General features: G+C 71.3%; 54 protein-coding genes and 1 pseudogene (2 of these 55 running past the window's edge). 30 read left to right on the top strand and 25 right to left on the bottom strand.

The window, feature by feature from the left end; all coding sequences use genetic code 11:
* From ACFVTC_RS35445 to ACFVTC_RS35435, 3 genes are all read left to right on the top strand, one after another.
* Positions 1-311, top strand: the final stretch of a protein-coding gene (locus ACFVTC_RS35445) for a carbohydrate ABC transporter permease (protein ID WP_390132715.1). The gene continues 556 nt to the left of window position 1, outside the view; 311 of the gene's 867 nt are visible here — the last part of the coding sequence; its start codon lies beyond the left edge, outside the window; it ends in the stop codon at positions 309-311.
* Positions 312-315: 4 nt separating this feature from the next.
* Complete coding sequence (locus ACFVTC_RS35440; RefSeq protein ID WP_390132713.1) at positions 316-1,530, top strand: ROK family protein; 1,215 nt, start codon at positions 316-318, stop codon at positions 1,528-1,530.
* A gap of 89 nt (positions 1,531-1,619) precedes the next feature.
* Positions 1,620-2,513 (top strand): Gfo/Idh/MocA family protein, encoded by an 894-nt coding sequence (locus ACFVTC_RS35435; RefSeq protein WP_390132777.1) that lies wholly within the window; start codon positions 1,620-1,622, stop codon positions 2,511-2,513.
* A gap of 169 nt (positions 2,514-2,682) precedes the next feature.
* Here the strand turns inward: ACFVTC_RS35435 and ACFVTC_RS35430 are convergent, their stop codons facing one another.
* Positions 2,683-3,534, bottom strand: a complete 852-nt coding sequence (locus ACFVTC_RS35430; RefSeq protein ID WP_390132710.1) for an alpha/beta fold hydrolase — start codon at positions 3,532-3,534, stop codon at positions 2,683-2,685.
* Positions 3,535-4,029: 495 nt separating this feature from the next.
* On the opposite strand from ACFVTC_RS35430, the gene ACFVTC_RS35425 reads away from it, so the two are divergent.
* The 3 genes from ACFVTC_RS35425 to ACFVTC_RS35415 all read left to right on the top strand — a co-directional run bounded on the left by ACFVTC_RS35425 (position 4,030) and on the right by ACFVTC_RS35415 (position 6,771).
* Positions 4,030-4,878 (top strand): polysaccharide deacetylase family protein, encoded by an 849-nt coding sequence (locus ACFVTC_RS35425; protein ID WP_390132708.1) that lies wholly within the window; start codon positions 4,030-4,032, stop codon positions 4,876-4,878.
* A 114-nt stretch (positions 4,879-4,992) separates the two neighbouring features.
* The gene (locus ACFVTC_RS35420) at positions 4,993-5,415 is read left to right on the top strand and encodes a hypothetical protein (RefSeq protein ID WP_390132706.1); all 423 of its coding nucleotides are present in this window, start codon (positions 4,993-4,995) and stop codon (positions 5,413-5,415) included.
* A gap of 1,032 nt (positions 5,416-6,447) precedes the next feature.
* On the top strand, positions 6,448-6,771 hold the full coding sequence (locus ACFVTC_RS35415; protein WP_390132704.1) for a hypothetical protein: 324 nt from the start codon (positions 6,448-6,450) through the stop codon (positions 6,769-6,771).
* Between the two features lie 243 nt (positions 6,772-7,014).
* On the opposite strand, the gene ACFVTC_RS35410 is transcribed toward ACFVTC_RS35415, so the two are convergent.
* Positions 7,015-7,560 carry an SMI1/KNR4 family protein gene (locus ACFVTC_RS35410; protein ID WP_390132702.1) on the bottom strand — a complete coding sequence of 182 codons (546 nt, stop codon included), beginning with the start codon at positions 7,558-7,560 and terminating at the stop codon, positions 7,015-7,017.
* A gap of 383 nt (positions 7,561-7,943) precedes the next feature.
* Between ACFVTC_RS35410 and ACFVTC_RS35405 the strand changes: the two genes are divergently transcribed.
* The gene (locus ACFVTC_RS35405) at positions 7,944-8,699 is read left to right on the top strand and encodes a DUF4142 domain-containing protein (RefSeq protein WP_390132700.1); all 756 of its coding nucleotides are present in this window, start codon (positions 7,944-7,946) and stop codon (positions 8,697-8,699) included.
* 300 nt (positions 8,700-8,999) lie between these two features.
* Complete coding sequence (locus ACFVTC_RS35400; protein WP_390132697.1) at positions 9,000-9,698, top strand: class I SAM-dependent methyltransferase; 699 nt, start codon at positions 9,000-9,002, stop codon at positions 9,696-9,698.
* Between the two features lie 45 nt (positions 9,699-9,743).
* On the opposite strand, the gene ACFVTC_RS35395 is transcribed toward ACFVTC_RS35400, so the two are convergent.
* Positions 9,744-11,648, bottom strand: a complete 1,905-nt coding sequence (locus tag ACFVTC_RS35395) for an AMP-dependent synthetase/ligase (protein ID WP_390132695.1) — start codon at positions 11,646-11,648, stop codon at positions 9,744-9,746.
* 505 nt (positions 11,649-12,153) lie between these two features.
* On the opposite strand from ACFVTC_RS35395, the gene ACFVTC_RS35390 reads away from it, so the two are divergent.
* Entirely contained in the window at positions 12,154-13,689 is a 1,536-nt protein-coding gene (locus tag ACFVTC_RS35390) for an AMP-binding protein (RefSeq protein WP_390132775.1), read from the top strand.
* 78 nt (positions 13,690-13,767) lie between these two features.
* Here the strand turns inward: ACFVTC_RS35390 and ACFVTC_RS35385 are convergent, their stop codons facing one another.
* Positions 13,768-14,772, bottom strand: a complete 1,005-nt coding sequence (locus tag ACFVTC_RS35385; RefSeq protein WP_390132693.1) for a helix-turn-helix domain-containing protein — start codon at positions 14,770-14,772, stop codon at positions 13,768-13,770.
* Between the two features lie 142 nt (positions 14,773-14,914).
* Positions 14,915-16,069 carry a S1 family peptidase gene (locus ACFVTC_RS35380; RefSeq protein ID WP_390132691.1) on the bottom strand — a complete coding sequence of 385 codons (1,155 nt, stop codon included), beginning with the start codon at positions 16,067-16,069 and terminating at the stop codon, positions 14,915-14,917.
* 499 nt (positions 16,070-16,568) lie between these two features.
* On the opposite strand from ACFVTC_RS35380, the gene ACFVTC_RS35375 reads away from it, so the two are divergent.
* Positions 16,569-17,237 (top strand): lamin tail domain-containing protein, encoded by a 669-nt coding sequence (locus ACFVTC_RS35375; protein WP_390132689.1) that lies wholly within the window; start codon positions 16,569-16,571, stop codon positions 17,235-17,237.
* Between the two features lie 358 nt (positions 17,238-17,595).
* Here the strand turns inward: ACFVTC_RS35375 and ACFVTC_RS35370 are convergent, their stop codons facing one another.
* Positions 17,596-17,889, bottom strand: coding sequence for a hypothetical protein (locus tag ACFVTC_RS35370; protein ID WP_390132687.1), 294 nt, complete (start codon positions 17,887-17,889; stop codon positions 17,596-17,598).
* A gap of 364 nt (positions 17,890-18,253) precedes the next feature.
* On the opposite strand from ACFVTC_RS35370, the gene ACFVTC_RS35365 reads away from it, so the two are divergent.
* The 11 genes and pseudogenes from ACFVTC_RS35365 to ACFVTC_RS35315 all read left to right on the top strand — a co-directional run bounded on the left by ACFVTC_RS35365 (position 18,254) and on the right by ACFVTC_RS35315 (position 28,456).
* A complete protein-coding gene (locus ACFVTC_RS35365; protein WP_390132685.1) occupies positions 18,254-19,297 on the top strand; it encodes a hypothetical protein in 1,044 nt (347 codons plus the stop codon).
* 272 nt (positions 19,298-19,569) lie between these two features.
* On the top strand, positions 19,570-20,475 hold the full coding sequence (locus ACFVTC_RS35360; protein ID WP_390132683.1) for an NAD(P)H-binding protein: 906 nt from the start codon (positions 19,570-19,572) through the stop codon (positions 20,473-20,475).
* A 185-nt stretch (positions 20,476-20,660) separates the two neighbouring features.
* Positions 20,661-21,563, top strand: coding sequence for a type 1 glutamine amidotransferase (locus tag ACFVTC_RS35355; RefSeq protein ID WP_390132681.1), 903 nt, complete (start codon positions 20,661-20,663; stop codon positions 21,561-21,563).
* Positions 21,532-21,936, top strand: a complete 405-nt coding sequence (locus ACFVTC_RS35350; RefSeq protein ID WP_390132679.1) for a class I SAM-dependent methyltransferase — start codon at positions 21,532-21,534, stop codon at positions 21,934-21,936. The genes ACFVTC_RS35355 and ACFVTC_RS35350 overlap by 32 nt, the downstream gene beginning before the upstream one ends.
* A gap of 102 nt (positions 21,937-22,038) precedes the next feature.
* Positions 22,039-22,602 (top strand): annotated as a pseudogene (locus tag ACFVTC_RS35345) (M24 family metallopeptidase).
* A gap of 148 nt (positions 22,603-22,750) precedes the next feature.
* Positions 22,751-23,491, top strand: a complete 741-nt coding sequence (locus ACFVTC_RS35340) for a DUF1684 domain-containing protein (protein ID WP_390132676.1) — start codon at positions 22,751-22,753, stop codon at positions 23,489-23,491.
* A gap of 46 nt (positions 23,492-23,537) precedes the next feature.
* Positions 23,538-25,058, top strand: coding sequence for an ABC transporter substrate-binding protein (locus tag ACFVTC_RS35335; RefSeq protein ID WP_390132674.1), 1,521 nt, complete (start codon positions 23,538-23,540; stop codon positions 25,056-25,058).
* A complete protein-coding gene (locus ACFVTC_RS35330) occupies positions 25,058-26,023 on the top strand; it encodes an ABC transporter permease (RefSeq protein ID WP_390132671.1) in 966 nt (321 codons plus the stop codon). The genes ACFVTC_RS35335 and ACFVTC_RS35330 overlap by 1 nt, the downstream gene beginning before the upstream one ends.
* Positions 26,020-26,898 carry an ABC transporter permease gene (locus ACFVTC_RS35325; protein WP_390132669.1) on the top strand — a complete coding sequence of 293 codons (879 nt, stop codon included), beginning with the start codon at positions 26,020-26,022 and terminating at the stop codon, positions 26,896-26,898. Before ACFVTC_RS35330 ends, ACFVTC_RS35325 begins: the two co-directional genes overlap by 4 nt.
* Positions 26,895-27,695, top strand: a complete 801-nt coding sequence (locus tag ACFVTC_RS35320) for an ATP-binding cassette domain-containing protein (RefSeq protein ID WP_390132667.1) — start codon at positions 26,895-26,897, stop codon at positions 27,693-27,695. The genes ACFVTC_RS35325 and ACFVTC_RS35320 overlap by 4 nt, the downstream gene beginning before the upstream one ends.
* Positions 27,692-28,456: an ABC transporter ATP-binding protein gene (locus ACFVTC_RS35315; protein WP_390132665.1), complete on the top strand. Its 765-nt coding sequence runs from the start codon at positions 27,692-27,694 to the stop codon at positions 28,454-28,456. The genes ACFVTC_RS35320 and ACFVTC_RS35315 overlap by 4 nt, the downstream gene beginning before the upstream one ends.
* A 183-nt stretch (positions 28,457-28,639) precedes the next feature.
* Here ACFVTC_RS35315 and ACFVTC_RS35310 read toward each other — a convergent pair whose 3' ends face one another.
* Positions 28,640-29,581, bottom strand: a complete 942-nt coding sequence (locus ACFVTC_RS35310) for a helix-turn-helix domain-containing protein (protein WP_390132663.1) — start codon at positions 29,579-29,581, stop codon at positions 28,640-28,642.
* A 143-nt stretch (positions 29,582-29,724) separates the two neighbouring features.
* On the opposite strand from ACFVTC_RS35310, the gene ACFVTC_RS35305 reads away from it, so the two are divergent.
* On the top strand, positions 29,725-30,450 hold the full coding sequence (locus ACFVTC_RS35305) for an alpha/beta fold hydrolase (protein WP_390132661.1): 726 nt from the start codon (positions 29,725-29,727) through the stop codon (positions 30,448-30,450).
* Between the two features lie 58 nt (positions 30,451-30,508).
* Here ACFVTC_RS35305 and ACFVTC_RS35300 read toward each other — a convergent pair whose 3' ends face one another.
* Positions 30,509-31,048, bottom strand: a complete 540-nt coding sequence (locus tag ACFVTC_RS35300; protein ID WP_390132659.1) for an AAA family ATPase — start codon at positions 31,046-31,048, stop codon at positions 30,509-30,511.
* 163 nt (positions 31,049-31,211) lie between these two features.
* On the opposite strand from ACFVTC_RS35300, the gene ACFVTC_RS35295 reads away from it, so the two are divergent.
* Together ACFVTC_RS35295 and ACFVTC_RS35290 are read left to right on the top strand one after the other, a co-directional pair.
* A complete protein-coding gene (locus ACFVTC_RS35295; protein ID WP_168532495.1) occupies positions 31,212-31,397 on the top strand; it encodes a CsbD family protein in 186 nt (61 codons plus the stop codon).
* A 412-nt stretch (positions 31,398-31,809) separates the two neighbouring features.
* A complete protein-coding gene (locus tag ACFVTC_RS35290) occupies positions 31,810-33,363 on the top strand; it encodes a carboxylesterase/lipase family protein (protein ID WP_390132657.1) in 1,554 nt (517 codons plus the stop codon).
* Positions 33,364-33,611: 248 nt separating this feature from the next.
* Here ACFVTC_RS35290 and ACFVTC_RS35285 read toward each other — a convergent pair whose 3' ends face one another.
* Together ACFVTC_RS35285 and ACFVTC_RS35280 are read right to left on the bottom strand one after the other, a co-directional pair.
* Positions 33,612-34,382: an SDR family NAD(P)-dependent oxidoreductase gene (locus ACFVTC_RS35285; RefSeq protein ID WP_390132655.1), complete on the bottom strand. Its 771-nt coding sequence runs from the start codon at positions 34,380-34,382 to the stop codon at positions 33,612-33,614.
* 217 nt (positions 34,383-34,599) lie between these two features.
* Complete coding sequence (locus tag ACFVTC_RS35280; protein ID WP_390132653.1) at positions 34,600-35,148, bottom strand: hypothetical protein; 549 nt, start codon at positions 35,146-35,148, stop codon at positions 34,600-34,602.
* A gap of 448 nt (positions 35,149-35,596) precedes the next feature.
* Here ACFVTC_RS35280 and ACFVTC_RS35275 point away from each other — a divergent pair, with 448 nt between their 5' ends.
* Complete coding sequence (locus tag ACFVTC_RS35275; RefSeq protein WP_390132651.1) at positions 35,597-36,247, top strand: DUF4360 domain-containing protein; 651 nt, start codon at positions 35,597-35,599, stop codon at positions 36,245-36,247.
* A 75-nt stretch (positions 36,248-36,322) separates the two neighbouring features.
* On the opposite strand, the gene ACFVTC_RS35270 is transcribed toward ACFVTC_RS35275, so the two are convergent.
* A complete protein-coding gene (locus tag ACFVTC_RS35270) occupies positions 36,323-36,529 on the bottom strand; it encodes a hypothetical protein (RefSeq protein WP_390132649.1) in 207 nt (68 codons plus the stop codon).
* A 224-nt stretch (positions 36,530-36,753) separates the two neighbouring features.
* On the opposite strand from ACFVTC_RS35270, the gene ACFVTC_RS35265 reads away from it, so the two are divergent.
* A complete protein-coding gene (locus ACFVTC_RS35265) occupies positions 36,754-36,990 on the top strand; it encodes a chaplin (protein WP_390132647.1) in 237 nt (78 codons plus the stop codon).
* Positions 36,991-37,441: 451 nt separating this feature from the next.
* On the opposite strand, the gene ACFVTC_RS35260 is transcribed toward ACFVTC_RS35265, so the two are convergent.
* On the bottom strand, positions 37,442-37,855 hold the full coding sequence (locus ACFVTC_RS35260; protein WP_390132645.1) for a hypothetical protein: 414 nt from the start codon (positions 37,853-37,855) through the stop codon (positions 37,442-37,444).
* A 152-nt stretch (positions 37,856-38,007) separates the two neighbouring features.
* On the opposite strand from ACFVTC_RS35260, the gene ACFVTC_RS35255 reads away from it, so the two are divergent.
* The 3 genes from ACFVTC_RS35255 to ACFVTC_RS35245 all read left to right on the top strand — a co-directional run bounded on the left by ACFVTC_RS35255 (position 38,008) and on the right by ACFVTC_RS35245 (position 40,452).
* The gene (locus ACFVTC_RS35255; RefSeq protein WP_390132643.1) at positions 38,008-38,886 is read left to right on the top strand and encodes a hypothetical protein; all 879 of its coding nucleotides are present in this window, start codon (positions 38,008-38,010) and stop codon (positions 38,884-38,886) included.
* A 103-nt stretch (positions 38,887-38,989) separates the two neighbouring features.
* The gene (locus ACFVTC_RS35250) at positions 38,990-39,241 is read left to right on the top strand and encodes a hypothetical protein (protein ID WP_390132641.1); all 252 of its coding nucleotides are present in this window, start codon (positions 38,990-38,992) and stop codon (positions 39,239-39,241) included.
* Between the two features lie 11 nt (positions 39,242-39,252).
* Complete coding sequence (locus tag ACFVTC_RS35245; protein ID WP_390132639.1) at positions 39,253-40,452, top strand: SPFH domain-containing protein; 1,200 nt, start codon at positions 39,253-39,255, stop codon at positions 40,450-40,452.
* Positions 40,453-40,679: 227 nt separating this feature from the next.
* On the opposite strand, the gene ACFVTC_RS35240 is transcribed toward ACFVTC_RS35245, so the two are convergent.
* The 13 genes from ACFVTC_RS35240 to ACFVTC_RS35180 form a co-directional block, all read right to left on the bottom strand.
* Positions 40,680-40,919, bottom strand: coding sequence for a hypothetical protein (locus ACFVTC_RS35240; protein ID WP_390132637.1), 240 nt, complete (start codon positions 40,917-40,919; stop codon positions 40,680-40,682).
* A gap of 194 nt (positions 40,920-41,113) precedes the next feature.
* Positions 41,114-42,667 (bottom strand): NADase-type glycan-binding domain-containing protein, encoded by a 1,554-nt coding sequence (locus ACFVTC_RS35235; protein WP_390132635.1) that lies wholly within the window; start codon positions 42,665-42,667, stop codon positions 41,114-41,116.
* Positions 42,664-43,221 (bottom strand): phage tail protein, encoded by a 558-nt coding sequence (locus ACFVTC_RS35230; RefSeq protein WP_390132633.1) that lies wholly within the window; start codon positions 43,219-43,221, stop codon positions 42,664-42,666. The genes ACFVTC_RS35235 and ACFVTC_RS35230 overlap by 4 nt, the downstream gene beginning before the upstream one ends.
* Positions 43,218-45,176 (bottom strand): putative baseplate assembly protein, encoded by a 1,959-nt coding sequence (locus ACFVTC_RS35225; RefSeq protein ID WP_390132631.1) that lies wholly within the window; start codon positions 45,174-45,176, stop codon positions 43,218-43,220. Before ACFVTC_RS35225 ends, ACFVTC_RS35230 begins: the two co-directional genes overlap by 4 nt.
* Positions 45,176-45,616, bottom strand: a complete 441-nt coding sequence (locus ACFVTC_RS35220) for a GPW/gp25 family protein (RefSeq protein ID WP_168532519.1) — start codon at positions 45,614-45,616, stop codon at positions 45,176-45,178. Before ACFVTC_RS35220 ends, ACFVTC_RS35225 begins: the two co-directional genes overlap by 1 nt.
* A gap of 40 nt (positions 45,617-45,656) precedes the next feature.
* On the bottom strand, positions 45,657-47,564 hold the full coding sequence (locus tag ACFVTC_RS35215) for a VgrG-related protein (RefSeq protein ID WP_390132628.1): 1,908 nt from the start codon (positions 47,562-47,564) through the stop codon (positions 45,657-45,659).
* Positions 47,564-48,301 carry a LysM peptidoglycan-binding domain-containing protein gene (locus tag ACFVTC_RS35210; protein ID WP_390132626.1) on the bottom strand — a complete coding sequence of 246 codons (738 nt, stop codon included), beginning with the start codon at positions 48,299-48,301 and terminating at the stop codon, positions 47,564-47,566. Before ACFVTC_RS35210 ends, ACFVTC_RS35215 begins: the two co-directional genes overlap by 1 nt.
* Before the next feature lie 60 nt (positions 48,302-48,361).
* Positions 48,362-48,787, bottom strand: a complete 426-nt coding sequence (locus ACFVTC_RS35205; RefSeq protein ID WP_390132624.1) for a phage tail protein — start codon at positions 48,785-48,787, stop codon at positions 48,362-48,364.
* A 44-nt stretch (positions 48,788-48,831) separates the two neighbouring features.
* Complete coding sequence (locus ACFVTC_RS35200) at positions 48,832-49,011, bottom strand: hypothetical protein (protein WP_351724310.1); 180 nt, start codon at positions 49,009-49,011, stop codon at positions 48,832-48,834.
* Positions 49,012-52,569: 3,558 nt separating this feature from the next.
* A complete protein-coding gene (locus ACFVTC_RS35195) occupies positions 52,570-52,728 on the bottom strand; it encodes a DUF6760 family protein (RefSeq protein WP_390132622.1) in 159 nt (52 codons plus the stop codon).
* Positions 52,725-53,222, bottom strand: a complete 498-nt coding sequence (locus tag ACFVTC_RS35190; RefSeq protein WP_390132620.1) for a hypothetical protein — start codon at positions 53,220-53,222, stop codon at positions 52,725-52,727. Before ACFVTC_RS35190 ends, ACFVTC_RS35195 begins: the two co-directional genes overlap by 4 nt.
* Positions 53,222-53,665 carry a phage tail protein gene (locus tag ACFVTC_RS35185; protein ID WP_390132618.1) on the bottom strand — a complete coding sequence of 148 codons (444 nt, stop codon included), beginning with the start codon at positions 53,663-53,665 and terminating at the stop codon, positions 53,222-53,224. The genes ACFVTC_RS35190 and ACFVTC_RS35185 overlap by 1 nt, the downstream gene beginning before the upstream one ends.
* 93 nt (positions 53,666-53,758) lie before the next feature.
* Complete coding sequence (locus ACFVTC_RS35180; protein WP_390132616.1) at positions 53,759-55,339, bottom strand: phage tail sheath family protein; 1,581 nt, start codon at positions 55,337-55,339, stop codon at positions 53,759-53,761.
* A gap of 467 nt (positions 55,340-55,806) precedes the next feature.
* Here ACFVTC_RS35180 and ACFVTC_RS35175 point away from each other — a divergent pair, with 467 nt between their 5' ends.
* Positions 55,807-55,851, top strand: partial view of a hydrolase gene (locus ACFVTC_RS35175; protein WP_390132614.1) — the 5' portion only. 1,356 nt of this gene lie beyond the right edge of the window; 45 of the gene's 1,401 nt are visible here — the first part of the coding sequence; its start codon is at positions 55,807-55,809; its stop codon lies beyond the right edge, outside the window.

Genomic DNA, 55,851 nt, shown 5'->3' with positions numbered 1-55,851 from the left:
ACGGCCTCAGCAGGCTGCAGACCCTTCGCAAGGTGATCCTGCCCCTGGCCCTGCCCTCCCTGATGGCGACCGGGCTGTACGTCTTCATGATCGCCTGGAACGAGTTCCTGTTCGCCCTGCTCTTCCTGGCCGCGGACCCCGGCAAGTGGACGGTGCCGCTGGGTCTGGCGCAACTGTCCAACGGCGTCGAAGTGCCCAAGACCGTACTGATGGCAGGGTCGGTGGTGCTGACGATTCCCGTGATACTCCTGTTCTTCGCCGCCGAGCGAATGCTGACCGAGGGCCTGACCAGCGGTGCCGACAAGAGCTGAGACCATGGGGGAACCGATGCTGACATCGACTCAGATCAGTGCGGGCGAGCTGCTGCAGCTCATCCGCGGCGGTCGCGCGAACACGCGCGCCGACCTGCAGCGGATCACCGGACTGTCGCGCTCGACCGTCGGCCAGCGACTGGACCTGCTCAACCGGGCGGGGTGGCTCAAGCACGTGGCCGGCGAATCGACAGGCGGCCGTCCCTCCCAGCAGATCGTCTTCGACCCGCGGCACGCCTCGGTCATCGCCGTCGACCTCGAGATCAAGCACGCACGGGCCGCGGTCCTGGATCTCGGGGGCGCCATCCTCGCCGAGAACACCGGGCCGCTGGACATCGGGGAGGGCCCGGAGGCGGTACTGGACCAACTGGCCCGATGGTTCCCTGATCTGATCGCCGCCGCCGGGGTCGACGTCGCCCACATCTGCGGAATCGGGCTGTCCGTTCCCGGCCCCGTGGAGTGGGAGACGGGCCTTGTCATCGAACCACCGGTCATGCCGGGCTGGGACCGGTATCCCATCCGGGAACGCCTGCAGAAGGCATACGCCGAGCACGTGGGCCGGAGCATGGGGGACGGACCGGTTCCCGTGTTCGTGGACAACGACGCCAACCTCATGGCGCTGGCAGAACACCAGGCCGGTCACCGGGACTGCACGGCCTTCGTCCTCGTGAAGGTCTCCACCGGCATCGGCGCCGGCGTCGTGGTGGACGGCAAGGTGTACCGCGGCATCGACGGCGGTGCCGGCGACATCGGCCACATCCGACTGCACGACCGGCCCGACGTCCTGTGCATGTGCGGCTCCCACGGCTGCCTCGGCGCCGTGGCCAGCGGCCGGGCACTGGCCCGGGACCTGAGCGCCCTCGGTACGGACGCCAACTCGGCCGCCGACGTCAAGCGCCTGCTCGCCGACGGCCACCCGGACGCCCTCCGGCTGGCCCGCGAGGCCGGACGGAGGGCGGGCGAGGTCCTGGTCACCGTGGTCAGCCTGCTCAACCCCGGCGTCCTCATGATCGCCGGTGAACTCTCCGGTGCGCCCTTCATGACCGGCGTCCGTGAGCTGCTCTACCAGCGGGCCTTCCCCCGTGCCACCGCCAACCTCCAGGTCGTCACCTCACGCCTCGGCGAACATGCGGGCGTCATAGGGGCGGCCGCCATGGTCGTCGAGATCCTCTACGCCCCCGACCGCGCCGAGGCCCGCCTCGGCCACCTCGTGGCCTGAACCGGCCGCGGGCGCCCACCCGCCGCAGCAGATGGGGCTGCCGAACAGCCACTCGCGCGGCCCCTCGTACAGACAGGAACACCGTGATCATCACCTCTTCCCCCTGGGCGGACCGGCCCGTGGAGGTCGGCCTCGTGGGCGCCGGCCCCTGGGCCCGCGCCATGCACGCGCGGATGCTCGCCGCGGGACCCGAGACCCGTCTCGCCGCGGTGTGGGCCCGGCGTTCCGAAGCCGCGCGAGAGACCGCCGCACCGCACGGAGCGCACGTCGCCGCCTCCTTCGGTGAACTCCTCGACCGGTGCGAGGCCGTGGCGTTCGCCGTACCCCCGGCCGTGCAGGCCGAGCTGGCACCCCTGGCCGCACGACAGGGGAAGGCACTGCTGCTGGAGAAGCCGCTGGGACCCGACCTGGCGGCCGCACAGCGTGTCGCCGACGCCGTCCTCTGCGCCGGCGTGGTCTCCCAACTCGTTCTGACCAAGCGCTACCACCCGGTCACCGAGGCATTCCTCGACGCCGCACGCACCCGCGAGGTCTCCGGTGCGCGCTCCTGCTACCTCCACGGCGCTTTCCTCGGCGGCGACTTCGCCACCGGCTGGCGTCTCGAACACGGCGCGCTGCTCGACCTCGGCCCGCATCTGCTCGACCTGCTGGACCTCGCCGTCTCGCCCATCACCGGCATACGGAGCACCGGCGACTCCCGCCGCTGGATCGAACTCACCCTGGAACACGAGAACGGAGCCGTCAGCCAGGCGTCCTTGTCGGGCTCCGTCAGCGTGGCCCGTGCTCTGACCCGTGTCGAACTCTTCGGCGCCGAAGCGCCGTTGACCTACGATACGGCCGAGATCGACCACGAGGAGTGCTGGCCGATCCTGCGCCGCACCTTCGCCACCGCCGTGCGAGCGAACAAGGCGACGGACCTCGACGCAGCACGCGGGCTGTACCTGCAGCGCCTCATCGATCAGGCGGCCCGTGCGGCACGGTGAAGAGGACTACGTCTCCCGCTGCCTCCTCCTGAATCGCCGGATCGGTGGGCAGGTGCCCGCGACGGCTCGGGTTTGATCCCGCGGCCGTCCGGCGCGTCATGAGGCTGATCCCCGCGAGGTGGATCACGGGACCGCGGTGGCCTCGACGGAGGCGGGTACGGGACAGCCCTCAGGCCCCTGTCCGTCCGGCGCCGTCGGCGAGGAATTCGGTCACGGTGCGCACGAACGCCTCCGGTTCTTCGAGGTGCACGAAGTGACCGCTGCTCTCGAAGACGGTGAGCCGGGAACCCGATATCTTCTCGTGCATCTCCTCGGCCCATCGGACGGGACATATCCAGTCGTACCGGCCGACGAGGATTTGTGTGGGGATGCTGACCATGCCCAGAGCGTCCCGCACATCCCAGTTCCCTGCGGACGGAATGTACTCGACCTCCACGCTTCCGACCGCTTCCCGCAGCTCGTTCGGCATCCCCCAGTAGTCGGCGAAGTACGCGGGAAGCAGGCGCCGTACGTGCTCCGTGACCTCGGACCTGGTGGTGCGGGGTGTCTCCGGCCGCCGGTGGGCGGCGACGACGTCCGCGACCTCTGGACGCCCGGCGTGCCGTTGCTCGAACGCACTCATCTGGCCCTCCGCCTCCGCGTGCAGGTCCGGGCCGAAGAGGGGTGCGCTGTCGTACAGGATCAGTCCCGCCAGTTTGCCGGGGTGGTCCAGCTCGTACTGCAGGGCGACGAAACCTCCCGCGGAGTGTCCCAACAGATGGACCTCCGGCACTCCCAGGTGGTCCACCAGTCCGTCGACGAAGCGCGCGTATCGCTCCACGCTGTAGTGGCCGTCGGAGAGCTCTCCGGACTCCCCGGCTCCCACCGGAGCCACATAGACGGCCGTCATGTGCTTCTCAAGGAGTGGCATCCGCAGGTATTCCCAGTGGACACCCGGACCGCCGGAGTGCACCAGGCACACCGGGCCGTCCCCCGCCACGTGATAGCGCTGGATGACGCCGTCGATCACGGTCTCGTGCACGCCAGGCGCGAGGCTCTCATTACGTTCTGGGTTGTCTGCGAACACTTTTCCGTCCTTCTGATGCCGTCGGGTTGTTTATCGCCGGTGCGGCCGACGTCTGTATGACCCGCTGTCAGGGCCGGTTGTGACATCGGCGCCGACGCGCACGCGGGCTCGGGACGAACGGTGAGGCGTCCGCCCCCTCGCCCACCGGTTGTGGCTCAGGCCGCAGGGGTGCGGCGTCAGGTGACGCCGAAGACGGGTAACAGGGCATCGCCGTCGACCTGTCACGCCTCAACTGCACGCCCCACGAAGTGAGTTGACGTCAGCCGTGTGATTCGACCCCGTCGGCTCCGTTCCCTGAGGGATCCGCTGCCCGGCGCGGCTCGACGCCCCCGGTGCGCCCCCGGTTCCTGATCCATGAGAAACCTGATCAAGGATGGAACCTCGTACTTTTGTTCGCCATCAAGCAAGGCGAACGGACTGAGGTCCACGAATGACAAGAGGTGGCACGCGGTGAACAGGCGGATCACGGGGGCGGCTCTGGCCGGCCTACTTCTGGTGACGGGATGGGGAACGGGCTGCTCGCCCGAAGCCCCCCGTCCGCACTCTGCTTCCGCCACCCCACGGACACCCGCAGCGAAGCCCGCCGGCACCCATGCCGACGCGCAGGCGGCCACCGCGGCGGCCTACCGCAAGTGGGGCCTGAAGCCGCTGGCGCCACCGCCTGCCCCGCCGTCGACCAAGCCGGCAAGCGGGAAGACCGCCGACGGCGAGGTGCCGGTGATCAGTGAGATACCCACCGACCAGAAGATCGTTTTCCTCACGTTCGACGACGGCGCCGAAAAGGATCCGGAGTTCGTGAAGATGATGCGGGAGCTGAAGATCCCCTTCGCGATGTTCCTCACGGACTCCGCCATCCGCACCGACTACGGCTACTTCAAGAAGTTGCAGGAACTCGGCGACAGCGTCCAGAACCACACGTTGACGCATCCGAACCTCCGCACCCTGAGCGCGGCCGCCCAGCGGCAGGAGATCTGCGGCCAGCAGGAGAAGCTCAAGAAGGAGTACGGCTCCGCACCGCGGCTGCTGCGTCCGCCCTACGGCAACTGGAACAAAGACACCCGGGCCGCCGCCGCGTCCTGCGGCATCGAGGCGATCGTCCTGTGGCGGGAGTCCATGCAGATCAAGAACATGCAGTTCCAGGACCCCCACAAGAAGCTCCACCCAGGTGACATCATCCTGGCCCACTTCCGCGGACCGTCCGAGCTCAAGGGCAGGACGATGACCCAGATGACGGCGAACCTGCTGCGTCACGTCCGGGAACAGGGCTTCACGATCGCCCGCTTGGAGGACTACCTATAGCCGGACCGCCGGGCCGGCAGATCAGATTGCCCTGGTAGCGTCGATGAAACCGGTGCTGAGCTGCTCGACCACTCGTTCGAGCTCGGAGGTTGAAGGTCAAGTTAGGATCCGGCCATGACTGATGAGTGGTATGTCCTCATTGAAGAGGACACCCGAGAGACCGAACGCGCCGACGGCACGGAACTGCTGCTGCACCGGTGGATGCTCGTGGGCACTCACTATGTCGACGGCGGCGAAGAGCAAGCCGCCGCGGCAGCCGAGGACGCGGCCCTGCGCTTCATACCGAGAGCTCTCGCGCTGCACACCCGGCCCGGAGACGAGCCGTCGCGGCATGCGTTCCTCACGCAGGACGGGGCCTGGGTGGTCCTCATCAGGCTACGGACCCGCGAGTGCCACATACGGGTGACCACAGCCCGGCTCATGCATTTCCAGGAGGAGAAGGAAGCCCCGCCGAAAACCCTCAAGGAAAAGCTCCGCGGCGCCGTGCAGAGCCCCCCGCCCTCCCCGAAGCCGTGGACGCCGGCCGGGAGAACTTGAGAGCGAGGGGTGTTGCCTGTGAACTGCCGTTCGGCGCCATCCCCTCATCCGATCCGTGGACGGGCGTCGGGATGTGCATGCACGGTCAGGCCGGTCTTCTCTCGCGACTCCCGTTCACGGCCGTTGTTCGTGAACGGACCGACCAGTTCCTTCGTCCTTCTTCGTGTCCACACTGATCACCGAACCTCGCCGTACTGGTGGTTGAGGTCGCCCTCCGTATCCGCGCAGACCGGTGGCCAACTGCCTTCAAGGCACTAAATCTGTACGCCCGCGCAGGACATGGAGGACTTCAGGAACGGGCAGCCGCTACAGGTTGTGGGGTCCGCGAAGAGTATCGGTGGGGCGGCCATGGTCTCGGTCGGCCGCGGCAAGCAGCTCGCGCCCCTGAGGTCGGGGTGCGGACCTCGTGCGGGCCTTGGACGCGGCCAGTCGCTCCCGGGAGCCTTGTCCGCCGCTGGCCTTCGGCGACCAGCTCTTGCTCGTCACGGTCAGCTGTACCCGAGCGGGTCCCATACAGCGGGACCCCCTCGCGAGACCCTGCCGCCCGGACAGAACGTGAGATCACCCAGCGGTGGCGGCCGCGGGATCGGGCCCGTGCCAGGAAGCAGGCCGCCACGACGGGATGTCATGATGCCGGCGGGCGCCCTGCCACGCACAGCACCGGGCCTCCGCCGGCGCGGCCGCCTCTCGCTCTGTGACGGCCGCGCAGGGCGTCCCGCTCACCGAGGTCCGCTGGAACCGAGGTCCGCTGGAACCGGGGAACGCTGGAACCGGGGAACGCTGGAACCGAGGTCCGCGTCGGGCTGAGTAGCGGCTACTCATGCCATGACACGCCGTCACGGGCACTCTCTGAGGCAGCGCGATCCACATCCCACCGGCCCAGAGAGGGAGGGGGAACTGTGGGAAGCCGGGCGCGGCGGGTCGCCGGTCCGGTCCGCGGAGCGGAGACACGAATGAGCCCCCGAACGGGGCTCACTCACCTGGCTGCCGGACCTCTGAGAGTCGGCGCCACGCAGGGAACGGGGACCTCACATGTTCACACTCGCCCGCATGGGCAACCTGGGGCTGGCGGTTGGCTCGGCAGGCGTTCTGGCCGCCGGCCTGTCCACCAGCGCTCAGGTCGCCACGGGAGCGCTTCGGTACTTCTCGATCAGCGGTCAGGAGTTCCGTATCACCAACCCGCCGGACAACGTCCGCATCAACCTCCAGGTCCGGCCGGATCTGATCGCCAATCAGACGGACAAGACGATGACCGTCCACCCTGGCGCCGACTGCGCCCTCTTCGTCCTGAACCTGGACCCCGGCCGCTCGGTGGCCCACATCGGTGGCCCCCGTTCGGTGCGATTCATCGGTTGAGCAGGCGACATGAACCGGCTTACAGGCGCATCACCCAGCGGGGGCCGTCTGAGGACGCCGCACACGAAGCGTCCGGTCCGGGGGAACGCGGACCGGCCGGTCCGTGGTGTCAGTGTCTCGGCGGGCCCGGAGGGACTGCCACGGAGCCGGTGGGCAATCCCCGGCGGCAGCGTCCGTCTCTCCACGCAGAGGTTCGAGTCCGATGCCGTCACAGGTGCAGCGGGGGTCTCGTGCCGGTGACGGTCAGTCCCACCAGCCGTCGCCGGCGTGCCAGCGTCGCACCCACCGCATGAAGTCGGCCGCTTCCGGCATGGGATACGGGTAGGCGCCGACGTCGGTGACGAGCCAGACCCCGCCGCGTTGCGGACCGGTCACCACGAGGACCCAGTAGGAGGTTCCGTCTTCGGCGCCCAGCACGATGGAGCCGTGGTCGTGAACGGCGGCAACGCGTTCGTCGTGGTCGTCGGCGAGGGGCTCGCCCTCCCACGCCCAGGTCTCCTGGAGAGGAAACACAGCGGCAGGATCCCGGTCCCCTCGACCGTGCCAGTCCGGCGGGAGCTGGCCCAGGGGCAGGAGGCCGCCGTCTTCCGGTGGTCCGAGGGACGACCCGTTGGAGATCTCGGCGATCAGGGTCCGGTACGGCTCCGGAAGCACGACCCCGTGCTCGGATTCCCACGCCGAGACGCCATCGCGCCCCAGCGCCGGTTCACGCCACTCCGGCGGGAACACGGAACGCAGGAACGCCAAGGTGGCCTCGTCAGGGCGGTCATCGGCTGATGTGTCTGTCACGGCAGCATGCTGGCATGCAGCACCGACAGAGCGCCTGCGAGGGCATCGTGCTCGAACGTCTGAGTGGGGAACGACCCTGGCGATCGGAATTACGTGAAGTCCCGCACGGTGTCCTTGTCGCGGTACAAGGCCCGCGCGGGCGTCGCTGCCGAGCGGCATCGGGGCTACCGAGCGGCATCGGGGCCGGCGTCGGCACGGGGGCCAGAGTCGTGGTCGAGGCCCGGGTCACACCGGCGACCCTTGGTCATCGAGGCTGCGCTGCCCGCGCCGATGATTCTTTCGCCGGTTTCGCTGAGTCCGAGCGGCTCTCCTTGCGTACTCATCTTCGTTCGCCCCATCAGGCGACAGAAGACCGGCGGACAAGCGCACTGGCAGGAGAAACGATGCAGCGTTCGGGCAATGTGATCGGGACCCTTTTTGTGGGCGGCGCTCTCGCCCTGACACTCGGCGCGCTCGCGTACCCGGCGATGCTCGGTCTGGACACCGTGTCGACCACGCCCGACCGGGTCATCGCGAACACGCAGTGGGGACCGTTGACGGAAGGCGAACGGGACTTCGTGGTCAAGGTGCGCGCGGCCGGCCTGTGGGAGCACCCGCTCGGCCAGATCGGCCTGCAGAAGGGACAGAGCAAGGCGGTCAAGATCGCGAGCCAGCATCTCGTCGACGGACACGCCGCCCTGGACACCAGTTGTCGCAAGATCGCGCCGATGCTGAACATCACGCTGCCCAACGTGGCGAGCCCCCAGCAGGAGGGCTTCGTCACCCAGTTGAAGGGGGAGTCGGGGCAGCAGTTCGACGTCGACTTCGCCAACATCCTGCGAATGACCCACGGTTCGATCTTCAACACGATCGCCAAGGTCCGTTCGACCACCAAGAACACGCTGATCCGCGCCCTGGCCAACCAGGCGAACGACACAGTGCTCGACCACATCACCGTGATGGAGAAGACCGGCCTCGTCGACTTCGACACCACGGTCTTCAACCAGACCACCCCGCCCAAGCTGCCCAAGTCCGACATGACCCCGCCGAACCCGGTCCCGGGTCAGCCTCAGGTCGTCCTCAACCCCCCGCCCAATCCGACGTCCACACCGCTGGACCTCAACGCCGCCGAGAACGGCGCGAAGGCGAACGGCGGCTAGCCTCACCGGGCGGTCCGTCAATCGAGGGGGCCGGTCGCGAGGATCCTGCTCTGCGGCCGTCCCGGAGACGTCACCGGGCCGGCCGGGAGGGTCGGACGCCGGGCAGGACCGGCGACACCGAGCGAGTTGTGGAGCACGCCTCCGCGACCGCGGTCGCCGGGCTGGTCACGACCGGATCCGTGACCGACGGGCTGTCCCGCTCGCCCGGCACATCCGCTCGCAACCGGCACTTCGGCCGAGGTCATGGGGAGTTGGTGATTCCCCCGGCCCGGCCCGGGGCCAGGAACTACCCTCGCGAGCATGGTCGAACACGATACCCACCACGCCACCCGCGAGGCATACGACGCCGCCGCCCACACCTACGCGCAGCTGTTCCGCGATTCGCTGCGTGACAGTCCCCTGGACCGCGGGATCTTGGGTGTCTTCGCCGAACTCGCCGCTGCGTGTGGGGGCGGTCAGATCGCTGACCTGGGGTGTGGACCCGGCCATGTCACCGCGTATCTGGACGGGCTCGGGCTGACGGCGTTCGGTGTCGACGCCTCCCCTGTGATGATCGAGCTGGCCCGGCAGGCCCATCCGGGCCTGCGGTTCGACGTCGGCTCGATGGCCGCGCTGGACATCGCTGACGGCGCGCTCGGCGGCGTACTCTCACGTTGGTCCATCATTCACACGCCGCCGAAGGAACTCCCCGTCGTCCTGGGGGAGTTCCAACGTGTGCTGGCACCTGGCGGCCACCTTCTGCTCGGCTTCTCGGCGACCGATGACGCGTCCCGTCCGACGCAGGTCTTCGACCACGCGGTCGCGCCGGCTCATCGGTGGTGGCCCGACCATCTGGCCGCGACACTGCGCGAGTCCGGGTTGGCCGAGGTGGCCAGGATGGTTCGCGAGCCCCAGCCCACCGACCGACGGCAGTTCCGCGAGGTTCACCTGCTCGCCCGCAAAGCCCAGGCAGGGAGTCAGCTGTCCGCCCAGGCAGGGACTGCCTGGGCGGACAGCTGACCATATCCGACCTGCCGACGGGGAGCCGTCGCGCCCCCGCTGCCCTCAGCGGAACACGTTGTCCGAATCGTCCCAGACCGACGGCTCGTTCGGCGTGTACTCCCGCGGCCGGCGCGAGGACGTCTGGTACATCGCGTCGATCTCGGCGGCGAAGCGCTGCGAGATGGCGTCCCGACGCAGTTTCATCGAAGGGGTCAACAACCCGTTGGCCAGGTCGAAGGGTTCAGGAAGGACACGGAACACCCTGATGGACTCCGTTGGGGACACAGTGCTGTTGGCCGAGGCCACGGCGCGCCTGACCTCCTCGCGCAGCTCGTTCTCCTCCCGGGCGTCGCGGGGCGCCGCCGCCTCACCCGTGGTCCATGTTCCGCGCCAGTGCGCGAGGAAGTCGGGATCCAGGGTGATGAGGGCGCCCACGCAGGGCCGGTTGTCGCCCACGATCACCGCCTGATGGATCAACGGATGGACGCGCAGCCGCTCTTCGAGCACGGCGGGAGCCACACTCTTGCCGCCGCTCGTGATGATGATGTCCTTCTTGCGGCCGGTGATGGTGAGATACCGCTCGGTGTCGAGGTGGCCGATGTCGCCCGTAGCGAGCCACCCGTCCTGGAACGACGCGTGGGTGGCGGCCTCGTCGTTGATGTACCCCTGGAACACCGAGGGCCCCCAGACCAGGATCTCCCCGTCGTCGGCCACCCGGATGTCCGTGCCAGGCAGCGCCTGTCCGACGGTTCCGAACTTCGCCCGGCCCACCGGCTGCGCGGTGATGCCGCCGCTCGTCTCAGTGAGCCCGTATCCGTCGTGGACGAGGATCCCGATGCCCGCGTAGAAGAGCGCGAGTTCCCGGTTGAGGGGTGAACCGCCCGAGACCGCACCGCACACCCGACCGCCCAGCGTGGCGCGCAGCTTCCGGTAGACGGTCTTCTCGTAGAGGGCGTGCTGCAGTCTCAGGTCGAAGCCGGGACCGGGCCCGGTGCCCAGGCGCTGACGCTCGTCGGCCGCGGCGAAGTCCTTGGCCGTCTGGACGGCGCGCTCGAACAGGGCGCCACGGCCGGTCTGCTGCGCCGTACGCACGAAGTTCTTGTAGATCTTCTCGAAGACGAACGGGACGGCGTAGAGGAAGGTGGGACGGAAGGAGAGCAGCGCCGCGGAGAGCGCCTCCTGGCTCAGGTCGGGCTCATGACCCAGCAGGATGCCGCCGCGCAGGCACAGCCCCTGGATCATCAGGCCGTACACGTGGGAGAAGGGCAGGAAGGCGAGGATGGCGGGCTGCTCACCGGGCGGAGCGGCCGTCTGTCTCCAGCCCGTGAGCAGCGTGTCCACGGGGCCGGCCAGGCCGCGGTGGGTCAGCGCGCAGCCCTTCGGGTTCCCCGTGGTGCCGGAGGTGTACGCGATGACCGCGGTCGAGTCGGGCAGCACGATGCGGCGGAGCGAGTCGACCGTCGTCGGCGGTATCGCCCGGCCCCGTTCGGCGAGCTGCGACAGGGCCCCGGTGTCCAACTGCCAGACGTGGCGCAGCGACGGGAGCGACGCGCACGCCGATCCGACCGTCATGATGCCCTGTTCGTCCTCGACGACCACGGCGACGCAGGCCGCGTCCTGCAGGATCCACGCGACCTGCTCGTGCGACGAGGTCGGGTAGATCGGGACGAGCTCGGCGCCCACCGTCCACAGCGCGTAGCTGAGCACGGTCCACTCGTAGCGTGTGCGCGCCATGATGGCGACGCGGTTGCCGGGGCGTATCCCGGAGGCGACCAATCCCCTGGCGACGTCCACGACCTCGTCCCACAGCTCGGCCGCGGTGATCGGTGCCCAGGTACCGGAAGCCCCGTCGAGGCGGCGAGCCACCTGGGCGAGTGCCGGCTCACGCCGCGCCGTCTCGAAGAGACTGTCGGCGAGTCCCCCCTGCATGGCGGTGGCGGCCGGTGGAGGAAGTTCGAACGCGTGCATCCCCGCTCCAGAATTCTCCTCGCCGTGGCCTCACAGAGAGGTGCTGTGCCGAGGATTCCTGAATCTAGCCCAGACCGACGACCACTGTGCCGTAATCGGCGAGCAGTTCGTCTACCGATGCGGTTACGGTCCGCGGGCGGGCCCCTTTCGCTGGTGAGCGGAGCGTCGGACACGCTCGACGAGGGCTTGTCGGGGCCGGGACGGGCCATGCGTCCGGGACGGGGTCGACGGTCCGCCGGGCGGCCTTCCGCCGCGTGGTCGCCCTCGGGGTCCCCCCCCGCGGGGACGTCGTCCGCGGAGAGATCGTCCGCGGCGTGCGGCGGCAACGTCCCCAGCGGTTCCACCGGTTCGTATGCCGAGCCGGGCCGGGCCGGACCGGACCGAGCCGAGCGGGCGGGGCTGTGGCGGTCGGCGCGGAGCGGGTCGCCGGGCCCGCGGGGTTGTCCGGACGGCCGCGTCGTGGCCGGATGGTAGCCGCACATCTTCTGAGCTTCCGGAGGCCATGATGATCGTCCCGTTCGGGGCCCGTGATTTTCTGGACCGCGCCACGACCGTGTACGCCGACCGGATCGGCATCGTCGACGAGCCGGAGCAGCCGGCCGAGCCCTGGGAGGGGCTGACGTACCGGCGGATCGGCGAGCTGGCGCGCGCCCAGGCCGCCGGACTCGACGCGCTCGGCGTGCCGCACGGCGCCCGGGTGGCGGTGGTCTCCCCCAACAGCGCACGGCTGCTCACCGCGTTCTTCGGCGTCAGCGGTTTCGGGCGGGTCCTGGTGCCGGTCAACTTCCGGCTGACGGCGGACGAGGTGAACTACATCGTCGACCACTCGGGGGCGAGCGTCGTGCTCGTCGACCCGGAGCTGACGGACCGGCTGGCCGGAATCACCTGCAAACACCGGTTCACCATCGGGGCCGCCGCGGACGCGGAGCTCTACCGGTTCGGCGCCGAACCCCTGCCCTGGCAGCCGGACGAGAACGCCACCGCGACCATCAACTACACCAGCGGCACGACCGCCCGCCCCAAGGGCGTACAGATCACCCACCGCAACATCTGGGTGAACGCGGTGACCTTCGCCCTGCACGCGGGGGTCACGGACCGGGACGTCTACCTGCACACGCTCCCCATGTTCCACGCCAACGGCTGGGGCATGCCGTTCGCGATGTCGGCGCTGGGCGTACGGCAGATCGTCCTGCGCAAGGTCGACGGCGCCGAGATCCTGCGCCGGGTGGCCGAGCACGGCGTGACGGTCATGTGCGCGGCGCCCGCGGTCGTCAACGCGGTGCTCACCGCGGCCCGTTCCTGGGAGGGGGAGATCCCCGGCCGCGACCGGGTACGGATCATCGTCGCCGGCGCTCCGCCGCCCACCCGGACCGTCGCCCGGGTCGAATCCGAGCTGGGCTGGGAGTTCATCCAGATCTACGGCCTCACCGAGACCTCCCCCCTGCTCACGATCAACCGCGGCCGCGAAGAGTGGGACGGCCTCGATACCCAGGCGCGCGCGGAGCACCTGGTCCGGGCCGGCGCTCCCGCGCTCGGCGTGACCCTGCGCACCGACGACGAGGGCGAGATCCTCGCACGCTCGAACGTGGTCCTGGAGGGTTACTGGGACCAGCCCGAGGAGACCGCCCAGGCGTTGTCCGACGGCTGGTTCCACACCGGCGACGGCGGATCGGTCGGCGAGTACGGCCATCTGACCATCAGCGACCGCAAGAAGGACGTGATCATCACCGGCGGCGAGAACGTGTCCTCGATCGAGGTGGAGGACGTGCTCTTCAGCCATCCCGCGGTCGCCGAGGTCGCGGTGATCGGCGTACCGCACGAGAAGTGGGGCGAGACGGTCAAGGCGCTGGTCGTCCTCGCACCCGGCACGGAGGTCACGGAGGACGAACTGGTCCAGTACTGCAAGGAACGCCTCGCTGGGTTCAAGACGCCGACCTCCGTCGAGTTCCGGGACCAGCTGGCCCGGACGGCGACCGGCAAACTCCAGAAGTACAAACTGCGCGAGAAGTACTGGGAAGGACACGGCCGAGGCGTCAACTGACACCAGCGCGCGGGTCTGGTGCCCGTATGGCCCCGTGCCCGGGGGCGTGCTGTCGTACGGCGTGGTTCCCCGGGGCCGTCAGAGCCATCCCCGGCGGGCGGCCTGCCAGGCGAGTTGCATCCGGGTGGCCGCGCCGGCGAGTTCCATCATGTGCTGGATGTGACGCTGCACGGTGCGGCGGCTCAGGCCCATCTGCGTGGCGATCGCCTTGTCGGCGACACCGGCCACGAGGAGGGACAGCAGCCGTCGGTCCGTGGCCGAGAGCGGGTCGCCCGCGCCGACCCCGTCGGTACCGGCGACCGCGCCCGAGTCGTCGACGTCCAGGGGGACGGCGTCCTCCCAGTAGCGTTCGAACAGCGCGATGAGAGCGGCCAGCAGATTGCTGTCCCGTACCAGCGCCGCGGTCGGCTCGTCGGGACTGCCCTGCGGGCCGCCGGGCACGAGCGGGCACACGGCGATGGCACGGTCCGCGACCGCCAGACGCAACGGCAGATGGGGAACGGCGCGGGCGACCTCCCCGGCCCGTACGCCCGCTACGACGTTGTCGACGGCGCCCGCGTCGTCGAAGAACGCCTTCTCGTACAGGACCCGGTAGCGCACACCCCGCGCGAGTGCCTCGAACTCCGAACTGTTGCTGCCCGAGGGCATCGCCACGTACTGGGCCTTGCAGAACCAGAGCATCTCGTCCTGCACACTCGCCTGGATGTGGCGCAGGTGCTGGCGCAGCGCCTCGGCCCCGACGATGACCTCGATCAGTTCGCTGGCGTCCTGCCTGCGCATCGTGTCGCGGTAGGCCTGCAGCAGGCTGGTGGCCTCCGCTCGGGCGAGGTCCAACGCGTCGGCGTTCCGCTTCAGCCGCGGCATCAGCGCCACGTCGGGCGGAGTGGCGTGGAAGTGGCGGGGGAGTACGTCCGTGTGGCTGGCCATGCCTTTGGCCGCGAGCGTGTCGAGCGCCTGCTCGGCCTCCGCGTGACTCAGTCCGGTGCGTTCGGCGACTTCCCGAGCCGTGGCCCGGCCCGTCGTCACCAGGTGCCGGTAGACGAACTCCTCGGTCACCGACACCCCGGCCGCCTCAAGCGACACAGCGTCCTCCTTGAGACCGACCGGCTTGACGGTTGAACACCGTACTGCATGCTGTGCGAAAGCAGTGGGCGCCCGTCGCCCCGCACCGTGCCGACGCCCGGATCGCGCGCCGGCACGGTGTGCGGTGAGGTGACCCGCCGGGTCAGGCGGTGTGGAGGGTGAGCCCGTACCGGCTGAGGATCTCGTTGACCGGCTGGTACCAGGTCTCGCCGCCGCCGCTGCAGTTGCCCCAGCCGCCGGAGGTGACACCCTGGGCCTGGTCGCCGCTGATGAACGAGCCGCCGGAGTCGCCGGGTTCGGCACAGACGCTGGTCTTCGTCATCTGGTGCACGGCGCCCTGGCTGTAGTTGACCGTCTCGTTCTTCGCCAGCACCGTCCCGCAGTGCCAGTGCGAAGTGGACCCCGACCGGCAGATGGAGGCTCCGACGGGGGCCTCCGCCGAGCCGCGGACGAGCTGGTCGGAGACGGTTCCCCAGCCCAGCACGACGGGCACGGTCCACCAGCCGCTGCCCACGTTGACCCAGGCGTAGTCGTTGTCGGGGAAGGACGATCCCTGGAAGTTGCCGATGTAGCTGCCGTCCCAGCCGCTGACGCCGGCTCCGGGCTGCGCGCAGTGGCCCGCGGTGACGAATCCGCCGTACACCGAGAAGCCTATGGAACAACGGACGTTGCCCGTGTAGTACGGGTCGCCGCCCACCGTCCCCGCGGCGAAGGTACGCGGAGCCCGCCGCGTCTCCTCGACGGTCACCGGACCACTCCGGCGGGCTCGGTCGAGGAACGCCCGGACATCGTTGTCATCCTTGTGTGCGGCGACCACGCCGACGACGACCGAGTTGCTCTTGGCGTCCACGTGCCAACTGCCCACGCCGGACGGGGCGTCGAGGGAGTCGAGCCGCTTCAGCGTCGCGTCGAGTTGCCGCTCGTCGTGCCGGACGAGCGTGACCTCGGCTCCCGTCGCCTCGACGGCCTTTCGCCGCGAACCGTCGGCGACGGCGACGGTGAGCTTCCCGGTCTTGGTCTCGAACCACGATCCGCCGTACGCGTCGCCCGCGGCGCGCTTGGCCGCGCGGTCCACCGTCCGGGCCGCCGCCTCGGCCTCGAGCCGTGCGGTGGCGTCGTCCTTCGACAGGCCCAAGTCCCTTTGCATGGCGGTGATCAGAGCCGATGACGCCGGGGCTTTGGACGCGGAGGGGGACGCGCCCACGGGGGTGTCGGAGGCCGATGCCTGGGTGCTGAGACCGGCTGCCACGGTGCTCAGGAGCAGCGCCGCGGACAGGCCGGCGCGCAGAATTGTCATGCGTCTCAAGGGAGTTGCCTTTCGTCGTTCCGTCATGGGGGAGTGGAGCGGAAGGGCGTGCTGAGAGCGCTCTCAGAGACGTGCGACGCCGAGGGTAGCGACCGGACGCGTGGAGGTCCATACCAAAACCGTCATCGTGTGGGCGGCCACCCCGTCGGTCATCACCGTCAGTCGGACCGCCGGGCCCGGCCGGGGCGGGGTGTTACCCACTTTCGGGTGAGGGGTGGGGTGGCGCGGAGGGTGGCGTTTGGGCCGGAGTTCAGTATTTTCGGGGGATTGTGGCGTCAATTTGGTGATGTAGGGGATACATGCAAGATGCAGTCGAGGATCACGGGCTTGTCGTTGGTCGGTAATGCCGTGCGGGTGCTGGGCTCGGGTGGCGCGGTGGGGCGCGAGAGTGTGGTTCTCGGCCAACGGGCCGGGACTCGACTTCGCGGATCCTCATATGTGGTCCGCCAGTTCCCTCTAGGGGGCGTTCGTGTCTGTTTCACGGTCTGTGATGGTTCGTCGTGCTGCCGCGGCCGCGGTGGCTGCTGGTGTGGTGGTGGGTGTGGCGGCGCTGCCGGCGTCGGCGGACCAGGGGCGGTTCCCGCACCGTGCGCAGGTGCAGATCAGTCGCGCGCAGTACGACTCCCCGGGCTGGGACTCGGGGAGCAACGCGTCGTTGAACAAGGAGTGGGTGGAGGTCACCAACACGGGGCGTTCGGGCGTGAATCTGAACGGCTGGACGCTGTCGGGCCGTGACGGCCGCGCGTACGTCTTCCACCTGCGTCTGGGGGGCCGCGAGACGGTGCGGGTGCACACGGGAGTGGGGCGTGACGCCGGCCGGGACGTCTACCAGGATCGCCGTGGCTACGCCTGGGACAACCGCGCGGACACCGCGACGCTGCGCAACGACCACCGTCGTGTGATCGACGTGGTCACGTGGGGCCGTGGACACGGTGGCCACGGACACGGTGGCTACGGACACGGTGGCCACGGACACGGTGGCCGCGGACACGAAGTCCCTGGTGGTCACAACGGTCACGGTCACGAGGGTCCGGGTGGTCACAACGGTCACGGTCACGAGGGTCCGGGTGGACACAACGGCCACGGTCACGAGGGTCCGGGCGGACACAACGGCCACGGTCACGAGGGTCCGGGCGGACACAACGGCCACGGTCACTAGGTCCGGGCGGACGCCTTCGTCGCCGACACCATCAGGAGACGGCGAGGCATCGAGCGCCGGTCGGCGTTCGGCGGGCCGGTGCGTGCGTGGGCACGTACCGGCCCTCGACAGGACCTGCGCCCTGTGCGGACCGAGAGTCCGTCGTGGATCACGCGGCGGGACGCGGGGCTGCCGACGAGGCGCCGCCCCTCGGTGCCACCCGATCCGAACGAACCGTCGACGCGCGGATCGACGACCGATGGAACGCGTCTGTTCGAGCGGGATGAACCCGGCGGTCTCTCACCGTGTCGAGTGGTGTGACCTTGCCGGTCAAGGGGCGGACGGAGCCGGGCCCCAGGAGGCCCGGCGGCCCGGTGCCTCATTCGGCCCAGGGCTGGAAGCCCGTGTCGATCACGGCCTTGAGGGACGTGCGCGGCCGGGCTGCTTCGTCGGTGCCGAAGCTCTCCTCGAACCGGGCTTGCACGGCCTTCCACAGGGGGAGCGCCGCCTTCAGCCGGGAGAGGCCGTCCGGTGTGATGGCGGCGATCCGCGCGCGGCGGTCGGCCGCCGCCGGCTCGACGGTCACCAGGCCCTCCCGCGCGAGCGGCTTGAGGTTCGAGGCCATCGTCGTACGGTCCATGGCGATCGTGTCCGCGAGACCGGTGATCGTCATCTCGCCGTGCGCACTCAGCCTCTGCGGGATGCTGAACTGCGTGGCACGGAGGCATACGGGGCCAGGGCCTTGTCGTACGTCGCCCCCTAGCTATCGGGCCGCCTTGCGCAGTGCCGGGTTGTCGTACTGGTCGGCGACGCCCGTCGACGCAGGGGTCATGATCTCCGCCTGAGGTCCCCGTCCATCGTACGAGCTCATGCTCCTGTTGGCGGTCGGCCCAGGGGGCTCGGGAGCTCCGGGGGAGGGGCCGGCTCGAGGGGCGCGTGCTTGCCGTTCGATAAATACGAGCATATGCTCCTAGTGATCGGTGTGGCGTGCCTGTCCCCTGATCCGTTCCCGCGCCCTCTCCCCAGAAAGCCCCGCCATGGAATCCCCCGTCGGAGCCGCGCCCGAGCGTGAGCAGATACGTTCGACAGCGGCCGAGCCGTCCCGGCCGCCCCGCTCCCGCCACCCCCGGCCGCCGGTGAGGGCCTGGCTCCAGCCGGCCGTGATCTCCCTGGTCGTCGTGGCGGCCTTCATCTCCTGCTACGTCGGCCTGCAGCGTGATCCGCAGCCGCATCGGGTCCCGATCGCTGTCGCCGCGCCTGTCCAGCCGGGGGCGATACACGAAGCCCTCGGCGACACCGTCGAGGTGCACCCGGCCGCCGACGCCGGTGTCGCGCGCCGCGCGGTCGAGGACCACGACGTCGTCGCCGCGCTGAGCGCGGACGGCCCGGACGGGCTGCGCCTGGAGATCGCCGGGGCCGACGGCACGTCCACCACCTCGGCCGTGAAGACACTCGTGGGCGCCTACGCGCACGGGGCGGGCAAGCACGTCACCACCGAGGACGTCGTACCCTTCGCCCACTTCGACACCAGGGGGCTGGCCGGCTTCTACATGGCCTTCGGTGTGACCCTGTCCGGCTTCGTCCTCGGCTCCAACGCGCTCGGGCTGGCCGGCCTCCTGCACTTGCGTCACCGCTTCTGGCTGCTGGCGGGCGCCTCCGTGGCCATCGGCACCCTCGCCGCGATCATCGCTGGTCCCGTTCTCGGGGCGGTTCCCGCCCAGGTCGCCCCGCTGATCGTCACCCTCACGCTGCTGGCCGCCGCCGCGGCCTTCACCACCAAGCTGCTGGGCACCTACCTCGGCCCCGTGGGGGTTCCGATCGCCACCCTCCTGTTGCTCACCGTCGGCAACGCGACCAGTGGTGCCACCATCGGCGCCGATCTGCTGCCCACGGCAGCCCGGTCCGTCTCCGCGCTCCTGCCCCCTGGCGCCGCCGTGCGGGCCGTCACCGATCTGAGCTACTTCGACGGCGCGCACGCTGTGGGCCCCGTGATCACGCTCGCCCTGTGGGCCTGCGTCGCGGCGCTGCTGCTCGCCCTGCGCCCCCGTCTGACGCGACAGCGCGCCCGGGGCGCCGCCTGAGAGCCGTCACGCCGGTCACGGTCACCCCGTCGCCGGCCCGCACCTTGGGGCGGCCGGGCACCCATGCGGGGGCCGGCGGGGGCGGGGCCTTCCGGCAAGCGAGGCTCCGCGGGCCTCCATAGATTGGGGGAGGAGGAGGGGAGAGGCACGGGAATCTCCCCCGGATCGGCTCGACCACCCACGCACCACCTCACCCACGCACCACCTCACCCACCCACCACCTCACCCACTCAGTCACGCGCCCGCCCACCGACGCGCCAGGAGGCCGACCGATGACCACCAACGACCTAGTTCTCATCGCCAACGCCGGTGACGTGGGGCGCGGGGTCCTCGAGCAATTGCGCGCACAGGACGCGCCCGTCCGTGTGCTGGTCCGCCACGACGACGACCGCGCGGCCGGGCTGCGCGCCCTCGGAGCCGAGGTCGTCGTCGGTGACCTGACCCGGCCGGAGAGCGTCGCCGCCGCGCTGCGGGGCGTCGGGAAGATGTACTTCGCGATGCCCGTGTCGCCGGACCACCTGCTGGCGACGACCGTGGTGGCCACCGTGGCCCGCGACTGCGCGGAGCTGGACGTGCTGGTCGGCATGTCACAGATGACGGTCTCGCAGATGACCGCCACCAGCACCGCGGAGTCGGACCAGCAGCGACTGCACTGGCTGGGCGAGCAGGTGCTGAACTGGTCGGGTCTGCCGGTGGTGCACATCCGCCCCACGTCGTTCCTGGACAACCCTCTCTTCACCACGCTGGCGGCACGGTCCATCCGGGAGAACGGCACCATCGCGCTGCCCTTCGGCACCGGGCGCACCTCGCCGGTCGCCGTCGTCGACGTCGCCCGAGTGGTCGCCGCGGTCCTCCTCGATCCGGCTCCGCACATCGGCCACGTCTACGAGTTGACCGGCCCCCGCTCGATGGACATGACCGAGATGGCCGAGGAGTTCGCGCGAGCCCTCGGGCGTCCGGTGTCCTACGTGGACGTGCCGTTGGACCGGTGGCGAGCCGAGGTGCTCGCCCGTGCGGGCCTGCCGCCGCACACCGAACAGCACATCGCCACCATGGCCCGCCTGCACCATGAGAACCGCTACGACCGGACGTCCGACGACGTCGAACGTCTGACGGGGGTACCCGCCCAGTCGGTCGAGGCGTTCGTGGCCGCGCACAAGGACCTCTACCTGGGCTGACCCGCTGCGGGCCGTCGGCCCGGGGCGCTCGCCGGAGGGACCGACGTCGTGTCACCCGCACGGCGCGGGAAGCCGGAAACGGTCGTCGATCGAACAGTGAATACGAACCGATCCGCACACATTGACTCGCACATACGGTGTGGTCACCCTGGTCTGGGTCGTATCTGCTGGCTGGGGGTGAGGCTGTGGGCGTACTGGTGGTGCAGCACCTGCGGGAGGAAGGCCCGTACGCGGTGGGCGAGGCGCTGGCGGTCGCGGGGCTGCGGATGCGGCCCTGCCGGGTGTGGGCGGGGGATCCGGTGCCCGAGAACCTGGCCGGAGTCGAGGCGCTCGTGGTGATGGGCGGCCCGATGGCCGCGTACAGCGATGCCGGCTTTTCCACCCGAGGTGCCGAACTCGACCTGCTGCGTGCCGCGTTGGCCGCCGAGGTGCCGGTGCTCGGGGTGTGCCTGGGTGCGCAGTTGCTGGCGGTCGCGGCGGGCGGCAGGGCCCGTACGGGGTCCGGGGCGCAGGTGGGCTGGGGCGAGGTGCGGACGCGCTCGGCGGCGGCCAGGGATCCACTGTTCAGGGGCATGCCCGAGCGGCTGCGCGTGCTGCACTGGCATGCCGACACCATGGAACTGCCGCCCGGGTCAGTGCCGTTGGCGTCCTGCGAGCGGTATCCGGCACAGGCGTTCCGGGTGGGCGGGGCCGCATGGGGTCTCCAGTTCCACCTGGAGGCCGACGAGGCGGCCGTGGACGCGTTCGTGGCGGCGTTCCCGGAGGAGGCCGCCACCGCTCCGGGGCTGCGGGAGGCCGCGCCGGTCGAGCTGGCGGCGCTGGCCCCGCACCGGGACCGGGTGTTCGGGAGGTTCGCGGCGCTGGTGGCCGCGCGGGCCGAACGCACCGCGACCCGGACCTTCTTCACTCCCAAGGCCGCTGCCTGGGAGACCCGCTTCGCCGCCGACGGCCCGCGATACGATGCGGCCGTCGCCCGCCTGGGACTGAGCCCCGGCCAGACGGCCCTCGACCTGGGCTGCGGCACCCGGACGTGCCCTGCCGGCCCTGCGCGCGGAGGTGGGCGACAAGGGGACGGTACTGGGCGTTGACGTCACCCCGGCCATGCTCGTGACCGCTGCCCGCGAGGGCCGCGCCTGCCTGCTGCTCGCAGACTGTCATCGGCTGCCGCTGCCGCCCGGCGCGGTGGACGGGATCTTCACCGCCGGGCTGCTCGACCACCTCCCCGACCCGACGGCCGCCCTGCGCGAATGGGCGAGGGTCACCGCGCCGGGCGGCGCGCTGCTCCTGTTCCATCCCTCGGGCCGCGCCGAACGAGCCCGCCGCCACGGCCGCCCGCTGAGCCCCGACGACCCGCTGGGTGAGCCGAACCTGCGGCCCCTGCTGGACGGGAGCGGCTGGCAACTGGACCGCTACGAGGACGCCTCCGCGTACTTCCTGGCCCGCGCCGTCCGCACCTGCTGAAGCGCCGGCGGCGACTGCGCCCACGCCGGCCGGAACACGCGACGGTGGGAACATGCGACGGTAGGAAGCGCGGCGGCCGGAACGCACGACGAGCCGAGACACATGACCGACGAGACCACCCGTGCCGCACGACTGCTGGACGCCCAGGCCAAGGCCGCCCGGCCGTTCGCTAGATCGAGGCGAGGGGGGCGGTCGCACCGGGTGAGAGCGAGCGAGCGGTCAGCGACCGGATCCGCGACCTGGCGAACGACCTGTTCGGTCCGACGCGCCACTGGTACAAGCCCATCGTCCGCTCCGGACCGAACGCCCTCCACCCCTACCGGGAGAATCCCCCGGACCGGGTCATCGGGCGGGACGACATCGCCTTGGCGGACCTCGGTCCGATCTTCGAGGAGGGGGAGGCCGACTTCGGCCTCACCTTCGTGCTCGGCGACGCCCCCGTCAAGCACCGGCTGCGCGACGACCTGCCGGAGGTCTGTGGGCGAGTTCCCGCACGAGAAGATCGACGGCGCCGACATCGAGTCGTACATCGCCCCGGAGAGCGATACCCCGCTACGGCACCCCGACCGCTCCGGACGTGTCTGCCACTGGATCCTGGAGGTCCACCACGGCGACCGCGAGCGCGGCTTCGGCGGCTTCTACGAGGAACTCCTCGACCTCGGCTGACCTGAGACAACCGCCACACCGGGCTGTCTCACCATGTGACTCTGGCATTTGACATTAGATCCTCTTATGGATGATAAAGAAGTTGCTTTGGCCATTCATGTGCGTCGCGGGACCCTCGCGGCGCCAGGCCGGCGACCCGTCCAAGTGAATGAGTCCTTCCGTGTCCCACTCCCTCGCTGACCAGCCTCCCGCCGACGCCGTCGGACAGTGGCACGCGTGGCGCGCCGAGCGTCACCAGGCCCTCACCTCGCCGGCCGGGAACCTCGCCCTCGTCGAGACCCGCTGGCTCCCCGCCGGTACGGCCCCGGACACGGAGAAGGCCCAGGCCGGTCAGCCGGACACCGTGAAGGTCACCGCGCTGCGGCGAACCGATCTCGTCACCGGCGGGTCCGAGGACGGCCTGCGCTTCTGGGACGCGGACGCGCCCGCCATCCGCCACTTCGACCGGGTCGACGCCTTCCCCTACGACCCCGCCTGGGTGCTGCACGCGACCTACACGCCCGTGTCCGGTGCCCGTCGTGTGTCCTTCGAGCACATCAGGGACAACGGCGGCAGCCGCGACCTGGTCGTCCCCGGCGACATCACGCTCACCGTCGACGGCCGCGACTACACCCTCAGCGCCTTCGACGACGACGGCACCCTTCTGCTCGTCTTCGGCGATCCCACCAACGGGGACCTCACGTACGGCGCCGGCCGCTTCCTCTTCGTGCAGCGCACGGAGGACGAGCACCGCGTCCTCCTCGACTTCAACCGCGCCTTCGTACCGCCCTGCGGATTCTCGGATCAGTACAACTGTCCGATGCCGCCGCGGCAGAACCGCTTCCACCTGCCCGTCGAGGCGGGCGAGAAGCTCCCCGTCTTCCGCGCCGGCTTCGCCGCGCAGCACTGACCGTCCCGCAGCCTCCCGCACCGCAGCACGAAAGCGCCTCCTCACCATGAGCATCAAGAAGACTTCCCTGTACGGCACCGCGACGGCGGCCACCCTCGCCCTGGCCCTGACCGCCTGCGGCGGCTCCGGCTCGGGCGGCGGTGCCACGGGCGGCTCCTACGACAAGAACGCCACCGTCAACATCGGCTCCCTCTACGAGCCGCAGAACCTCGACAACACCGCGGGCGGCGGCCAGGGCGTCACCGAGGCCCTCAACGGCAACGTCTACGAAGGGCTGTTCAAGCTCACCGACGACGGCAAGGTGGACAAGCTCCTCGCCCAGGACTACAAGGTCAGCGGCGACGGACTCACGTACACCTTCACCCTGCGCGACGGTGTGAAGTTCCACAGCGGCAAGGCCCTCACCAGCCAGGACGTCAAGTACAGCCTGCAGAAGGTACTCGCGGACGACTCCCAGTCCGCCCGCAAGAGCAACCTCGAGGTCGTCAAGGACATCGCCACGCCCGACGCGCGGACCGTCAAGGTCACGCTGTCGAAGAAGTCGATCTCCTTCGTCTACAACCTCTCCTACGTCTGGATCATCAACTCCCAGGCCAAGAACCTGAAGACGACCGAGGACGGAACCGGCCCGTACAAGCTGGGCAAGTGGACGCGCGGCTCCGCCCTCGGCCTGGACCGGTACGCCGGCTACTGGGGCCACGCGGCCAGTAACCAGCAGGTCGTCTTCCACTACTACAAGGACGCCACGGCACTCAACAACGCGCTGCTGACCAACGCCGTCGACGTGGTCACCAGCGAACAGTCGCCCGACGCCCTGGACCAGTTCAAGAGCAACCAGAACTACAAGGTCAACGACGGCAACTCCACCACCAAGCTGCTGCTCGCCTTCAACGACAAGGCCAAGCCCTTCACGAACGTCAAGGTGCGTCAGGCCGTGTCCTCCGCCATCGACGACAAGAAGCTGCTCGAGTCGGTCTGGGCCGGCTACGGAAAGCTCATCGGCTCGATGGTGCCGCCCACCGACCCCTGGTACGAGGACCTCACCAAGGTCAACGCCTACGACCCGACGCACGCCAAGCAGCTGCTCGCCGAGGCGGGGTACGCCAAGGGCTTCACCTTCACCCTCGACACCCCGAACTACGACCCGCACCCCACGGCCGCGACCTTCATCAAGTCCCAGCTCGCCAAGGTCGGCATCACCGTCAAGATCAACACGATCACGCCCGACGAGTGGTACACGAAGGTCTACAAGAACCACGACTTCACGGCCACGCTCCAGGAACACGTCAACGACCGTGACCTCGTCTGGTACGGCAACCCCGACTTCTACTGGGGTTACGACAACAAGCAGGTCACGCAGTGGGTCGAGCAGGCCGAGGAAGCCTCCACGGCCGCGGAGCAGACCGCTCTGCTGAAGAAGGTCAACGAGAAGACCGCCGAGGACGCGGCCAGCGACTGGCTCTACCTCTACCCGCAGATCGTCGTCGCGAGCAGCAAGCTCTCGGACTACCCGCTCAACGGCCTCAACTCGCAGTTCTACGCCTACGACATCAAGAAGAAGGGCTGATGGGGCGCTACCTCCTGCGCCGACTGGCGTTCCTCGTGGTGTCGCTGGCCCTGGCGAGCGTCGTGCTGTTCGTCCTGCTGCGGCTGCTCCCGGGCGACCCGGCCAACGCACTCACCTCGGTGGGCGCCAGCCCCGAGCAGATCGCCGCGGCACGGCACTCCATCGGGTCCGACAGGCCGCTGCCCGAACAGTTCACGCACTGGCTCGGGCAGCTGGCCCACGGTGACCTCGGCACTTCCTTCGTCAGCTCACTGCCCGTCGGACCCGAGGTCACCTCCCGCCTGGACGTCACCGTCCCGCTGACTCTCGCCGCCTTCGTGCTCGCCGTTCTCATCGCGGTGCCGGCCGGGTTCGTCGCCGCGTACAAGCGACGCACCTGGTACGGCGCGTTGCTCAGCGGTGTGTCCCAACTGGGGATCGCCATCCCGGTGTTCTGGCTCGGCATGATCCTCGTCGCCGTGTTCGCGCTGAACGCGGGCTGGCTCCCGGCGGGCGGCTTCCCCCCGGACGGCTGGTCCGACCCCGCCGACGCGATCCGTTCCCTCGTGCTGCCCGTCGTCACCATCGCCCTGGTGATGAGCGCGTCCCTGATCCGTTACGTCCGCTCCGCCACCCTCGACGTCCTCGGCAGCGACTACCTGCGTACCGCCCGCGCCCTGGGGTCGTCCTTCGGGCGGGCCATGTGGCGGCACGGCCTGCGCAACAGCTCCGTGCCCGTGATCTCCGTCCTCGCCATCGAACTCGCCTCCACCCTGCTCGGCGCGGTCGTCGTGGAGTCCGTGTACGCGCTGCCGGGCCTCGGCTCGATGCTCGCCACCGGCATCGCCCAACACGACTACCCCGTCATCCAGGCCGTCCTGTTCGTCTCCACGCTCGCCGTCCTGCTCATCGGATTCGTCGCCGACCTCGTCCAGCGAGTCGTCGACCCACGGCTGCGCGGACGACTCTCCGGAGGTGCCCGATGACCCCGCCCGACGTGCTCGCCACGGTGCCGGCCGCGAAGGCACCGCCGGGCGGCCGGCGATCCGGCCGTTCCGCCACGCTCGTCGTCGGCTGTGTCCTCGCCGGACTCATCGCGCTGCTCGCCCTGGTCTCCCTGTTCTGGCTGCCCTACTCCGCGGACGACACCTCCGGCGGACGGCTCGCCGGACCCGGCGGGGGACATCTGCTGGGCACCGACAAACTCGGCCGCGACCTGTTCACCCAGGTCATGACCGGCTCGCGGATCGCCGTCGAGGCCGGCCTCGGATCGGTACTGCTCGCCGCCACCATCGGCGTCACCCTGGGGGTGCTCGCGGCGTTCGCGCAGGGCTGGCTCGACGACACGCTCTCCGCGTTCCTCGACATCCTGATCGCGTTTCCCACGCTGCTGCTCGCGATGCTCATCGTCGCCGCGCGGTCGGCGACCCTCGGCTCCGCGATCCTCGCGATCGGACTGGCGCAGAGCGCCGTCGTCGCCCGGCTGGTCCGCATCCTCGTCAAGCGGGTCCTGGCGCAGGACTACATCACCGCCGCCCGCACCTCCGGCACCTCCTGGCCGCGTACGGTGCTCGGCCACGTCCTGCCCAACATCTGGCCCACCCTCGTGGTCAACCTCGCCCTCCAGTTCGGGCTCGCCGTGCTGGCCGAGGCCGGCCTGTCCTACCTGGGCCTGGGCGCACCGCCGCCCAACGCCTCGTGGGGCCGCATGCTCCAGGAGGCGCAGGCGACCTTCACCACGGCCCCCGCGGGGGCCCTGGCCCCGGGCATCCTGCTCGTCCTGCTCGTGATCGGGGTCAACCTCATCGCCGACGGCGTACGGGAGACCCTCGACCCGGCGACCCGCCGGAGGCGCACATGACCCTCCTCGACGTACGTGGCCTGACCGTCACCGCGGCGGACGGACGGACCCTGGTCGACGACCTCTCCTTCACCGTGGCGAGCGGCGAGCGGCTGGGGCTCATCGGCGAGTCCGGTTCCGGCAAGTCGCTCACGACCCTCGCCGTGCTCGGCCTGCTGCCGGACGGCATGACCGCCACCGGCGGCATCGACCTCGCGGGCACCCAGATCGTGGGCGCCACCGAGAAGATCCTCACCTCCGTACGCGGCCGGGACGCGGCCGTCGTCTTCCAGGAGCCGCTCACCGCGCTCGACCCGCTGATGCGCCTGGGCCGCCAGATCGCCGAACCCCTGCGCCGGCACACCGGTCTGAGGGGTGCCGCCCTGCGTGGTGCCGTACGCGACGCGCTGGCACAGGTACGGCTGCCGGAACCCGAACGGATCGCCCGCGCCTTTCCGCACGAGATCTCCGGCGGACAGCGACAGCGCGTCGCCCTGGCCATGGCCCTGGCGTGCGCGCCCAGACTGCTGATCGCCGACGAACCGACCACCGCGCTGGACGTGTCGGTGCAGGCGGAGATGCTCGACCTCCTCGACACCCTCGTCCGGGAACGGGAGATGGCGGTGCTCTTCGTCAGCCACGACCTCGCCGTCGTGGCCAGGGTGACCGACCGTGCCCTGGTGATGAAGGACGGCCGGGCCGTCGAGGAAGGTCCCGTCCACACCCTCATCCGCTCGCCGCGCGAGGAGTACACCGAAGCGCTCGTGGCCAGCGCCCGCAGACTGCAGTCGGCCCTGGACCTGAGGAGCGCGCGGTGACGCCCGTACTGGAACTGAAGGACGTGGCGCTGCGCCACCGCGGGAGCGCGGCCAACGTGGTCGAGGACGTCTCGCTCACGGTCGAGGCCGGACAGAGCCTCGCCCTCGTCGGCGAATCGGGGGCGGGCAAGACGACTCTGCTGCGGCTGCTGCTGGGCCTGTCCCGCCCCACCGCGGGCAGCGTCCGCTTCGACGGGGCCGAGCTGTCCCTGCGCGACCGGCGGCAGCTGCGCCGCTTCCGCAGCAGTGTGCAGTGCGTCTTCCAGGACCCCTACTCCTCGCTGGACCCACGGCGTCGCGTGGGCGCCATCGTGGCGGAGCCCCTGCGTTCCCTCGGCATCGACACCCGGGCCGGCGCGGCACCGAAGGCGGCGGCGGCCCTGGAGCGGGTCGGCCTGCCCGCCGACGCGGCGGACCGCTACCCGCACGAGTTCTCCGGGGGACAGCGACAGCGGATCGCCATCGCCCGCGCCACGGTGTGCCATCCGCGGGTACTGCTGGCCGACGAACCCGTCAGCGCGCTCGACGTCACCACCCGGGTCAAGGTGGTCGACCTGCTCGCCGAACTCAAGCAGGAACAGGGACTCACGATCGTGATGGTCTCCCACGACCTGTCGGTCGTCGCGTCCCTGTGCGAGCGCACCGCCGTACTCGAACGCGGCCACGTCGTGGAGCAGGGCGAAACCGACCAGGTGCTGGGCGACCCCGCGCACCCCTACACCCGTCGGCTGCTCGACAGCGTGCCGAGACTACCCGTCTGAACCATCCCCGGAACGGACCGGATCCGGGGGACCAGGCCGCATCCGTTGGGTCAGGCCGCATCTGCTGGGTCAGGCGGCATCCGTTGGGTCAGGCCGAATCCGCTGGGTCAGGCCGCACCCGTTGGATCAGGCCGAATCCGCTGGGTCAGGCGGCATCCGTTGGGTCAGGCCGAATCCGCCGGATCAGGCCGAACCCGTACGCCAGGGGCCGTCGGCCACCGGGCGGCGGGGATCCCGGCCCGCGGCGGGTGCGCCGCGTTGGCCGCCCGCTCGCGTCGGGTCGCCGGCGGTGGTGTCCCGCGGGGCGGTCGGTTCCTGTGTGGCGGAGGCGAGGAGCGCGAGTCCGTCGGCGCTGTCGGTGCCGGGGTCCGGGTGGTAGACGACGAGTGTCTGCCCCGCCGTGCCGCCGATGCCCAGCCTCTCGCGGTTCAGCCACAGGCCACCGACCTGGGGATGGTCGATGTGCTTCGACGCGCCTTCGCACGCGGCCACGTCGTGGCGGGCCCAGAGCCGGCTGAAACGGGGGCTGGCGAGGCAGAGTTCGCCGACGAGCTCGATGACCCGGGGGTCGTCGACGTCGGTGCCGACGGACTCGCGGAAGCCCGCCACCATGCCCACGGTCGCGTCCTCCCAGTCCGCGTACAGGGCCTGCTCGGCGGGGTCGAGGAACACGTCCCGCAGCCGGTTGGCTCCCGCCACGAGGCGCGGGGACAGAGCGGTCGCCAAGGCGTTCGCGGCGAGCACGTCGAAGTAGCGGCCCTCGACCAGGGCGGGGAGCGGGAGCGCGGCGACGAGCTTGACGATACCCGCCGGAACGGTCTCTTTCCGGCGCCGGGGCCGTCGGGGTTTGCCGGCGCCCAGACGCAGCAGATAGGCCGTCGCGTCGTCGTCGAGTTGCAGTACGCGGGCGAGGGATTCGAGGATCTGTACGGAGGGGTTGCGATCGCGGCCCTGCTCCAGGCGCAGGTAGTAGTCGGCGCTGATGCCGGCGAGCATCGCGACCTCTTCCCGGCGCAGACCCGGAACCCGCCGTGTCCCCACGACCCGGATCCCGGCCTGTTCGGGAGTGACGAGCTCACGGCGAGCGCGTACGTAATCGCCCAGCAGGTTCGTTGCGTCGCGCATCGCCCTACTGTAATTCGCCCACTTGCACGGCTGCCTGGCCCTGTCACCCCCAGGAGCGAGGGGGCCCTGGCCCGGTCGGAGCGCGGGCGGCAGCCTGATCAGCGACCCGCCGAGCGCGGACAAGCACAGCGAGGAGCGCAACCATGTCGACCTATTTGCTGGTACACGGCGCCTGGCACAGCGGAGAGTGCTGGGAGCGGGTGGTGCCCTTGCTGGAGTCGGCCGGACACCGGGTCCTCACGCCGTCGCTGACCGGCCACGGCGACAAGGCGCATCTGCTCGGCCCGGAAGTGGGGCTCGACACGCATGTCGACGACATCGTCGAGCTGATCACCGAGGAGGACCTCACCGAGGTGGTCCTCGTGGGCCACAGCTACGGCGGGCTGGTCATCTCGGCCGCGGCCAATCAGGTCCCGGACCGGATCGCGCATCTCGTCTACCTCGACGCGATGGTCCCGGAGGACGGCGAGAACGCGGCCGATGTCATGCCCGTGACCCAGGTCCTGATCGACCGCGCCCTGAAGTCGGACGACGGCTGGCGGGTTCCCCCGCTTCCCGAGCTGCCGCCCCCCTCGGGCCTGTTCGGGGTCACCGACCCGGCGGACGTCGCCTGGCTGCGCACGATGCTGTCGGATCTCTCGGTGCGCTGCCTCCAGCAGCCGGTACGACTGGACAACCCGGCGATGGACGCCATCCCGCGGACGCACATCCACTGCACCGTCGGCAGGCCGGAAGGCTTCGACCGGCGCCCCGTCCCGGCGACACAGCCCAACCGCACCCCGGCACGGGTGCGGGAACTGGCGACCGGCCACGACTGCATGGTCACCATGCCGGCCGAACTCACCGGGCTCCTGCTCGAGCTCGCCTGACCCACCGCCCTCCACACACCCGTCGGCCCGGACGCGCCCCCTTCGTGCGGTCGCCCGGTCAGACGCCGGACCCGTCCGCACGCAGGGTTCGCAGCCATTCGTCCGCGCGTCGCGGTGAGCGGAAGCGGATGACGTGAAGCGGCGCGAAGCGCGGATCCTGGACGCGTCGGCCGATCTCCGACCGCCGCGCGCCGTGCTGGGACCAGGCCCACCACACCGGGTGGTCGCTTCCGAACCAGTCGGACACGGTCTCCACATTGCCGCCGAAGACGCGCTCGCGCAGCAGGGTCCGGCGCAATGACCTGCGCAGAACACGGGGCATGATCACGGATCTGGGGTAGTCGAGCCAGATCACCGTGTCGGCATGTGTCCACAGCCGATCGCGGACTTCCGGGTAGCCGAAGGAGTCGAAGATCCACCCAGGGGTGGCCGCGATCGCGGCCACCTGCCGCTGCAGACCGGGGTTGGACGCCCACTGCGGGCCGGTGAACTTCAGGGCGTCCATCTCGTGGAAAGGCAGCTGAAGCCGCGCGGCGAGGGCCTGCGCCATGGTGGTCTTCCCGGCCCCGGTGATGCCCACGACGAGGATGCGTTTCACCGGAGAAGGCTACTCGTCGCGTACCGGTGCGGTCGGGGAGGGATGTCTCCCACGAGACGTGGAACGGGGGGAGCCCGCGGTGACGGAGCGAACACGCTCCGGATGCGGGAGCCGCCGACCGCCCCTAGCGTGGCAGGCGTATCCCCCCAACCAAGGAGTGATCATGGGCAAGAGTTCCATGGACAAGGCCAAGGGCAAGGCCAAGGAGATGGCCGGCAAGGCCACCGGCAACGAGCGCATGGAAGCCGAGGGCAAGACCGACCAGGCCAAGGCCAACGTCCGCGACGCCGCGGAGAAGGCCCGTGGCAAGGCCGCAGGTGCTCGCGACTCACTCCGCGACAAGCACTGACCGCTTCACCCCGCACGAAGGGCGCCCCTCGACCTCGGTCGAGGGGCGCCCCTCTGTCGTCAGGAGGCACCCGCCCGTACGCAGGCACACGCCGTCGAGGCGGGCACGATGAGCATCCTCGGGACACCGGGCTCGCCGTTCGAGGTGGGAGCTCCTCTCCCGCGGCGGCTCCGGGCGTCACCTGAACGGCTGTGGACAGGGCTGGACGGAACGGGGGATGGGACCCGACCCGGGTGTGTGCCGGACCCGTCGTGCGTGGTCCCCGGGGTGACCCGATGGGGGTAACGGCAGGGGTGACGGTGGGCACTGAACCCGGGAAGGATGGGACGGGGAAGGCGACCGGCCGGTGTTGCGGGGCCATGGTGTGGGGCGGTTCGCAGAACCGGTCCCGATGCCACGACAGGAGGACGCTATGACGGGGAGGCCACGGTCCGGCGCGGGCACGGCGGCGTACGTCGTCGACACCACTGGCGGGAAGGTCCGCGGTGCCGAGGTCGGCGACGGCGTCCTCGGTTGGCGCGGCATCCCGTACGCGGCCCCTCCCGTGGGTCCACTGCGGCTGCGGCCACCGAGGCGGCCCGAGGCGTGGAGCGGAGTACGCGAGGCCACCGCACTCGGGGCCCCCGCCCCGCAGCCGCCCATGCTCCTGCCCGCCGTGCCGGTGGACCAGCTGTCGCCCGACGCGCCCGCACTGCCCGAGCCGTCGGAGGACTGCCTCTACCTCAACGTGACGGCTCCGGCGGGCGCCGCTGCCTGTCCCGTGCTGCTGTGGATCCACGGTGGGGGCTACCAGGTCGGTACCGGCACCGACATCGCCGGGGACGGCGCCGCCCTCGCACGCGCCCACGGTGTGGTCGTGGTGACGTTCAACTACCGTTTGGGCGCACTGGGGTTCCTCGCGCTGGACGGGGAGGAGCACACCGGTGCCTTCGGTCTGCACGACCAGATCGCCGCGGTGCGCTGGGTCCGCGAGAACATCGCCGGCTTCGGCGGCGACCCGGACCGGATCACGCTCTACGGTCTGTCCGCCGGCGCCAAGTCCGTCGCCAACCTGCTCGCCTCGCCCCTCACCCGAGGCATGATCCACCGGGCCGTCTCGTCGAGCGGCGGGGCCGACCACGTCGCCGACCGGGCCCAGGACACCGACCTGACCCGGCGGTTCCTGCGCGTGCTGGGAGCCGGGGCCGCGGACGGTATCCGCAAGGTGCCCGCGGAGGAGATCCTCGGCGCGCAGAACGCGGTCGGCGAGGGGGTGCGGGCCGCCTGGCTGTGGCGGCCCTCCATCGACGGGCTCGCCCTCACCAGTAAACCCCTGGACGCCCTGGCGGCGGGCGCCGCCGCGGGCGTCGCGCTGCTGGCCCAGACGTGCGTCGACGAATGCGCGTTCTACCAACTCCTCGCTCCCGACGCCGCCGAGCAGGCGGACCGCGTCCTGGAGGAGTACTTCGGCCCCGCCGCGCGCGACCACATCCTCGCCGTCTACGCGGAGCACCCGTCCGGACCGGCCCGCGATCCGGTCCGGTCGCGGGTCGACGTGATGACCGACGAGCGGTACGCAATCCCCACGACGCGGCTCGCCGACGCCCAGTCCGCCCACGCGCCCGTCTGGCGTTCCCGGTACGACATGCCCCTGACCGGGCTCCCGCCGAGTGTCGTCCCCGACGGAGTGCTGCCCGCGGTCCACGGTACGGACGGCAACGCGATGTGGTTCGGCGGTCCGGGTGTCAACGGCCTGCTCCATGAGGCCTTCGGGGCCTTCGTCACCGACGGGGTCCCCGCCATCGAGGGGCTGCCGCACTGGCCCGCGTACACCACCGGCCGGCGCGCCACCATGGTCTTCGGCCCCGCCGGGCCCCGCTCGGTAGACGACCCGCGCGCTGCGCGCCGTGCCGCCTGGCACGGCCGTGACTGGCAGTCGGGGACCTGGTGGTCCCTCGACGACCTCGCGACCGGGGTGTACGGCTGACCGCCGGCCCGCCGCGCGCACACCGAACGGCGACACTGCGCGAGTGGCGGGGCCTCACAGCCGTACGGGACGGACCGTGGAGCCGGGCGGCGCGTTGCGTGCGAGGGCCCCGGCCTCCCGGGCCGGTCGCCTCGCGCTCCCCGGCAGTCCGGCCGGTGTCAGGGTGCGCCGACCGGGCCGATGCGATTCGCCCCGTACGGCGGTGAGGACGATTTTGCCGCGTCCGCTGACACCGCGGACCGCCGCCGCTACACGCTGTAGCCGCCGTCCACCCCCAGCGCCTGCCCCGTGATGAAACCGGCGCGGTCCGAGGCCAGGAACGCCACCGCCTCCGCGATGTCCGTCGCCTCGCCGAAGCGCCGTAGCGGGATGTTGTGGCGGGTGATCCGCAGGGCCGTCTCGTCGAGTTCGCCGGAGGAGATCAGCCGCGCGGCGATGCCGTCGGTCAGCATGCCCGGGGCGACGCAGTTCACCCGGACCCCGTACCGGCCCTCCTCGGCCGCCAGGGCCCGCGCGACCGCCTCGACGGCACCCTTGGTGCCCGAGGAGAGCCCGTCGCGGACCGGGAACCTGCGGGTGGCCACGGTGGTGACGGCGACGATGCTGCCCCGGCTCTCCCGCAGTCGGGGCAGTGACGGATGGACGAGGTGGAAGAACGCCAGCGCGTCCGCGTCGAGTTGGTCCTTGAACTGACGTGGCGTCACCTGGCTGAGGTGCACCATCGGCACGTGCGGGCCGGCCGCGTACACCACCGTGTGGAGGCCGCCGAAGGCGTCGGCCGCCTCGGAGACCGCTTCCGCCGTGGCCGTCCCATCGGTCAGATCGAGGCGCAGCGCGAGGACTTGACGCCCGTGCTCGCGCACTTCGGCGGCGAGCGCGTCGGCCCCGGCCCGGCTGGCGCGGTACGTGAACGCCACGTCGCTGCCGCGCTCGGCCAGCGTACGGACGACGGCCGCGCCGATACCACCGGTGCCGCCCGCGACGAACGCGGCACCGGTCCTGCTGGAGAAGTCGGCCATGGTCCTCACGTTTCCGGGGAGTTGGCGATGAACACCTGCATGACCTCGCGGGTCCCACGTTTTCGGCCTCCGGCGCACGGCACCCCGCCGTGACGCCGGATCATCCGAGTACATCCCGTACGCCGGAAGATCCCCCGTCGTCGTACGCCGCAGCGCGCCGGTCGCCGTCCATCGGCCCGAATGCCTCACTGTGCGTGACCTGGTGCCGCGGCACGCCCTACCGGTCCGCGGCCGGGTTCCCCTCGACCCACTGGATCAGCAGGTTCCGTACGTAAGGATTGCCCTCCTGCGCCGCGTGCGCCAGACGCTCCGCACTCGCGCGTGCGGCCCGCCAGGACACCGGGGTGTCCTCGGTGTGCGCGGTGTCGGCGGCGGCCAGGGCGTCGGCCGCCAGGCCCCGGAGTTCCTCGTCGAGATCGTCGTGCGCCGCGGCCCGGTAGGCCTCCAGGCGCAGTGCGGCCAGGTCGGGGGCCCCGGGGGAGGGGGACGCGTGCGCCGGGGGCTGGGCGTAGCCGCTGACGGCTATGACCACGCAGAAGGTCGCCACGTCCCGGCGGCTTTCCCGCTGCCCCCGTTCCACGGCGGGCGCGAGCCATGAGGCGGCCTTCCAGTGCGAGACCGACGTGGCCGCGGTGAGCGCCACGATCAGTGCCACGAGGGGAATCCAACCGCCGAGGAAGTAGCCGACCGGGCCGAGCACGAGGAAGCAGGCTCCGCTGAGCGTCCATATGCGACGGCGGCCGATTCGCAGGTGTCGGGACTCCATGACGTTCAGTGTCGCAGGAGTGAGTGCGAAGCCGTGCGGCGGCGGGGGGATTCGAGGAGAGTCCCTGGGTCCGTCCGTCGGGACGGCGGCCCGCGGGCGCCCTCACGGCGCCGTACGGCGCGGGCAGGGCGCGCTCGCCGGGGCGCCGGGCGACCGCGTCGGCCACGGCGCGAGTGAACGGGCGTACGCAGTGAATGGCCGGAGATCGCCCTGACCGTCGGGCGCCGGGGTACATACGATGCGGTCGTCCCGGACTTCACGGCTCCTTCACATTTCCGGGTCACCCATGCACATGGACTTGTCATGTACATGGTTCAACAGTTCACGCTTGGTCCAACGCACTGGTCTGCGACGGCCCTTCCCGTACGCGGGAGGAGCCGCACCCCCCAATTCGCGGCGGCACACGATCCGTGCCGCCGCAAACACCAACGCAACGGATGGGAGCACCATGGCTGGTGGGCTGCTTCTGGGTGGCGCGATAGCCGCCCTGTTCGCCACCGCACTGCCCGGACAGGATCCGTCCTCCGGGATCGTCGACCCTCCTCCGGACAGGATCGTCATCAAGGTCGCCACCGTGAACGGCTCGGGCTGCCCGCAGGGCACCGCGGCCGTCGCGGTGTCCCCGGACAACACGGCCTTCACCGTCACCTACAGTGAATACCTCGCCCAGGTGGGCGGAGCCTCCGAGCCCACCGCGTTCCGCAAGAACTGCCAGCTCAACCTGATCGTCCACGTACCGCAGGGCTTCACGTACGCCATCGCCAGCGCCGACTACCGAGGCTTCGCCTCGCTCCAGCGCGGCGCCAGCAGCACCGAGAAAGCCTCGTACTACTTCCAGGGCTCCTCGAACACGGCGGCCATCACCCATCCCTTCGGTGGCCCGTACAACGACAACTGGCAGGCCACCGACGTCACGGACTGGGCCCAACTGGTCTGGGCCCCCTGTGGTGTTCAGCGGAACTTCAACATCAACACCGAGTTGCGCGTCAACGCGGGCACCTCGGCGCCGGGCAGCACCAGCTTCATGACCATGGACTCGACGGACGGCGACATCAGCACCGTCTACCACCTGGCCTGGAAGGAGTGTCCCGGATCGTGACCAGGGATCGCTGACCCGGCGACCCCGGCCCCTCGTGCCCCCTTGACCGGCTCCGCCGCATCGGAGCCGGTCAAGCTAGGGCAGCAGCCTTTCGAGGGCGGCGGGCCCCTCCTGTGCCAGCTTGCGTTCGGCCCAGGCGAGGTTCTCCGGGGTGACGTCGCGACCTGCGGCGAGCACCAGGTCCTCGGCGGTGACCTCGCCGCCGGCTCCGGTGTGCAGCAGCGCGTCGGGGGTCGCCCTCTCGTCGGACGGCGCGGGCGAATCCGGTTGGCTCGTTGACATGATCTCTCCCTGTTCCACCTGACCTGTTCTCACGCTACGGGCAATCCGGGCACCCCGCGCGACGCGTCCCGTGCGTGTCCGGGGTGCCCCGGCCGTGCCCGGACACGGGCCGGGAGGTGGTTCTCGGGGTCCGGGCGACCCGTTCGGACGTACAACGATGTCGGCCGGAGGTTTCGCAGGTGATGGTGGAGGAACCGCACTTCCGCGACTGATCGGAGCCTGCAATGCGTATTCGTCTGATGGCCGCTGCCGGACTGGCGAGCGTGGCCCTCGCGGCCACCGCCGGGACCGCCTCCGCCGCCGACCCCAACCCGGTCGGTGCCGCCGTGGGCAGCCCCGGTCTCCTGTCCGGCAACGTCATTCAGATCCCCGTCGACCTCGGCCTCAACCTCTGTGGCAACACGGTCGACGTGGTGGGCCTGCTGAACCCGGCGACCGGGAACGCCTGCGCGAACAACTGACCCGCCAGGGCCGCCGGGCAGGGTTTCCTGCCTGCCCGGCGGTGCGCGGCCGGGCACGGGATTCCGGCCGGCCGCGGCTCCACGCGATCCGTCCGCCGAGCGCCTCGGCCTACGGCGCGACGATCCGGGCCGTACGGACATTGCCGCCCGCGGCAACCCTCGGTCCCGGCGGCCCAGCCCACTGTCGGCCCGTACGCGCGACCCGTCGGCCGAATGTGCGCCCCGCCGAACCGTGTGTGCGCCCCGCCGGCCCGTATGCGCGACCCCCCGTCATGATCAGCGGCCCCGAGTGCCGGCCTTCCACCTCCGTAGCGGCCGTGACCGTGACACCCGCGCCGGCGCCCGCCCTCCGCGCGGCGCCGACGGCGGCCGGTCCCGGCCCCGAGGTGCAGAGGACGGCCGGCCCCGACGCCTCCTCGAACTCCGCTCAAACGAGGACCCGTTCCAGCCTTCAGACGGCATGGCGGGCCCCGCCCGGCGTCGGATCGTCGCCGATGTCGCCGATGAAGTACGGCCCGGAACCGGTGCGGGCGGGCGTCTCGCCGGCGCGCTCGTCCGGTGAACCGGCGGGAGCGACGCGGGCGACATCACGCCGCGCCTCCCGGAACCCGCGGGCCGCAAGACCGGCACCCCCTATGAGCAGCGCCACCGGACACCACGCGGACCGCTCCCGCGTCTTCCCGTCGTGGCCCTCGTGCGGAGCCATCGGGCAGCGGGCGATGTGATCGTTCGGACGGCTCGGACCGTCGGTTCCGGCCGCTCTCGCCGTCGAACCGCCCTCCGCGGCGCCAGGTGCGGCCCGGCCCGGCCGGACGACGGCCGTGGCGACCGGTGCCGCGTCACGGGTGCGTACGGAACTCGGCACGGGCACCCCGGTGCGAGGGGGATGCGGGGTCAACTGCCGTGGTCCGGAAAGTGGGTGGGCGGCCAATGATTCTCCATTGGCCTGTACATGCCTAACTCCTCGGGTCAGACTGTGCGCCGAAACCAGCACCCCCCACCCGAGGAGCACCCCTCATGCGCATGCCTGCCCGGCAACGTTGTCACGCCGTTCTGGCCGGTCTCGTCACCCTCGCCACGGCCGCCGCCCTCTCGGTCGCCGCCACCGCTCCGGCCGCGGCCGCGGACACCTGGAACGAGGTCGGCTCCGACCGTGCCGATCCGCTGACCGAGAGCCAGGGCCTCGCCTCGGTCGAGGTCCCGGCGGGCAGCCCCAACCGGTACACGGGGATCGGCACGATCCCGTTCGGTCTCACCGTCCGCGGCTGGAACCACGTGGGCGACCCCGACGCCTCGTACAACGGCTACTACGTGGAGCCGTACCAGGCGGACTCAGGCGGCGCCAAGATGTTCCGGGTGCAGGCGCCGGGCGGTGCCTGGTCGGAGTACGTCCACGCCCTGAGCCCCGGGGAGGCGCTGAACAACTCCTTCGACACCATCTCGCCGAACGGCTCCTGGATGGTGTCCGGCGAGTGGGGCACGATGAACCGCCTGCTGGTGTTCCCGACCCCCGGCGTGAACCCCGCCACCTCCCCCTCCGCGAACCTCCCGCAGGCCTCCACCATCAACCTGGACCACGCCGTGCGCGACGTACAGGGCTGCGACTTCGCGACGTCGACACAGCTGCTGTGCTCCTCCGACGATCCGGAAGGCGCACTCTTCGGCATCACCAAGCCGCTGCTGCAGATCGACCTGTCCGCCGAGCCCGGCTCCGCCGACGTGACCGGTCATGTCACGGCGCTGCGCCAGCTCCCGCTGCGCAGCTCCTGCTCGGGCAGCTTCGAGTCGGAGGGCATCGACTACGACCGGCGCACCGGCACTTTGCGTGTGATCGTGGTGTCACCCGGCTTCTGCGTACTCACCGACAGCAAGACCTACCGGTTCACCAGGAGCTGAGCGCACCCCGGCCACGACACGGGGGACCGGCCGAGGCGTATGCGTCCGACGCGGGGAGGTCTAAGGTCGGAAGCAGAACGACAATGATTGGGGGCGGCCGGCAGTGGTGCAGGACGAGGCCGTGATCGGCTGTACCGGGGAGCTCCTCGTCGGCACGCGGGGAGCCGCCGGTCCCGGCGAGATCCTGGTGCGGGTGCGAGGCGGATCCGAGACCTTCCTCGCTTGGTCGCAGGAGCCCCTCCCGATCGGGGCCACCGTGCTTGTGATCGAATCCCGTGGGTGCCGTGAGGTCGACGTCATCGAGTGGACCGATCCGTTGGACGCGTTGGGCGGGATCCCGCCCAACGCCGGTTAAGGAGTAGAGCGATGTTCGGTTACCGCGTTCCCGCACCCGACGAGGCGATGCTGATCTCGGGCGGCAGGCGGGGACTGGGGGGCGCGCCGTTCCGCGTGGTGACGGGTCACGGAAAGTTCGTGCTCCCGGTTTTTCGCAAGACCCGTTTCCTCACCCTTTCGATGTGTGAGGCGGAGGTCACCGAGACCTGTGTGACCAAGCAGGGAATCGCGCTGCACGTCCGCGCGGTGATCGCGTTCAAGGTGGGCAACGACCACGAGAGCATCATCAACGCGGGCCAGCGGTTCCTGTCCGACCAGGACCAGATGTCGGTGCTGACCGGCCGGATCTTCGCCGGTCATCTGCGCGCCATCATCGGCTCGATGACGGTCGAGGAGATCGTCACCGAACGGCAGAAGCTCGCCGCGGAGGTCCTGGACACGTCGAAGATCGAGATGGCCAAGATCGGTCTGATCGTGGACTCGCTGCAGATCCAGTCGATCGACGACGGCGACACCGGCTACATCGAGGCCATGTCCGCGCCGCACAAGGCCGCCATCCAGCGGCAGGCGCAGATCGCGCAGGCCCAGGCCACCCAGGCATCGGTCGAGGCCGAGCAGGTGGCCGCGCGCAACCAGGCCGAGTACGCCCGGCAGACCGCGATAGTGAAGGCGGAATACTCGGCCGAGGTGGACCGCGCGCAGGCGCAGGCGGCCCAGGCCGGACCGCTGGCGCAGGCACACGCGCAGCAGGAGGTCCTCGCGGCGCAGACCGAACTGGCCCAGAAGGCGGCCCAGTTGCGCCAGCAGCAGCTGGTGGCCGAGATCGTGAAGCCCGCCGAGGCGGAGGCCGAGCGGATCAAGGTGCTCGCCATCGCCGACGCGGAGCGCATGAAGATCCAGGCCGAGGCGGCGGCTTCGCACGACCGGGTGGCACTGGACCGGATGCTGATCGACCAGCTCCCGCTGATCGTGAAGGAGGCCGCGGGCGGTCTCGCGGGTGCCAACGTCAACGTCCTGAACGGTGCGGACGGCCTCGGTGAGATCGCCGCCGGCCTGGTCGCCCAGGGCCTGACGATCCTGGACTCGGTCCGTCAGAACCTGAACGGCAACAACTCCGACGGCCGCTCCGGGAAGTCGGAGGCGCTGCTGGAGCTGCCCGGATACCTGCGGACGCCGGAGAAGGGTGCCGACGGGAACGAGTCGCAGGACGGCTCGTCTTCGCAGGGCTGAACCTGAAGTGCCGTCCCGGGAGCGTGACTTCGACGCGACTTCGGCAGCATGACACCGACGGGCGGACGCACCGTCCGTGTCCACGGCCGATGCTGTCGCCGAGGCGCGGCTCCCGGGGCGCCGGCCCCCGCCTCCTTCGAGGCGGCCGCCGCCACGGGTGATGCGGGCCGGGGGAGCGCTGGGCGCCTCGGGTGTCGGCGCGTGTCTCGGCGTGAGGCGATCGAACGTCAGCTGAGCCAGCCGGTCGGGCTGTTGCCCGGGGGAAGCGAAGGCGGAAGTGCCGGGGGCAGCGGGCGCGGACTCGGGACCGAAGCGCCCGCAGGCCTCGGGAGGAGACCGCCCGACGAGGGATCGGTGTTGAGGATCCATTCGAGTTCGCGTTGGATCCGGCGGGCCTCGTTGCGGACCTGGAGCGGTATGTCGCCGCGTTCGGAGATCAGTTGGGCGTAGATCGGTGCTTCGTGCACGGGTGGCGCTTCTCCTCGTGTCTGGTGCCGTGCCTCTACGGTAAGGCCGCGGCGACTTCACGGGAGTCATCCTCCCAGTTCGGCCAGAACCGGAAGAACTCGACCATGGAGTGGCACGTTCAGGGGGACGGCCCCGGGCCTCGATGCCGGGGACCGTCCCCCTCGTACGCGATTCGGTGGACCCTCTCGGTGCCCTACGAGCCGTTGGAACTCGACGGGCCGAAGAACTCGACCTCCGCGATGGAGACCTGCTTGGAGGCGGCGGCGCCGTAGGCCGAGCGGATGATGAAGCGGACCGCGGTGACGTCACCCGCGCGGAACTTGCGGCTCTGGCCGCCCGCGCCCTGGTCGAGGGTGAGGAAGCGGGTGGTGGTCCGGCCGTTCGCGGTGGTGACGCGGGCCTCGATGCGGTGCGGCAGCGCCGACTGGGAGATCTGGTCCGCGTGAGTGGAGACGCCCGGGGTGATGACCAGGTCCAGCAGCCTGGTCGGCTGCGCGAAACTGGCCTCCAGCCACTCGCCGTCCCCGGACTGCGAGACGCCCGGTCCCCACCAGGTGTTGTTGAGCTTGTCGAAGGCGAGCCCGGCGCCGTGACCGGGGAAGGAACGGGACGCCTTGTAGCTGTCGGGGCCGATCGGGGCCCGCTTGGCGAAGTGGTCCTTCACGGCCTGCACCGCCGTACCGGTGTTCATCGCGGCGACCACCACCAGAGTGAGGACGACCGCGCCGACCACCCAGTTCATGACGCGTCCGAAGCCGCGGCGCAGTCGGGGCCGGTCGCCGGCCCACGGCGTCCGCCCGTTGCGGGAGTTGAGCAGCCGCCGCCACCAGGGCAGCCGCTGCGGGGTCTGACGTTCGCCGGCCATGGGCAGCGCACACCGGCCGCAGAAGTGCCGGTCCGGACGGTTGGGAGTGGCACACCAGGGGCAGGGCACACCCCCTTCCGCGCCGTGCTCGCCACCAGGGGCGCGGACCTGCGGGCGGTTCGCGACGGGGAGACCCGGCAGCACGGGCGCCACCGAAGGCGCGGCGGGCCGCTCCTCCGGATCCGCCACCGGTACCAGCAGTGACCTGGCCCGTTCGGCCGCGGAGTCCCGGGAGACCTCGGGGGCGGCGGACGGCAGCGGCTCGGTGTCCGCCGTGTCGTCGTGCCCCGCCACGGCCGTGGGGGAGGCGTCGGGAAGACTCGGGTGGGCGCGGGGGAGGTCGTCGCCGGTACCGCCCGTGCCGCCGTGGACCGGGCTCGCCGCGGCCCGCGCACCGACCGCCACGTCCGAGACCGCGTCACTGCGGTCCATCCTCGCGCTGTTGCTGGCGTTGGCGTTGGCGTTGGCGTTGGCCGCGCCCACGGCGGCCACGGCGCCCACGGTTTCCACGGCGCCCACGGTGTCCGGGCCGCCCGTGCCCGTCCGCCGCGCACCGGTTCCGGCGTCCGTGTCATGGGCCGTACGCGCCGTCCCCGTACCGGCGCCCGGCACGGGGAACGCGTCCCACCCCGGCTCGCCCTCCGCGGACCCGGCGCCGACGGCCGGTGGTGCCTCGTCGGTGGCCACGGCGCCGGGGCGCCGGGTCTCCGCCGCCGCCCGGGAACCGCTCGTCCGGGCGGTGGCCGTCGCGGCCGGACTCCCGGCCCAGTCGAGCACCGCGCCGCAGGCGTCGCAGAAGGACTGACCGGGCTCCGCCCGAGTGCCGCATTCGGCACAGGCGGGGGCGCGCCCGGGTTCGGTGCCTGGGGTCTGGGTGGTCATCTCTCGGGGATCCTTTCGGCGGCGGTCACCTGGACCGTGTAGGGCATGTGGGCGGGGCGGGCGGCCGCCACGAGGCTCTCCAGCCGGTACTCGTCCGCCGGCGTCGGATCGGGCAGCCGCAGGGTGACGTGCAGCCGGGGGCGGCGGTCGCCGGGGACCGGGCCGAGCGGGCGGGGATCCCAGGAGGCGGCGCCGCTCTCGGTGATCTCCGGTTCGGCGCCGAAGGCGAGCCGCACCGCCTCGGCCAGACCGCGACGGGTGCCGCGTACCCGGTGCAGATACGCGGCGGCGGCGACGGCCGCGCGCAGCCGGGCGTCCGGCTCCGAGCCGTCGATCTCGGCGCCGACCCAGGTGCCGAGCCAGCGGGCGAAGTCGGCCGGCGCGAGCGCCGGGTCGAAGTAGCTGTGCAGACAGTCGAGGGCCAGCAGGATCGGTGCCACGACCTCGTCGAGGCCCGCGACGAAACGCAGCGCGAGGTCGTCGTCGGCGAAGACCGCGGGGAGCATCGCGCCGATCGGCGCCGAGGACTCCAGGCCGTCGATGGAGCCCCTCATGACCCGTCGCCGATGACGCGCACACGGTGGTCGAACGAGAAGACCAGGGAAGGGGCTTCGAGATCGATCCGGTCGGTCGGGTCGCCGCGCTTGCCCGTCAGCGGGTCGGCGGGGTGGAGCTGCACGGCGTCGACGAGTTCGACGCCGGGGACGCGCTGCAGCACCGCGAACACCTCGCCCGACTGCACGGGGCGGCCGAAGGGCCAGCCGGTGCCGTTCGCGCCGCCGGTGAGCGGGTCGAGGTGGCGGTAGAGCGCGTCGTGCGCCTGGCGGCGGACCCGGTCGGTGTCGACACCGCGGAATGCGTGCACGGTGGCCACCACGGTGACGCCCTGGTAGAACGGCGGGCCGACCGCGAGCCGGGTGCCGATCAGCCGCCGCTCGTCGAGATAGCGGGTGATGCGCTGCAACAGGGCGTCACCCGGCACGAGTTGCTCGAAGCGCAGCCGTCCGCCGGGGTCCGGCACCGCCTGTGGGACGACCAGGACACGGACCGCGTAGGCGCCGTGCTCGCCCTCGTCGCCCTCCAGGCAGGTGATACGGGCGGTCTCGGGTGCGGCGCGCCGGGCGAGTTCCTCGTAGTCGCGCAGGGTCACGGCCCGCTCCTGGGCCCGCAGAGTGATCGGCGCCCGGGTTTTCGCCTCGGCGACGGTCTCGCCCTCGACGCCACCGCGCGCCGCCTCCCGGTTGACGACCTCCGCGACGTACGGCACCGAGCTGCGCAGTACCTGGACGGCACCGCGGGCCACATTGCCGGCCCGCCCGCCGCCGGTCCGGTAGCGGCGGGCGCGGATGACGGCGCCCTTGGGCGCCACCGACCCGTACTGGCGCAGTGTGCCGTCGGGTTCGCGGACGGCGGGCCCGAAGGAGATCTCGCCGGTGGCCGCGTCCAGGGCGATGTGCCGGTCGTCGGGGCCGGACGCGGCGAAGTGCGGGACGACGTCCCAGTCGGTCCAGCCGTCACGTTCGGCCGTCTGCAGCAGGACCGGCGGGGTGTCCCCGACGACGGGGAAGTGGGTGAGCCGCAGCCGCTGCCCCGGCAGTCCGGTGGATTCGCCGAGCGCCTCGTCCCGGATGGTCTCGGCGTGGATCGCCGAGGTCGTGCCGCCGAGTGTGAACGCCTCCGCGGCCTGGACGGTCGGCGAGGTGGTGTAGAAGGGCTGGTCGGGCAGCGGGTCGGTGACCCGGCAACGAAGCCAGCCCGCCTCCTGGCCGCCGGTGCGGGAGAGCGTGTGGCCGCCGGGGACGTGCAGGACGACGTCTCCGGGCCGGTTCAGACCGCCGGTGCCGTCGCGGTCGACCTCGCAGGCGGTCCAGCCGTCCTCGGTCCACGCCTCCCAGACCAGAGGCGGCTGGCGCGGGTCGACACCGACACCGTCGACCCGGCTGTCGAGCTCCAGGGCCACCGCGCAGTGCGGTACGGCCGTGGTGAGGCCGAACAGCACGCAGTCACCGGGACCGGGCGCCTCCGCGAAGCACAGCACGTCCTTGCCCTCGGTGAGGTCGGCTGTCCGGTCGGTGACCGCAAGCCCACTGTGCTGTACGACGAGATGACGCAACGCGGTCGGTACGACGGTCAGTTCACGCTCGGTCGCGAAGACGACGGCCTCCTCGCTCTCCGTGCGCAGCGTCGCGGCCTCGGTGCCGACGGGCAGCACGATCGGCTCCTCCTGCGGCGCGGACAGCCAGAAGGTGACGTCGGTGCGGGCGGCCGAGGGCGGGAAGAGGGTGATGCCGACGAGGTCCAGGAAGGCCAGATGGTTCTTCTCCGGGACCCGGTTGAGCCGGTAGACGATCTGGTCGGCCATGTGGGCGACCGTCTCCACGAGGGTGACGCCGGGGTCCGACACGTTGTGGTCGGTCCATTCGGGCGCGCGCTGCTGGATGTAGCGCTTGGCGTCGTCGACGAACTGCTGGAAGCGGCGGTCGTCGAGATTCGGGGAAGGCAGTGCCATCAGCGGTCGCTTTCAAGGGAGTTGCCCGAGCCCGGGGCGTCGGGATCCTCGTGGGAGGGGATGACGTAGAACGGAAAGACCAGACTGCGCGGGTTGTTGGTGCCACGGATCGAATAGCGCACGTCGATGAAGAGCACGCCCTGGTCCGCGCCGGCCGTCACCTCGACGTCGTTGACCTCGATCCTCGGCTCCCAGCGGTCCAAGGTGGTGTACACCTCGTGCTGGATGCGCCCCGCCGTCGCCTCGTTGACCGGGGAGAACACCAGGTCGTGGATGGCGCAGCCGAACTCGGGGCGCATCGGCCGCTCGCCCGGCGCGGTGGCCAGCACCAGCCGGATGGCCTCCTCGATCTCCCGTTCCCCGCTGACCAGCGCGATGCCTCCGGTGGGGCCGATGCGCATGGGGAACGCCCAGCCGGATCCGACGAACTGCTCGGCCATCAGAGGGACTCCCGCCTGTTGCTGACGAATTTCTCGGCCATCACGGCAGTGGATAGGGCTTGTTGTTGACCATCACCAGGCCCTGGAGGGGGATGGTGACTGCCCGGATGCCGACGGCCGCGATGGAGTTGACCTGGACGGTGCCGCCCGCCGTGAGAGTCGCGGCGCCGACCGCCTTGAGGCTGAGCGCCCCCACCGCGTCGACGTCGACCGCCCCGCCGAGGGACTTCAGGTTGACGAGCCCACGGCCCTCGATGCTGAGCGGTCCGCCGCTCTTGATCGTCAGACTCCGGCGCGCGCTCAGGGTGAGGTCCGTGCCCGCCTCCACCGACACCGACCTGCTGCCCTTGATGGTGACGGACCCCTTGCTGTCCACCGTGATCTCGGTCTTCGTGCGGTCGAGGTTGATGGTCAGCTTGTCGTTGCCGGAGGCGATGCGCACGCCCTGCTTGCGGGCACCGGTCTGCTGGCTGAGCAGGTCGACGCGATTGCCCTTCCGGTCGGACAGGGTGTGCCGGATCGCCTGCTTCTTGAGCCCGTCGTGCAGCGGGACGTCGCTGACGACGGTCGGTCTGTCCTTGCCGTTGTAGAGGCCGCCGACGACGAACGGGTGATCCAGGGCGCCGCGGTCGAAGGCCACCAGCACCTCGTCGCCGACGTCGTACGGGAACACCCCGCCGCCGCCCTTCCCGCCCAGTTGCACGGTGCGCGTCCAGTCGCTCTCGTACAGGTCGTCCAGCCAGGGGAACTGCACCTTGACCCGGCCCTGTTCGAGGGGGTCCTGGACGTTCGTCACCAGGGCGTTGGCCACGCTCGGCAGCTTCGGGGTGGTGGCCGTACCGCCTCCGGAGGTCAGGCCGTACAACGAGCGCCACTGCCGGCCGCTGACGGTCACCCAGGTCCGGTAGGGCTCGTCGTTGCCGAACTCGTGCCGGACGGAGGTGACCGTGTACTGGCCCTCGAAGGGCTTGCCCACGTCGGTGAGCGCGATCGGGACGCCGGGGCGCAGCTTGGGGTTGCCCCAGACCACGACCTCCAGCTCGGCGAAGGACGAGGTCACGTCGTCGGCCAGGGCCTCGGCGGCGAACTTGACCTCGGGCTGCCGGTCGTAGGGTGTGTCGGTCTCGACGAGTCTGGCGGGCTTGAACTTCTTCGCCGTGTCCTGCGGCGTGACACCGATGGCGAACCCGGCGTTGGCCGTGGCGGGCGCGGTCGCGGTCAGCTTCTTCTTGGTCCCGACGTCCCAGCCGCGGGCCTCGGTCTTGGCGACCTGGTCGGCGGAGGTCACCGCGGCCCGGCAGCGCAGCACGTCCACGCCGCCCTGGAGCACGAAGGGACTCTTCTCGCCGGGTGTGCTCGTCGAGGGCGCTCCGGACGCCGGGTCGGGCTTGACGAACTGGAACCTCCCCCGGGAGTCCAGCGACATCACCATCTCGTTCTCGTCGGCGAGCCGGGCCAGGAAGTCCCAGTCGGTGACGTTGGCCTGGCTGATGAACTCGTACACGGTCCGGGTGGACCCGACCTTGGCGCCGACCGGGATGCCGTTCATGGCGACCAGCTTGCGGACGATGTCGGAGGCCGTCTGATTGCGGTAGGCGGCCACCCTGCGCTGGCGCATCAGACGGTGGCCGAGGTCGTAACCGCGTACGACGGTGAAGGTCCCGGTGCCGTCGTAGTCGGTCTCCATCCCGGTGACCTCGCCGGTCAGCAGTGGGGAGGAGGCCCCCTGACCGTCGGCGACCGGCGCGAGGACCACCTCGGTGCCGCACTGGACACCGAGGTCACCGAGCACCAGCCGGTCCGGGTCGCGGAAGGTGAGCCGGAACGCGCCGGGCACCCCGGCCCCGAGGTCGACCCAGCAGGCTACGAGGTCGGAGGCGATCTTGTCCGGGAGCGGGCTGCCGCCCACCGTGACGTGGACGACGCTGGAGTACGAGGCCTGCACCATCAGAGACCCACCTCCTCGGCGGCCGGAAGCACGAGTTCCGTGCCGTTCGACAGCCGGGACGGGTCGTCGATGCCGTTGACCTCGGCGATCGCACGCCAGGCGGCCGCGTTCCCGTACTCCCGCCAGGCCAGTGACTGCAGCGAGTCGCCCGCCACGACCCGGTGCACGCGCTGCGCGGTGAGAGCGCCCGACGTCGGGTTCTGGCCCTTGGTCTTGCTGGGGATCTCGTGCAGATGCACCTGGCAGCTGGCCCGGATCGGCACGCCCGTCGTGCCGAAGAGCGAGTAACTGGCCTCCACGGAGCCGACGTACGCGGTGAAACGCGCGGTCGAGAACGACCCCCACTGGAAGACCACCCACGGCGTGGACGGCTGCTTGGCGGCGATGCTCTTCGTCGTCACCTCGCAGCAGGAGAACAGCGCCTCGACCTTCTTCAGCACCGTGTTGCTGGTCGGGTCGGCGGAGGAGTCGAGGAAGATCTCGACGGTCAGTTCACGCGGCTCGGGACCCATGAACTCCGGGAGGGAGCCGTCGCGCACGGCCGCGGTCGGGGTGGTCTTCCACCGGGCGCGGCGGGTCAGGGAGAGCGTGGTGGGGTTGAAGTCGAAGTTGAACGTCTTGATCAAAGCGCCCGGTGTCGTGCTGTGGCCGATGGGCGGCTCGTGGATGGCCAGCGTGGCACGCACGAGACTCTTGCCCGCACCGCCCTTGCTGCCCTTTCCTGCCTTGCCTGCCATGTTCTTCGCCGTCCCCTAGTCCCTGAAATCCCCGAGTTCCTGACCTGTTCCGGTCCGTCCCTAGTCGGTGAACCCGTGGTGGGTGATCTCCAGGACCTCCGTGGCCACGCCCGGACTGGCCGGATCCAGTGACGGTCCCCGCCAGCTCACCGGCAGCACGTCGATCAGACCCCAGCGGGCCACCTCCGAACCGTCCGCGCGCAGCGCGGCGATCTGCGCGGTGGGCCGTTCGACGCCCGTCGTCACCGACGAGATCCAGGCGGCGACCTTGGAGGTGTCCGGGGTGAGCGGGCGGGTCAGGCGGATGTTGGAGAAGGTCACACGGGACGGAAGCTGCCACACGAACCCGTTGTTGCCGCCCTCCTGGCGCTGCTCGATCTCCACCTGCGACGAGAGTCCTTCACACCCGTTGAAGTAGCCGAGGCTCTCGCCGTCGATCGTGAGGGTGAAGAAGATGGTGGATCCCGGGTCGAGATCGGTGGGCATCGGGGGTGGGCCTTTCTCGGAACGGACTTACGGGGTGGGGGAGATCAGCGACGGGGGTCGCGCAGTTTGCCGATCCGCTCGCGTTCGAGGCGGAGTTCGGTCCGCAGCAGGCGGGTGATCGGTCCGGCCAGCTTGTGCGTCAGCTCGTCGATCTGACCAGGGGTCAGGGCCCGGGGGTTGAAGTCGACGGGGGTGTACGCGGGCGGGGCCTGCTCGCTCTCCACGCCCCGGTTCCCCGAGGAGGAGGACGGGGGTTCGCTCGCGGAGTACGCGGGCGGAGGACCGGTCGGAGGGTGAGGCGGCGGCGGTGACGTCGGGTTGACGACCCGCTGGACACGCGGAGTCACGGGAGGCGTGGCCGGCCTCGGGGCGGGTGGCGTGGGCGGAGCCACCGAGGCCCGTTGCACCGGGAGGGCGAGGGACGGAACGGGGGGAACCGCGTTGAGGGGTACGGCCGTTCGGGGCGTCGGGCGCGAGGGGTTTCCGGAGTTCGTCGGACGCGTCGGAGCGGACGGACCGGTCGAGGGACCCGCGGACGGTGAGTTCGAGCCGCCCGCGACCGGTGAACTCGTGTTGCCGAGCGGGCTGTTCGGGCTCGTGGCCGGGTGGAGCGGTGACGTGCCGTCGTGGTGGTGCCGTGCCGTTGCCGCCGACCGCGGCGACGGGTCGGCCGAGGCGTACCGCACCACCGGCGTGGGGTGTCCGACGGCCGGTGAGGACGCGGGCGTGCCCGGCGCGGTGAGGCGCTGCACGACGGGGACTTCGCCTCGGCCCGCCGGCCCGGCGGCGGCCACGGGGAGGCCGTCGCCGACCGGCGGGTGCGGCGGCGAGATCAGTGGCGTCGAGCGCTGAACTGCCAGGGGAGCGAAGGTGGTTGTGCCGGAGGTCGGCGTCGGACCTGGCGTGCCGGTGGCTCGCGCCGGAGCGCCGTGGTGGGTTCCGGAGAGCGGGAGCGACAGCACCCCACCGGACGCCTCGGGGGCGGTGGTCAGTCGCTGTACGACGGGGGCACCCAGGCCGAGCCGCTGTACCGGCGTGCCGTGCGGAGGGGTGCCGGAACCGGGGCGGGGAGCGGTGTGCCGCGGCACCACCGAGGGTGCGGGTGCCGGGGCTCCGGGCTGCCGGGTGGAGGACTGTCCGGCCGACGCGGAAGGAGTCGCGCCCGGCCGCGGGTCCACGCCCGACGGCAGGACGGCCGAGACCCGCTGACCTCGCGGCGCCGGACCACCACCGGGCGCCGGCGAGCCGTCGGCCGACCGCTGTAGGGCAGGTGCGTCCGAACCACCGGAACCGGCCGGGGCCGGAGGAGCGCCGGTGGGACGCGGGCCGGCCGGGGCGGCTGCCACGGCGGGGAGCGTACGGCCCGCGCCGGGGGGATTTGCCGCCGGGAGAGGGGCGCCGGGCGCGGGGTTGCCCGGAACGAGTGACGTCGGTGCACCGAGGGCCGGGGACGCCGTCGCGCGCGCGGCGGTGGGCCGCGGCGACGACGAGGCGCGCGACGCGGGGCCGGTGGCCGGGGCGGGCGCGGCAAGCCGCTGGACGGGAGGAGAGCCGACCGTCGGCGAGCCGGCCGCCGATGCTCCGGCACCGGGCGTGGACGCGCGAGCGACGGGTGAGGCGGGACCGCCCGGACGGGGGCCGGTCACCGCGGGACCGGGCGGCTGGGCGAGTGAGGGAGCGGTGCCGGCGACCGGTGAGCCGGGGAGCGTCGCACCGGGGTCGGGCGAGGCCATGGGCATTCCGGACGTCGGCCTGGCCCGCGCCGAAGGACCGCTGACAGGCGACCGGTCCGCCGCGGGGGTCAGCGTGGTGAGCCGCTGGACGACAGGAGCGCTGGGGCCCGCCGGGCCGACCGCGTGGGCTGCCGTGGGCGACTGGGAGCCGCCGTGCGCGGCGGCCGGACCAGTGCCCCCGTCCTGCCCTCGTTCGGACACCGCCCGCGGGGCCGCGGCCCCGGCACCACCGGGCAGCCCGGGACCGGCCGTCGAAGGCACCGGCCCCGAAGTCCTGGGACGACGCCCGAGCATCGGACCGCCGCCGGGTGCGGCGGCTCCTGTCGCCGGGGAGCGCTGGACGGCCGGTGCCGTCGCGGTCACGGCACCACCGATAAGCGGCGCGGCCCCGGTGACGCCGCCTCGCGGCCCCGGCGCGGCGCTCCCGGAGCGTTCGCCGCGCGGGGCGGACGGGCCGCCCCCGGAACCGCCGCCGCCCGGAAGGCCGGGGGCGGCCGTGGTGCGACGCAGGGGTACGGCCGCGGGGACGGTCCTGCGCTGCACCGCGGTGGCCGGAGGCACGGCGGGCAGGGCCGAGGTCAACGCGCGTGCGGGGGTGAGCGCACGTACCTGCGGACGCGACGACACCGACGGCACGGAGGACGGCTCGGAGCCGTTCCGCCCGGGAACACGCCGTCGGTCACCGTCGGGGCCCGGGGTGCCGGACGAGGCCGGGGCCGGGGCAGCGGAGGAGACGGCGCGTTGAACCGGAACGCCGCCACCCGGGAGCCCGGACCCGGGACCCGCCCCGGCGGACGCGGTGCCGGACGAGGTTGCGCCGCCGGGCGCTGCAAGGCGCCCCGCCGGAGTTCCCGGGCCGCGTACCGGCGCGGACACCACCGATTCCGGCCCCGCTGCGGGCGGGTCGAGCCGCGCGGGCGGTGCCGCGTTCGATGCGGGGGAGGGAAGGGGCGCGCCCAGAGCCGAGCGTCGCCGCGGCTTTCCCGCGGTGGGGACGTCGGCCGGGGGCTTCGGCGCGGCGGACACCGCGGCCGAGGTGCCGGCCGCCGGCGCGCCGGGCACCGTACGCCCTGTGCCGCCGGAGGTACGACGCTGGACCGGCGGGAGGGGCCCCGTGGCGGCGACGCCGTACGTGGACCGTGGGACGGAAACGGACGGGGCTGACCGCCCCGCGTCCGCCGGAGACCCGCCGGGCGCCGAGTCCACGGGACCCGGGACCACGGGACCCGGCCCGGCGGGGGTGACGGCCGGGCCGGCGGACGTGGGCATCGGGCCGGCCGCCGGGGAAGCGGCGGTGGGCGCGCCCGCCGACGGCGTGTCGGGGGAGGAGGCGTGCGGGGAGAGAGAGCCGGAACGGGCCCCGCCCGCGGCCGGCGAAGCCGACGGCGCCGAGGGGCCGTTCGCCGTATGCCGTGGCACGGACGGTGTCACCACCGGCAGCGCCCGCCGCTGTACCGGGGGTCCGGCCGGCGCCCTGGTGAGCCCGATCGGCGCCGCAGGCCGCGTGGCCGCGAGCGGTACGGCGGTCACCCTCGGGCCCGTCGGCCCGGTCGCCGCGACCGGGAGGCTCGCGTGCCGCGCGGACGGCGCGCCCGTGCGGTCGGCCGTCTCCGCGGGTGTCGCCACCGGCAAGGAGAGCGAGGGGAGTTCGAGGCCGGAGGCGGGCGGCGCGGGAGTGGCGAGCACACCGCGCATCAGGCCGCCGGGCGCGCCGTCCAGCACGGCGTGGGAGAGCGTGCCGGTGAACGACGGGTTCTGCCAGGTCGTCAGTCGGCCGCCGAACCCGGAGTCGGCGACGGAGCCCCGTCCGGCGGTGGCGCGCTGGATGGGCGGCAGTGAGGGCCAGGCTGCGGGCCGCACCGCGCGGGCCCCGCCTTCCTCGCCGGTGTCGCCCGCCCCGGATCCGGCGCTCGGAGACACCTTGCTGCCCGTCCCCGGTGCCGGGCCGCCGCCCGGCACCGGAACACCGGCCGACCCGGTGAGGGCGGCGCCGCGCGTGCCCCGGTCCCGTCCGCCACCCCGTAGCCGGTCAAAGACGCCCATGCCGCGTCACCTCTCCCCGGCGCCGCGGTGGACGAGCGCCGCGATCTGTTCCGTGAAGCGGCGCCGGTCGCGGTGTTCGAGGTCCAGGATGGTCTCCAGGCTCCAGTGGAAGTGGTAGGCGATGTACGCGATCTCCTCGTGGATGGGGTCGGTCGCGTACGTCACGATTCCCCCAGGCGGCTCCCGCCGAGTTCGACCTCGAACGGCTCCTCGCAGTGCGGGCAGGTGACGGCGGCACGGGTGTGGCCCTCGGCGTTGACCTGGCGGTAGAAGTCCTGCAGGAACGCGAGGTCGGAGGCGAACATGTTCTCCACCACCCCGTCGTGCACCAGGGGCAGCGTGCCGAGCCGGGTGATGACCCGGCCGAGGAGCACGACGGACAGGTACGCCGGGTTCTCCTGGACACGCATGTCCCGGAGCGGGATCAGCTCGTCCCGCGCGGTGGCGAGCCGCATCACGCCGAGGCGGTGCACGGTGCCGGAGTCGTCGACGTACCCGCGCGGCAGCTCGAACTCGAACTCGGTGCGCAGAGGTTGGGGTGTCGCGGCCGGGACCGGGGCCGGAGCAGCGGTCTGCTCAGGCCCCGCCCAGGCTTCCGCCTCCGGCGCCGGTTCCGCGACGGCCGCGGCCGCGGCGGTCCTGGGAGCCGTACGGCGCATTACTCGATGACCAGTTCTTCGAAGGTGATCGTGACGGTCTCGGTGAGCGCGGCGGCCTCGCCGGCCTTCACGGTGCTGGTGTCGATCTTGCTGCACCAGGCGTTGCGCATGTTGTACCGCTTGACCGGGTTGTTCTGATAGTCCATCACCATGATGGTGGCGTTCTTGCGGGCGGTGCTCATCTGACCGGCGACCGACTCGGTGATCCACTGGTTGAAGGCGGCCGACTGGGTCATACCGCGCACCACCGTGCAGGTCCCGGCCTTCTTCACCCCCGGCAGCTTCTTGGTGACGGGGATGCCCTGGGCGGAGACCTGCTGGTACTCGATGACGTCCTGCTCGATGCTGAGGCCGCTGACCTCGGCGAGGTACTCGACCATGACACCGTCGATCTGCAGGCCGAAATTGTGCGATGTGAGGGCGTCACCCGGCTGGAGACTCATTTGTTCTCTGTCCTTCTGAGGGTTCTGGTACGTACGGGAAGCGGCGGGCGACCGCCGGGACGGTCACGTCGGTGCGGACCGCCGGCGCGCGAACTACTCCTCCAACTCGCCGTTCCCGCTGGAGAACTGGGCCAGCCGGAAGATCACGAACTCGGCGGGCTTGACGGGTGCGATACCGATCTCGCAGATGACCCGGCCGAGGTCGACGGACTCCGGCGTGTTGGTCTCCTCGTCGCACTTGACGTAGTACGCCTCCTCGGGCCGCGAGCCGAAGAGGGCGCCGCTGCGCCACTCGTTGACCAGGAAGGCGGACACGTTGCGCCGGATCCGGGCCCACAGCGCGTGGTCGTTCGGCTCGAACACCACCCACTGGGTGCCGATCAGGATCGACTCCTCCAGGTAGTTGAAGTACCGGCGGATGTTGAGGTAGCGCCAGGCCGGGTCGGAGGACATCGTGCGGGCGCCCCAGACGCGGATGCCGCGGCCGGGGAAGGCGCGGATGCAGTTGACGCCGATGGGGTTGAGCAGGTCCTGCTCACCGCGGGTGATCTGCAGTTCCAGGTCCACCGCCCCGCGTACGACCTCGTTGGCGGGAGCCTTGTGCACGCCGCGCTCGGAGTCGTTGCGGGCCCAGATGCCGGCTACGTGACCGCTCGGCGGGATCATCCTGGTCTGGCCGGTCGCCGGGTCGAAGGCCTTGATCCAGGGGTAGTAGAGGGCGGCGTACTTGGAGTCGTAGCCGGCCGTCTCCTGACGCCAGACGCGGATCTGGCGGGCGTTGAGGCCCGGCGGCGGGTCGATGACCGCGACCCGGTCGCCCATCAGCTCGCAGTGCGCGATCAGGCCGAGCTGGACGGCCTTGACGGCCTCCAGGTCGATCGCGCCGCGTTGGTAGGCGGCCATCAGGTCGGGCACGGCGACCATCGAGACCTCGTCCACGGCCTCCAGGCCGCCGAAGCCGGTGCGGTCGGCCGAGTCGCCGAGGTACTGCGCGGGGCCGATGTGGCCCTCGCGCTCCGCGGCCGGGACGACAGGCGCCGAGGACGAGGGCGCGGCGAGCGCCACCGTCTGGTTGTCGGGCCGGACCAGCTGTGCGGCGGGAGCGGCCTCCTGCACGGTGATGAGCTTGGAGCGCTCCTTCACCTGGGTGACCACGTAGTTGCGGCCGCCCTTCTTGGCGGTCACGTCGAAGGTCTCGACGGCCTTCTCGCCGTCCTTGACGATCAGCCTGAACCGCTCGGCGGGGCCCTCGCCCTCGGGGTCGGCGACCTCGACGCTGAGCGAACCGCCCGCGACGGCGCTCACCGTGAAGGTGCCGAGCTGCTTCGGCTCGCCGGGCGGCAGCGCGGCCTGCGCCGCCGCTCCCGTCACCGCGGCCGGGGCCGTCGCGTCGCCGTTCACGCCACCGGGTGTCCCGCCGACCCGGACGACATAAGCGGCGGAGCCACCGTTGTTGAAGAAACCGTAGACGGAGTGCGCGAGGTAGTACCCGTCGGTGAACTCACCGAAGGCCGCCACGTACTGCGTCCAGTTGGTCACCAGCGTCGGCTCGTTGAGCGGCCCCGACGGGGCGAGCCCCACGAAGGCCGCCACCGAGGTGCCCACCCCCTCGATCGGACGAGAGCCGCTGGCCACCTCCTCGACGTAGACGCCCGGCGACAGGTAGGACGGCATGCTCTGCTCTCCTCGGGGTACGAGATGGGACGTCGTTCACCCTCACGCGCGAAGCGCGTCTCCCGAAACGTCCTGCGGTACCTGTCCGGGGGCAGTTCTGTTGCCCGCAGGGGCAATCCGACGTGCCGTCCGCGCTGTTGCCCTCACCGTTGCCCCCGAGTGCGTTCCCGCGGCCCGCCTCGTCCGGTAGAGCTTGGAGGCTGCCGCACCCGCGTCCAAGAAGAGTCCCAGTGCACACGCAGGACCGGGACACCGACAAGACCCGTGGCCGGGCAGGTGCGGCCGCCCCGGCGGAACGGGCAGCCGGCCCGGGGCCGCCCGGCTTCTTGAGCCCGCGGCCGGCCGATTCCGTTGCCGCGTAGAGCAGTTCGGGCCGTCGGCAAAGGGCAGCGACCGCAGACCTTCGGGCACCCGCCGTGCCCCGACGCCTGCTGACGGGAGCCCGCCCGCGGCCATAGCGTCGACAGGTGAGCCTTTGGACTTCGCTGGAGCCTGCCTCCAGCACTGTGGAT

It is taken from the genome of Streptomyces sp. NPDC057950, from assembly GCF_042887295.1.
Classification (GTDB): domain Bacteria; phylum Actinomycetota; class Actinomycetes; order Streptomycetales; family Streptomycetaceae; genus Streptomyces; species Streptomyces kaempferi.
The sequence above is the reverse complement of the archived record's forward strand: the minus strand, read 5'-3'. Positions and strand labels throughout refer to the sequence as shown.

Coding starts and splice junctions, on each gene's coding strand:
- ACFVTC_RS35360 (WP_390132683.1), top strand. CDS start 19,570: ATGACCACCAACGACCTAGTTCTCATCGCCAACGCCGGTGACGTGGGG.
- ACFVTC_RS35245 (WP_390132639.1), top strand. CDS start 39,253: ATGTTCGGTTACCGCGTTCCCGCACCCGACGAGGCGATGCTGATCTCG.
- ACFVTC_RS35320 (WP_390132667.1), top strand. CDS start 26,895: ATGACCCTCCTCGACGTACGTGGCCTGACCGTCACCGCGGCGGACGGA.
- ACFVTC_RS35230 (WP_390132633.1), bottom strand. CDS start 43,221: ATGAGGGGCTCCATCGACGGCCTGGAGTCCTCGGCGCCGATCGGCGCG.
- ACFVTC_RS35295 (WP_168532495.1), top strand. CDS start 31,212: ATGGGCAAGAGTTCCATGGACAAGGCCAAGGGCAAGGCCAAGGAGATG.
- ACFVTC_RS35235 (WP_390132635.1), bottom strand. CDS start 42,667: ATGACCACCCAGACCCCAGGCACCGAACCCGGGCGCGCCCCCGCCTGT.
- ACFVTC_RS35190 (WP_390132620.1), bottom strand. CDS start 53,222: ATGCGCCGTACGGCTCCCAGGACCGCCGCGGCCGCGGCCGTCGCGGAA.
- ACFVTC_RS35290 (WP_390132657.1), top strand. CDS start 31,810: ATGACGGGGAGGCCACGGTCCGGCGCGGGCACGGCGGCGTACGTCGTC.
- ACFVTC_RS35415 (WP_390132704.1), top strand. CDS start 6,448: ATGTTCACACTCGCCCGCATGGGCAACCTGGGGCTGGCGGTTGGCTCG.
- ACFVTC_RS35265 (WP_390132647.1), top strand. CDS start 36,754: ATGCGTATTCGTCTGATGGCCGCTGCCGGACTGGCGAGCGTGGCCCTC.
- ACFVTC_RS35305 (WP_390132661.1), top strand. CDS start 29,725: ATGTCGACCTATTTGCTGGTACACGGCGCCTGGCACAGCGGAGAGTGC.
- ACFVTC_RS35310 (WP_390132663.1), bottom strand. CDS start 29,581: ATGCGCGACGCAACGAACCTGCTGGGCGATTACGTACGCGCTCGCCGT.
- ACFVTC_RS35280 (WP_390132653.1), bottom strand. CDS start 35,148: ATGGAGTCCCGACACCTGCGAATCGGCCGCCGTCGCATATGGACGCTC.
- ACFVTC_RS35440 (WP_390132713.1), top strand. CDS start 316: ATGGGGGAACCGATGCTGACATCGACTCAGATCAGTGCGGGCGAGCTG.
- ACFVTC_RS35390 (WP_390132775.1), top strand. CDS start 12,154: ATGATCGTCCCGTTCGGGGCCCGTGATTTTCTGGACCGCGCCACGACC.
- ACFVTC_RS35380 (WP_390132691.1), bottom strand. CDS start 16,069: ATGACAATTCTGCGCGCCGGCCTGTCCGCGGCGCTGCTCCTGAGCACC.
- ACFVTC_RS35370 (WP_390132687.1), bottom strand. CDS start 17,889: ATGACGATCACCGGTCTCGCGGACACGATCGCCATGGACCGTACGACG.
- ACFVTC_RS35225 (WP_390132631.1), bottom strand. CDS start 45,176: ATGGCACTGCCTTCCCCGAATCTCGACGACCGCCGCTTCCAGCAGTTC.
- ACFVTC_RS35400 (WP_390132697.1), top strand. CDS start 9,000: ATGGTCGAACACGATACCCACCACGCCACCCGCGAGGCATACGACGCC.
- ACFVTC_RS35335 (WP_390132674.1), top strand. CDS start 23,538: ATGAGCATCAAGAAGACTTCCCTGTACGGCACCGCGACGGCGGCCACC.
- ACFVTC_RS35205 (WP_390132624.1), bottom strand. CDS start 48,787: ATGCCCACCGATCTCGACCCGGGATCCACCATCTTCTTCACCCTCACG.
- ACFVTC_RS35185 (WP_390132618.1), bottom strand. CDS start 53,665: ATGAGTCTCCAGCCGGGTGACGCCCTCACATCGCACAATTTCGGCCTG.
- ACFVTC_RS35210 (WP_390132626.1), bottom strand. CDS start 48,301: ATGGCAGGCAAGGCAGGAAAGGGCAGCAAGGGCGGTGCGGGCAAGAGT.
- ACFVTC_RS35340 (WP_390132676.1), top strand. CDS start 22,751: ATGAGTCCTTCCGTGTCCCACTCCCTCGCTGACCAGCCTCCCGCCGAC.
- ACFVTC_RS35255 (WP_390132643.1), top strand. CDS start 38,008: ATGCGCATGCCTGCCCGGCAACGTTGTCACGCCGTTCTGGCCGGTCTC.
- ACFVTC_RS35215 (WP_390132628.1), bottom strand. CDS start 47,564: ATGGTGCAGGCCTCGTACTCCAGCGTCGTCCACGTCACGGTGGGCGGC.
- ACFVTC_RS35365 (WP_390132685.1), top strand. CDS start 18,254: ATGGAATCCCCCGTCGGAGCCGCGCCCGAGCGTGAGCAGATACGTTCG.
- ACFVTC_RS35395 (WP_390132695.1), bottom strand. CDS start 11,648: ATGCACGCGTTCGAACTTCCTCCACCGGCCGCCACCGCCATGCAGGGG.
- ACFVTC_RS35285 (WP_390132655.1), bottom strand. CDS start 34,382: ATGGCCGACTTCTCCAGCAGGACCGGTGCCGCGTTCGTCGCGGGCGGC.
- ACFVTC_RS35220 (WP_168532519.1), bottom strand. CDS start 45,616: ATGGCCGAGCAGTTCGTCGGATCCGGCTGGGCGTTCCCCATGCGCATC.
- ACFVTC_RS35420 (WP_390132706.1), top strand. CDS start 4,993: ATGACTGATGAGTGGTATGTCCTCATTGAAGAGGACACCCGAGAGACC.
- ACFVTC_RS35180 (WP_390132616.1), bottom strand. CDS start 55,339: ATGCCGTCCTACCTGTCGCCGGGCGTCTACGTCGAGGAGGTGGCCAGC.
- ACFVTC_RS35405 (WP_390132700.1), top strand. CDS start 7,944: ATGCAGCGTTCGGGCAATGTGATCGGGACCCTTTTTGTGGGCGGCGCT.
- ACFVTC_RS35375 (WP_390132689.1), top strand. CDS start 16,569: ATGGTTCGTCGTGCTGCCGCGGCCGCGGTGGCTGCTGGTGTGGTGGTG.
- ACFVTC_RS35270 (WP_390132649.1), bottom strand. CDS start 36,529: ATGTCAACGAGCCAACCGGATTCGCCCGCGCCGTCCGACGAGAGGGCG.
- ACFVTC_RS35325 (WP_390132669.1), top strand. CDS start 26,020: ATGACCCCGCCCGACGTGCTCGCCACGGTGCCGGCCGCGAAGGCACCG.
- ACFVTC_RS35330 (WP_390132671.1), top strand. CDS start 25,058: ATGGGGCGCTACCTCCTGCGCCGACTGGCGTTCCTCGTGGTGTCGCTG.
- ACFVTC_RS35275 (WP_390132651.1), top strand. CDS start 35,597: ATGGCTGGTGGGCTGCTTCTGGGTGGCGCGATAGCCGCCCTGTTCGCC.